Origin of the sequence: Rhodoferax sp., from assembly GCF_028688795.1 — a bacterium.
In the GTDB taxonomy this organism is placed as follows: Bacteria; Pseudomonadota; Gammaproteobacteria; order Burkholderiales; family Burkholderiaceae_C; genus Rhodoferax.
In genome coordinates this window covers 115,344-173,014 of record NZ_JAQTXM010000003.1, presented here as the reverse complement: position 1 = coordinate 173,014, position 57,671 = coordinate 115,344, and the positions used below count along the sequence as shown (strand labels likewise).

The 57,671-nt window shown below is 57.4% G+C and carries 49 protein-coding genes (2 of these 49 cut by a window edge); 10 read left to right on the top strand and 39 right to left on the bottom strand.

Translation table 11 applies throughout. From position 1 onward, the window contains the following. The 24 genes from PHQ58_RS03735 to PHQ58_RS03620 all read right to left on the bottom strand — a co-directional run. Nucleotides 1-328 carry the start of an ABC transporter permease gene (locus PHQ58_RS03735; RefSeq protein ID WP_300107088.1) on the bottom strand. 428 nt of this gene lie to the left of the window's left edge, so only the first 328 of its 756 coding nucleotides appear in the window; its start codon is at nt 326-328; its stop codon lies off the left edge, out of view. Further along, on the bottom strand, nt 325-1,266 hold the full coding sequence (locus PHQ58_RS03730) for an ABC transporter ATP-binding protein (RefSeq protein WP_300107085.1): 942 nt from the start codon (nt 1,264-1,266) through the stop codon (nt 325-327). The genes PHQ58_RS03735 and PHQ58_RS03730 overlap by 4 nt, the downstream gene beginning before the upstream one ends. 8 nt (nt 1,267-1,274) lie before the next feature. After that, nucleotides 1,275-1,565: an STAS domain-containing protein gene (locus tag PHQ58_RS03725; protein ID WP_300107083.1), complete on the bottom strand. Its 291-nt coding sequence runs from the start codon at nt 1,563-1,565 to the stop codon at nt 1,275-1,277. 5 nt (nt 1,566-1,570) lie between these two features. After that, on the bottom strand, nt 1,571-2,239 hold the full coding sequence (locus tag PHQ58_RS03720; RefSeq protein WP_300107080.1) for a phospholipid-binding protein MlaC: 669 nt from the start codon (nt 2,237-2,239) through the stop codon (nt 1,571-1,573). Between the two features lie 19 nt (nt 2,240-2,258). Then, a complete protein-coding gene (locus PHQ58_RS03715; RefSeq protein ID WP_300107077.1) occupies nt 2,259-2,960 on the bottom strand; it encodes a VacJ family lipoprotein in 702 nt (233 codons plus the stop codon). Nucleotides 2,961-3,016: 56 nt separating this feature from the next. Next, on the bottom strand, nt 3,017-3,511 hold the full coding sequence (gene mlaD, locus PHQ58_RS03710) for an outer membrane lipid asymmetry maintenance protein MlaD (protein WP_300107074.1): 495 nt from the start codon (nt 3,509-3,511) through the stop codon (nt 3,017-3,019). 36 nt (nt 3,512-3,547) lie between these two features. After that, nucleotides 3,548-4,330, bottom strand: a complete 783-nt coding sequence (gene mlaE / locus PHQ58_RS03705) for a lipid asymmetry maintenance ABC transporter permease subunit MlaE (protein ID WP_300107071.1) — start codon at nt 4,328-4,330, stop codon at nt 3,548-3,550. Then, nucleotides 4,327-5,145, bottom strand: coding sequence for an ABC transporter ATP-binding protein (locus PHQ58_RS03700; RefSeq protein ID WP_300107068.1), 819 nt, complete (start codon nt 5,143-5,145; stop codon nt 4,327-4,329). Before PHQ58_RS03700 ends, mlaE begins: the two co-directional genes overlap by 4 nt. A 54-nt stretch (nt 5,146-5,199) precedes the next feature. Next, nucleotides 5,200-6,666, bottom strand: a complete 1,467-nt coding sequence (locus PHQ58_RS03695; RefSeq protein ID WP_300107065.1) for a glutamate synthase subunit beta — start codon at nt 6,664-6,666, stop codon at nt 5,200-5,202. A gap of 34 nt (nt 6,667-6,700) precedes the next feature. Then, complete coding sequence (locus tag PHQ58_RS03690; protein WP_300107062.1) at nt 6,701-11,434, bottom strand: glutamate synthase-related protein; 4,734 nt, start codon at nt 11,432-11,434, stop codon at nt 6,701-6,703. Nucleotides 11,435-11,608: 174 nt separating this feature from the next. Beyond that, nucleotides 11,609-12,313, bottom strand: a complete 705-nt coding sequence (locus PHQ58_RS03685) for a transposase (RefSeq protein WP_300107059.1) — start codon at nt 12,311-12,313, stop codon at nt 11,609-11,611. A gap of 31 nt (nt 12,314-12,344) precedes the next feature. Further along, nucleotides 12,345-12,812, bottom strand: coding sequence for a hypothetical protein (locus tag PHQ58_RS03680; RefSeq protein WP_300107057.1), 468 nt, complete (start codon nt 12,810-12,812; stop codon nt 12,345-12,347). A 77-nt stretch (nt 12,813-12,889) separates the two neighbouring features. Next, the gene (locus PHQ58_RS03675; protein WP_300107286.1) at nt 12,890-13,822 is read right to left on the bottom strand and encodes an SAM-dependent methyltransferase; all 933 of its coding nucleotides are present in this window, start codon (nt 13,820-13,822) and stop codon (nt 12,890-12,892) included. A gap of 108 nt (nt 13,823-13,930) precedes the next feature. Continuing rightward, a complete protein-coding gene (locus PHQ58_RS03670) occupies nt 13,931-14,503 on the bottom strand; it encodes a DUF1415 domain-containing protein (protein WP_300107054.1) in 573 nt (190 codons plus the stop codon). A 60-nt stretch (nt 14,504-14,563) separates the two neighbouring features. Beyond that, entirely contained in the window at nt 14,564-15,736 is a 1,173-nt protein-coding gene (locus PHQ58_RS03665; protein ID WP_300107052.1) for a deoxyguanosinetriphosphate triphosphohydrolase, read from the bottom strand. A gap of 49 nt (nt 15,737-15,785) precedes the next feature. Further along, nucleotides 15,786-16,910 (bottom strand): 3-dehydroquinate synthase, encoded by a 1,125-nt coding sequence (gene aroB / locus PHQ58_RS03660; protein WP_300107049.1) that lies wholly within the window; start codon nt 16,908-16,910, stop codon nt 15,786-15,788. A gap of 61 nt (nt 16,911-16,971) precedes the next feature. Then, nucleotides 16,972-17,493, bottom strand: coding sequence for a shikimate kinase (locus PHQ58_RS03655; protein ID WP_300107046.1), 522 nt, complete (start codon nt 17,491-17,493; stop codon nt 16,972-16,974). Between the two features lie 21 nt (nt 17,494-17,514). After that, nucleotides 17,515-19,290, bottom strand: coding sequence for an Ig-like domain-containing protein (locus tag PHQ58_RS03650; RefSeq protein ID WP_300107043.1), 1,776 nt, complete (start codon nt 19,288-19,290; stop codon nt 17,515-17,517). Between the two features lie 17 nt (nt 19,291-19,307). Next, the gene (gene pilQ / locus PHQ58_RS03645; protein WP_300107284.1) at nt 19,308-21,395 is read right to left on the bottom strand and encodes a type IV pilus secretin PilQ; all 2,088 of its coding nucleotides are present in this window, start codon (nt 21,393-21,395) and stop codon (nt 19,308-19,310) included. 41 nt (nt 21,396-21,436) lie between these two features. Next, nucleotides 21,437-21,982, bottom strand: coding sequence for a pilus assembly protein PilP (locus PHQ58_RS03640; RefSeq protein ID WP_300107040.1), 546 nt, complete (start codon nt 21,980-21,982; stop codon nt 21,437-21,439). Continuing rightward, on the bottom strand, nt 21,979-22,659 hold the full coding sequence (locus PHQ58_RS03635) for a type 4a pilus biogenesis protein PilO (RefSeq protein ID WP_300107037.1): 681 nt from the start codon (nt 22,657-22,659) through the stop codon (nt 21,979-21,981). Before PHQ58_RS03635 ends, PHQ58_RS03640 begins: the two co-directional genes overlap by 4 nt. A gap of 11 nt (nt 22,660-22,670) precedes the next feature. After that, a complete protein-coding gene (locus PHQ58_RS03630; protein ID WP_300107034.1) occupies nt 22,671-23,309 on the bottom strand; it encodes a PilN domain-containing protein in 639 nt (212 codons plus the stop codon). After that, nucleotides 23,306-24,385, bottom strand: a complete 1,080-nt coding sequence (locus PHQ58_RS03625; protein WP_300107031.1) for a pilus assembly protein PilM — start codon at nt 24,383-24,385, stop codon at nt 23,306-23,308. Before PHQ58_RS03625 ends, PHQ58_RS03630 begins: the two co-directional genes overlap by 4 nt. Nucleotides 24,386-24,396: 11 nt before the next feature. Beyond that, nucleotides 24,397-24,723 (bottom strand): hypothetical protein, encoded by a 327-nt coding sequence (locus tag PHQ58_RS03620; protein WP_300107029.1) that lies wholly within the window; start codon nt 24,721-24,723, stop codon nt 24,397-24,399. On the opposite strand from PHQ58_RS03620, the gene PHQ58_RS03615 reads away from it, so the two are divergent. Continuing rightward, a complete protein-coding gene (locus tag PHQ58_RS03615) occupies nt 24,722-27,046 on the top strand; it encodes a penicillin-binding protein 1A (RefSeq protein ID WP_300107027.1) in 2,325 nt (774 codons plus the stop codon). The genes PHQ58_RS03620 and PHQ58_RS03615 overlap by 2 nt on opposite strands. On the opposite strand, the gene cyaY is transcribed toward PHQ58_RS03615, so the two are convergent. Beyond that, nucleotides 27,036-27,374: an iron donor protein CyaY gene (gene cyaY, locus PHQ58_RS03610; RefSeq protein ID WP_300107024.1), complete on the bottom strand. Its 339-nt coding sequence runs from the start codon at nt 27,372-27,374 to the stop codon at nt 27,036-27,038. The genes PHQ58_RS03615 and cyaY overlap by 11 nt on opposite strands. 12 nt (nt 27,375-27,386) lie before the next feature. On the opposite strand from cyaY, the gene PHQ58_RS03605 reads away from it, so the two are divergent. Next, complete coding sequence (locus PHQ58_RS03605) at nt 27,387-27,599, top strand: lipoprotein (RefSeq protein WP_300107021.1); 213 nt, start codon at nt 27,387-27,389, stop codon at nt 27,597-27,599. A gap of 75 nt (nt 27,600-27,674) precedes the next feature. Here PHQ58_RS03605 and PHQ58_RS03600 read toward each other — a convergent pair whose 3' ends face one another. The 3 genes from PHQ58_RS03600 to PHQ58_RS03590 form a co-directional block, all read right to left on the bottom strand. Beyond that, complete coding sequence (locus PHQ58_RS03600; protein WP_300107018.1) at nt 27,675-28,328, bottom strand: sulfite oxidase heme-binding subunit YedZ; 654 nt, start codon at nt 28,326-28,328, stop codon at nt 27,675-27,677. Beyond that, nucleotides 28,328-29,326 (bottom strand): protein-methionine-sulfoxide reductase catalytic subunit MsrP, encoded by a 999-nt coding sequence (msrP, locus tag PHQ58_RS03595; RefSeq protein WP_300107015.1) that lies wholly within the window; start codon nt 29,324-29,326, stop codon nt 28,328-28,330. Before msrP ends, PHQ58_RS03600 begins: the two co-directional genes overlap by 1 nt. A 194-nt stretch (nt 29,327-29,520) precedes the next feature. Beyond that, nucleotides 29,521-30,153 carry a c-type cytochrome gene (locus tag PHQ58_RS03590; protein WP_300107012.1) on the bottom strand — a complete coding sequence of 211 codons (633 nt, stop codon included), beginning with the start codon at nt 30,151-30,153 and terminating at the stop codon, nt 29,521-29,523. Between the two features lie 82 nt (nt 30,154-30,235). On the opposite strand from PHQ58_RS03590, the gene yihA reads away from it, so the two are divergent. Beyond that, nucleotides 30,236-31,018 carry a ribosome biogenesis GTP-binding protein YihA/YsxC gene (yihA, locus tag PHQ58_RS03585; protein ID WP_300107281.1) on the top strand — a complete coding sequence of 261 codons (783 nt, stop codon included), beginning with the start codon at nt 30,236-30,238 and terminating at the stop codon, nt 31,016-31,018. Between the two features lie 44 nt (nt 31,019-31,062). On the opposite strand, the gene PHQ58_RS03580 is transcribed toward yihA, so the two are convergent. Together PHQ58_RS03580 and PHQ58_RS03575 are read right to left on the bottom strand one after the other, a co-directional pair. Beyond that, nucleotides 31,063-31,929 (bottom strand): lipid A biosynthesis acyltransferase, encoded by an 867-nt coding sequence (locus PHQ58_RS03580; protein ID WP_300107010.1) that lies wholly within the window; start codon nt 31,927-31,929, stop codon nt 31,063-31,065. Nucleotides 31,930-31,948: 19 nt separating this feature from the next. Further along, entirely contained in the window at nt 31,949-32,779 is an 831-nt protein-coding gene (locus PHQ58_RS03575; RefSeq protein WP_300107007.1) for a lysophospholipid acyltransferase family protein, read from the bottom strand. Between the two features lie 190 nt (nt 32,780-32,969). Between PHQ58_RS03575 and metK the strand changes: the two genes are divergently transcribed. The 3 genes from metK (at nt 32,970) to PHQ58_RS03560 (ending at nt 36,493) form a co-directional block, all read left to right on the top strand. Next, a complete protein-coding gene (gene metK, locus PHQ58_RS03570; protein ID WP_300107004.1) occupies nt 32,970-34,151 on the top strand; it encodes a methionine adenosyltransferase in 1,182 nt (393 codons plus the stop codon). Nucleotides 34,152-34,306: 155 nt separating this feature from the next. Continuing rightward, the gene (locus PHQ58_RS03565; RefSeq protein WP_300107001.1) at nt 34,307-35,884 is read left to right on the top strand and encodes a glycosyltransferase family 39 protein; all 1,578 of its coding nucleotides are present in this window, start codon (nt 34,307-34,309) and stop codon (nt 35,882-35,884) included. 18 nt (nt 35,885-35,902) lie between these two features. Continuing rightward, nucleotides 35,903-36,493 carry a lysophospholipid acyltransferase family protein gene (locus PHQ58_RS03560; protein ID WP_300106999.1) on the top strand — a complete coding sequence of 197 codons (591 nt, stop codon included), beginning with the start codon at nt 35,903-35,905 and terminating at the stop codon, nt 36,491-36,493. A gap of 17 nt (nt 36,494-36,510) precedes the next feature. Here PHQ58_RS03560 and PHQ58_RS03555 read toward each other — a convergent pair whose 3' ends face one another. The 6 genes from PHQ58_RS03555 to PHQ58_RS03530 all read right to left on the bottom strand — a co-directional run bounded on the left by PHQ58_RS03555 (nt 36,511) and on the right by PHQ58_RS03530 (nt 48,262). Next, on the bottom strand, nt 36,511-37,041 hold the full coding sequence (locus tag PHQ58_RS03555) for a YfiR family protein (RefSeq protein ID WP_300106997.1): 531 nt from the start codon (nt 37,039-37,041) through the stop codon (nt 36,511-36,513). Continuing rightward, on the bottom strand, nt 37,041-39,068 hold the full coding sequence (locus PHQ58_RS03550; protein ID WP_300106994.1) for a TonB-dependent receptor: 2,028 nt from the start codon (nt 39,066-39,068) through the stop codon (nt 37,041-37,043). Before PHQ58_RS03550 ends, PHQ58_RS03555 begins: the two co-directional genes overlap by 1 nt. Continuing rightward, the gene (locus PHQ58_RS03545) at nt 39,065-41,137 is read right to left on the bottom strand and encodes an EAL domain-containing protein (RefSeq protein WP_300106991.1); all 2,073 of its coding nucleotides are present in this window, start codon (nt 41,135-41,137) and stop codon (nt 39,065-39,067) included. The genes PHQ58_RS03550 and PHQ58_RS03545 overlap by 4 nt, the downstream gene beginning before the upstream one ends. A 234-nt stretch (nt 41,138-41,371) precedes the next feature. Continuing rightward, nucleotides 41,372-44,422, bottom strand: coding sequence for an EAL domain-containing protein (locus tag PHQ58_RS03540; RefSeq protein ID WP_300106988.1), 3,051 nt, complete (start codon nt 44,420-44,422; stop codon nt 41,372-41,374). After that, a complete protein-coding gene (locus PHQ58_RS03535) occupies nt 44,419-44,886 on the bottom strand; it encodes a hypothetical protein (protein WP_300106985.1) in 468 nt (155 codons plus the stop codon). The genes PHQ58_RS03540 and PHQ58_RS03535 overlap by 4 nt, the downstream gene beginning before the upstream one ends. A 136-nt stretch (nt 44,887-45,022) precedes the next feature. Then, entirely contained in the window at nt 45,023-48,262 is a 3,240-nt protein-coding gene (locus PHQ58_RS03530) for an error-prone DNA polymerase (RefSeq protein ID WP_300106983.1), read from the bottom strand. Between the two features lie 196 nt (nt 48,263-48,458). On the opposite strand from PHQ58_RS03530, the gene PHQ58_RS03525 reads away from it, so the two are divergent. Next, nucleotides 48,459-49,628: an IS4 family transposase gene (locus PHQ58_RS03525; RefSeq protein WP_300106980.1), complete on the top strand. Its 1,170-nt coding sequence runs from the start codon at nt 48,459-48,461 to the stop codon at nt 49,626-49,628. Nucleotides 49,629-49,760: 132 nt separating this feature from the next. Here PHQ58_RS03525 and PHQ58_RS03520 read toward each other — a convergent pair whose 3' ends face one another. Genes PHQ58_RS03520 through PHQ58_RS03510 form a run of 3 tightly spaced genes read right to left on the bottom strand, consistent with a single transcriptional unit; the run spans nt 49,761 to nt 54,049 of the window. Then, a complete protein-coding gene (locus PHQ58_RS03520) occupies nt 49,761-50,807 on the bottom strand; it encodes an ABC transporter ATP-binding protein (RefSeq protein WP_300106977.1) in 1,047 nt (348 codons plus the stop codon). Between the two features lie 17 nt (nt 50,808-50,824). Then, a complete protein-coding gene (locus tag PHQ58_RS03515) occupies nt 50,825-53,035 on the bottom strand; it encodes an iron ABC transporter permease (protein WP_300106975.1) in 2,211 nt (736 codons plus the stop codon). A gap of 3 nt (nt 53,036-53,038) precedes the next feature. Continuing rightward, complete coding sequence (locus tag PHQ58_RS03510) at nt 53,039-54,049, bottom strand: ABC transporter substrate-binding protein (protein WP_300106972.1); 1,011 nt, start codon at nt 54,047-54,049, stop codon at nt 53,039-53,041. A 211-nt stretch (nt 54,050-54,260) separates the two neighbouring features. On the opposite strand from PHQ58_RS03510, the gene zwf reads away from it, so the two are divergent. The 3 genes from zwf to PHQ58_RS03495 all read left to right on the top strand — a co-directional run. Then, nucleotides 54,261-55,715: a glucose-6-phosphate dehydrogenase gene (gene zwf, locus PHQ58_RS03505; RefSeq protein ID WP_300106970.1), complete on the top strand. Its 1,455-nt coding sequence runs from the start codon at nt 54,261-54,263 to the stop codon at nt 55,713-55,715. Continuing rightward, complete coding sequence (locus PHQ58_RS03500) at nt 55,709-56,557, top strand: SIS domain-containing protein (RefSeq protein ID WP_300106967.1); 849 nt, start codon at nt 55,709-55,711, stop codon at nt 56,555-56,557. The genes zwf and PHQ58_RS03500 overlap by 7 nt, the downstream gene beginning before the upstream one ends. Nucleotides 56,558-56,689: 132 nt before the next feature. Next, nucleotides 56,690-57,671, top strand: the 5' portion of a protein-coding gene (locus tag PHQ58_RS03495; RefSeq protein ID WP_300106964.1) for an NDP-sugar synthase. 122 nt of this gene lie beyond the right edge of the window; only the first 982 of its 1,104 coding nucleotides appear in the window; the start codon lies at nt 56,690-56,692; its stop codon lies off the right edge, out of view.

Here is a 57,671-nt window from a genome sequence, read left to right as displayed (position 1 = left end):
ACACCGATGCGCCCACATAAGCCACAAACCAGTGCCGATACGACAGCGGCGTCAACAGCAAAAACACCAGGTTACCCATGACCTTGCTCATGATCAGCGACGACGAGCTGTTGGCGAAAGCGTTTTGCAACAAGCTCATCATGGCCAGGCCCGGCACCAAAAACGCGGTGTAACTGACCTGGTCATACACCTTGACATGGGCTTCAAGCGCGTGGCCAAAGATCAGCAAATACAACATGGCCGTGAGGACAGGCCCGGCAATGGTTTGTGCTGCCACGCGCCAAAAGCGCAGCACCTCTTTGTAAAGCAGCATTTGCCAGCCGGTCATGGGGCGCTGCTCACTTCTGGGTTGGCATGCTGGTTCATCACGTCCAGAAACACATCTTCGAGGTCAGCACGGCGAATCTCGATGTCGTGGGCCACCAGGCCAGCCTCACGCACCGCCGCCAGATAACGCTCAACGGCCAAGGCGTCCTGTGCCGGAAACTGCACCACACGCCCGGTGACGCGGGCACCTGCGGCCAGCGCGGGCGGCAAGTCGCTGTCAATCTTGAAACGCAGCACATTGCTGGACGCCGCCTTGAGCAAGGCACTGGTGCTGTCCAGTGCCACCACTTTGCCAGTCTTGAGCATGGCAATGCGCCCGCACAGGGCCTCGGCTTCTTCCAGGTAATGCGTGGTCAAGAGCACGGTACTGCCCTGCTTGTTGAGTTTGGCGATGAAATGCCACAAGGTTTGGCGCAGCTCGACGTCGACACCTGCGGTGGGCTCATCGAGCACAATCACCGGCGGCTTGTGCACCAGCGCCAGCGCCACCAGCACCCGGCGCTTCATGCCACCCGAGAGCACGCGCATGTTGGCGTTGGCCTTGTCAGTGAGGCCCAGGCTCTCCAGCAGCTCATCAATCCAGGCATCGTTGTGACGCACACCAAAGTAGCCCGACTGAAAGCGCAGGGCTTCACGCACATTGAAAAAGGGGTCAAACACCAGCTCTTGCGGCACCACACCCAAGGCGCGACGGGCCGCAGCAAAGTCGGTTTGCACGTCGTGACCCATCACCATCACGCGCCCCGACGTGGCTTTGGCCAGTCCGGCCAAAATCGTGATCAGGGTGGTTTTGCCCGCGCCGTTGGGGCCCAGCAGCCCAAAAAACTCACCCGCCTGAATGTCCAGGCTGACGTGGTCAAGCGCCAAGAAACTGCCGCCCTGCGGGCCGCGAGGTGAAGGGTAGCTTTTGGAAACCGACTGAAACGAAATGGCGGGCATAGGGTGAGTTAGTTTACCGGGGCGACGGCGCCCTGAACTGGCAGCAACGCGGCAATGCCGTAAAGCCGCGCCAAATCACTCAAACGCGAGGGCAAGGCCTGCAACACCAGGGCTTTGCCCGCCAACAAGACGGCCCGCCGCAGTTCCAGCAAAACCGCCAAGGCGGTGGAGTCAAAACGCACCAGGTCTGACGCATCCACGGTGACGCTTGCCGTTGGCTCAGCGCGCGCAGACTGCAACAGACCTGCAAGGCAAGCCGTTGCCGTGCTGTGCACCAAGGTGTCAGGCAAATGCAGCACGATGCTTAGCCTTTGGCAGGCTTATTGACTTTGACTGAAGGCCCTGCCGCGTTGGCCTTGTTGCGCTCGGTCAGCGTGGCAATCAAGCCATCAATCCCCTTGGCATTGATTTCCTCGGCGAACTGGCTGCGGTAAGTGTCCACCAGCCAGACGCCCATCACGTTCAGATTAAAGACTTTCCAGCCAGCGCCAGCCCCTGGTGTTTTTTCCAGGCGGTAGTCCAGCTGGACCGGGTCGCCCCGGCCTTTGATCAAGGTGCGCACAATCACTTCTTTGTCCTCAGGCGCCGCCCGCAGGGGCTTGACACTGAAGCTCAGGTTTTTCGCCTGGCTCATGGCGCCTGAATAGGTGCGCACCAGCAGGGTTTTGAATTCGGTCTCAAGACGCTTGCGCTGCTCGGGCGTGGCCTGGCGCCAACCAGGCCCTACGGCAGAAGCTGTCATGCGTTGAAAATTGACATAAGGCATGACCTTTTCATCCACCAGTGCCATGATGCGTGACACGTCGCCGGCTTGCACCGCCGGATCAGCCAAAATGACATCCAAGGTTTCCTTGGTCACGCGGTTGATCAGGGCGTCCGGCGCTTCATCGGCCGCGTGCACTGGCATCGCTGCAAAAACAGAAGCACTGGCGGCCAGGGCCAGCAGCCATTGGGCTAATAAACGTCGGTTCATTTTCAATTCTTTCTCTAGATTATTTGGTCAGGTTGTCAGCCGGCATCGGCTCGTCGTCGTCAGGCGGGTAGCCGTCGTAGACCGAATTTTGGCGGCGCTGCAAAAAGGCATCGCGGGTGAATGTGTAAGGGTCAAGCGCCACTTGGTCCAGTATGTCGGAGGCCTCCAGCAAGCGCGAGCGACGGTCCAGCAAATTCAGGGCAGTGGCGGAGTTGCGTGTGGGCACATCGTTGATGCTTGACACCAGATTGCCTTGGGCATCCACCGGCAGCGCGGCGGTGTCACGCACGGTTGACGGCCCCAGCAGTGGCAACACCAGATACGGCCCAGACTTGACACCCCAATGGCCGAGCGTCTGGCCAAAGTCTTCGGTGTGGCGCTCGACGCGCATTTCAGACGCAATGTCGAGCACACCGCCCAGCCCCAGGAAGGTGTTGACACCAAAACGCACCAAATTGTTGCCAGCTGCTTGGCCCTTGAGCTGCAAGGCGCTGTTGACCGCAGACCAGGCATCCTGCAAGTTATTGAAGAAATTGTTCACCCCGGTGCGAATCGGTGACGGCAACACATCCCGGTAGGCCGTAGCCACCGGCTTGATCACGGCGCGGTCAACCACATCATTGAACTTGTAAACGCCCCGGTTGAAGGGCTCCAGTGGGTCTCGCCGATCCGCAGTGGGGCCAGTGGCGCAACCAGTCAGCGTGATGAGTACCGCAGACATAAGCACCGACGAACACCGTTGGACCCAGCCACTTTTCAAACTTGACGAATTTTTCATTATTTTCCCTGATTACTTGCACTCGCCGCAGCGCCGGACGGCTCAGCCGCCTTACTGAACAAAAACTGACTGATTAAATTTTCCAGAACGATGGCCGATTGGGTGCTGGAGATCACGTCGCCAGCGGCCAGATTTTTGTCGTCTGCACCCGCCTCAATGCCCAGATATTGGTCACCCAGCAAACCACTGGTCAAAATCTTCAGCGAGCTGTCTTTGGGAAAGGTGTACTGACTCTCCAGCGCCAGCGTCACTTTGGCCTGAAATGACTTGTCATCAAACGAGATGTTTTCAACTCGCCCGACCACCACGCCGGCACTTTTGACCGCTGCCTTGGGCTTGAGACCGCCAATGTTGTCAAACTTGGCTGCCACAGAATAAGTTTTTTGAAAACTGAGCGTCAGCAAATTGGCCGACTGCAGGGCCAAAAACAAAATGGCCACAGCCCCTATCAGCACGAATAAACCAACCCAGAGGTCATTTTTTGAGCGTTGCATTAAACACCTTTCTTGTCATTTGCCGTCAGATGGCGGTCAGATCGTGAACATCATGGCAGTCAGGATGAAGTCCAGTGCCAACACTGCCAGCGATGCCATCACCACGGTGCGGGTCGTGGCTTTGGCCACCCCTTCGGGTGTCGGCTGCGCGTTGTAGCCTTGCAGCAGGGCAATGAACGTCACCGCCACACCAAACACAAAGCTTTTCACCACCCCGTTGCCAACATCCTGAAACACATCCACGCCACCCTGAATCTGGCTCCAGAAAGCGCCGCCATCGACACCAATCATCAGGACCCCCACCACCCAGCCGCCAACCACGCCCATGGCGCTGAACAAGGCCGCCAGCAGGGGCATGGTGAACATGCCAGCCCAAAAACGTGGTGCCAGAACCCGCTGAATGGGGTCAACCGCCATCATCTCCATCACGCTGATTTGCTCGCCAGCTTTCATCAAACCAATTTCGGCCGTGAGTGCCGTGCCAGCGCGCCCGGCAAACAGCAAAGCCGTGACCACCGGGCCCAATTCGCGCAGCAGACTCAAAGCCACCATCAGGCCCAAGGCTTCGGATGACCCATAACGCTTCAAGATGTAATAACCTTGCAAGCTGAGCACAAACCCCACAAACAGCCCCGACACACCAATGATGGCCAGTGAATAGTTGCCCAAAAAATGAATCTGGTCGCGCACCAGCACATTGCGCCTGAGCGCATAACCCAAGCTGGCACACAGGCGGAAAAACAGGCGCGCGGCATAACCCATGGCATCGAGCTGGCGACGCACTGCAAACCCCAGTACTTTCGGGTGAAGCCAGCTCATGGCGTCACCTCTGCACCAAAATCTTCTTCGACCGTCGGGCCGGGATAATGGAAATGCACCGGGCCGTCCGGCAGGGCATGCACATACTGGTGCACCAGCGGGTCGGTGTTGTGGCGCACCTCATCCGGAGTGCCCTGGCAAGCCACCTTGCCGTTGGCCAGAATGATCACCTGGTCAGCGATGGCGAAGGTTTGTTCCAGATCGTGCGAGACAAAAATGCTGGTCAGGCCCATGGCATCGTTGAGCTCACGGATCAAACGCGCAGAGGTGCCCAGCGAAATCGGGTCGAGACCGGCGAAAGGTTCGTCGTACATCACCAGCTCGGGGTCAAGCGCAATGGCCCGCGCCAGCGCCACGCGGCGTGCCATACCACCGCTCAAGTCACTGGGCATCAGGTCACGTGCACCGCGCAGGCCAACCGCATTGAGCTTCATCAGCACCACATCGCGAATCAGCGCCTCAGGCAAATGGGTGTGCTCGCGCAGCGGGAAAGCCACGTTCTCAAACACGTCCAGGTCAGCAAACAGGGCACCAAACTGGAACAACATGCCCATGCGCCGGCGCGCCGCGTACAGCTCCGACTGATTCATGGGTGTCAAGTCTTGGCCATCAAACAGCATCTGCCCTTGCTGGGCCTGCACCTGGCCGCCAATGAGGCGCAGCACTGTGGTTTTGCCGCCACCCGACGCACCCATGAGTGCAGTGACCTTGCCACGCGGCACCGACAACGAAATGTCGTCCAGGATCATGCGTTCCCCATAGCCAAAGCTAAGGTGACGCATTTCAACCAGGGGATCGAGGGGTTTTGGAGCCATAAATAGAAAGACCGGGGGTAAACCCGGCCTCTCGATCATAAATGATGCTGTAATTTAGCGGGGCAGGTCGCTGAATCCCATTAAAAACTCATCGACCGAGCGGGCTGCCTGGCGGCCTTCGCGAATTGCCCACACCACCAGGCTTTGGCCCCGGCGAATGTCGCCAGCGGCAAACACCTTGGCCACGTTGGTGGCGTAACCACCCGTGAACTCGGTTGTGGCTTTGGCGTTGCCGCGCGCATCCTTGTCGATGCCAAAGGCTTCCAGCACGGTTGCCACCGGATTGACAAAGCCCATGGCAAGCAGCACCAAGTCAGCCTGATAGGTCTTCTCGGTGCCAGCGATTTCTACCATCTTGCCGTCCTTGAGCTCGATGTGCACGGTTTTAAGGCCGGTGAGCTTGCCTTTTTCACCAATGAATTCCTTGGTGGAAATGGCGAACTCGCGGGTGCAGCCTTCGTCATGGCTGGAGCTGGTGCGCAATTTCATGGGCCAATAGGGCCAAGTCATGGGCCGGTCTTCTTCGACTGGCGGCTGCGGCATCACTTCAAACTGCGTGACGCTGGCTGCGCCGTGGCGGTTGCTGGTGCCCACGCAATCGGAGCCGGTGTCGCCGCCACCAATCACGATCACGTGTTTGCAGTCGGCACGCAATTGGCCCTTGAGCTTGTCGCCGGCATTGACCTTGTTTTGCTGTGGCAAAAACTCCATGGCGAAGTAAATGCCATCCAGGTCACGGCCAGGCACCGGCAAATCTCGGCTTTGCTCGGAGCCGCCAGTGAGCAGCACGGCATCAAATTCAGCCTGTAATTGCTCAGCAGAGATCTTTTCCTTGGCCCAGTTGGTGACCTTGCTGCCCTTGGGCATTTCACCCACCAGCACACCGGTGCGAATCGTTACACCCTCGGCCTTAAGCTGATCAACACGGCGGTCGATGTGGGTTTTTTCCATCTTGAAGTCTGGAATGCCATAACGCAGCAAGCCACCCACGCGGTCATTCTTTTCAAACAAGGTCACGTCATGGCCAACCCGCGCCAGCTGCTGGGCAGCCGCCATGCCGGCCGGGCCGGAGCCCACCACCGCCACTTTTTTGCCGGTCTTGACCTTGGCTGGCTGCGCTGTCACCCAGCCCTCGGCCCAAGCGCGATCGATGATGGCGTGTTCAATGCTCTTGATGCCCACGGCGCCGTCATTCACATTCAACGTGCAAGCCGCTTCGCACGGAGCCGGGCAAATGCGGCCGGTGAATTCGGGGAAGTTGTTGGTGCTGTGCAGCACGTCAATGGCTTCTTTCCAGTCACCGTGGTAGACCAGATCGTTGAAATCCGGAATGATGTTGTTGACTGGGCAACCGCTGTTGCAAAACGGCGTGCCACAGTCCATGCAGCGCGCGGCCTGGATGTTGGCGGCCTTGTCGTCGAGCCCGATCACAAACTCTTTGTAATTCTTCAAGCGCTCAGGCACGGGCTTGTAGCCCTCTTCCAGGCGCTCATATTCCATGAAACCAGTGATTTTTCCCATGATGTTTTCCTATGTGTCTGATGGAAGCGGCGTTTTACTTAGCCGCGACAGCTTCTTTTTTAATAGCTGCTTGCGCACGTTCTACCTGGGCTACAGCCCCTTTCTTTGCATGAAGCTCACCCAGAGCACGTTTGTACTCGTTGGGGAAAACCTTGACGAATTTGGCACGTGCGGTGTCCCAGTTGTCGAGCAACTCGCGGGCACGGCGGCTGCCGGTCCAGCGGTTGTGGTCTTCCAGCAATTTTTTCAGCTGCGCCTCATCGCTTTGGCCACGGTGCCACAGGCTTTCGTTGATGGCTTCTTTTTGCTCTGCGGTGGTCAACACTTTTTCAAGCGACACCATGGCGGTGTTGCAACGCTTGGCAAACTTGCCGTCTTCGTCATACACGTAAGCGATGCCGCCGCTCATGCCGGCCGCAAAGTTGCGCCCGGTCACACCCAGCACGGCCACGGTGCCGCCAGTCATGTACTCACACCCATGGTCCCCGGTGCCTTCAATCACCGCCGTGGCCCCTGACAGACGCACCGCAAAACGCTCGCCGGCTACGCCGCACAAAAACGCTTCGCCACTGGTGGCGCCGTACATCACGGTGTTGCCCACAATGGTGTTTTTGGTGGCTTCACCGCGAAAATCAATGCTCGGGCGCACCACCACACGGCCACCGCTCAAGCCTTTGCCGGTGTAGTCATTGGCGTCTCCAATCATGTACAGCGTGATACCGCGGCACAAAAACGCGCCAAACGACTGGCCGCCCGTGCCCTCTAACTGGATGCGAATGGTGTCATCAGGCAGGCCTTCAGGGTGCACCTTGGTCACCGCACCCGACAACATGGCACCCACCGAGCGGTTCACGTTGCGCGCCACTTCAATGAACTGCACGCGCTCACCCTTGTCAATGGCCGCACGGCTCTTGGCAATCAGCACGTTGTCGAGCGACTTTTCCAGGCCATGGTCTTGCGACTCGGTTTGAAAACGTGGCACATCGGCGGGCACATTGGGCTGGGCAAACAGGCGGCTGAAATCCAGGCCGCTGGCTTTCCAGTGCTGCAGGCCAGCACGCATGTCGAGCAGGTCAGAGCGGCCAATCAGGTCGTCAAACTTGACAATGCCCAGCTGCGCCATGATCTGGCGAACTTCTTCGGCAATGAAGAAGAAGTAGTTCACCACGTGCTCAGGCTTGCCCGAGAACTTCTTGCGCAGCTCAGGGTCTTGTGTGGCCACGCCCACCGGACAGGTGTTCAGGTGGCACTTGCGCATCATGATGCAACCTTCCACCACCAGCGGAGCAGTGGCAAAGCCAAACTCGTCAGCACCCAACAGTGCGCCAATGGCAACGTCGCGGCCGGTCTTCATCTGGCCGTCGGCCTGCACACGGATGCGGCTGCGCAGGCGGTTCAGCACCAGGGTTTGCTGGGTTTCGGCCAAGCCGATTTCCCATGGGCTGCCGCAATGCTTGATGGACGACCAGGGCGAGGCGCCCGTGCCGCCGTCGTGCCCGGCAATCACCACGTGGTCGGCCTTGCACTTGGCTACGCCTGCGGCGATGGTGCCCACGCCAATTTCGCTCACCAGCTTGACGCTGATGCTGGCCTGGGTGGAGACATTCTTCAGGTCGTGAATGAGCTGCGCCAAATCTTCAATCGAGTAGATGTCATGGTGCGGTGGCGGCGAGATCAGGCCCACACCAGGCACCGAGTAGCGCAGCTTGCCAATGTAATCCGACACCTTGGCGCCGGGCAGCTGACCACCCTCGCCTGGCTTGGCACCTTGGGCCATCTTGATCTGGATTTGATCGGCACTGCCCAAATACTCGGCCGTGACACCAAAGCGGCCCGAGGCCACCTGCTTGATGCGCGAGCGCAGAGAGTCGCCGGCTTGCAGCGGCAAATCAACCTCAACCACATCATTGCCAATCACGCTCTTCAAAGAGTCACCAAGCTTGATCGGGATGCCTTTGAGCTCGTTGCGGTAACGCGCAGGGTCTTCACCCCCCTCACCGGTGTTACTTTTGCCGCCAATGCGGTTCATGGCCACAGCCAGCGTGGCGTGTGCTTCAGTAGAAATGGAACCCAGCGACATCGCGCCCGTGGCAAAGCGTTTGACGATTTCCTTGGCGCTTTCCACCTGGTCGATCGGGATCGCTTTGGCGGGGTCGATCTTGAATTCAAACAGACCGCGCAAGGTCAGGTGGCGCTTGCTTTGGTCGTTGATCAGCTGGGCGTATTCCTTGTAGGTGTTCCAGTTGTTGGCTCGGGTGCTGTGCTGCAGCTTGGCAATCGCGTCGGGCGTCCACATGTGTTCTTCACCACGGGCACGCCAGGCATATTCACCACCTGCATCCAGGCGGTTTGCCAGCACCGGGTCTGCGCCAAAGGCAGCCTTGTGCATTCGGATGGCTTCCTCGGCAATCTCAAACACACCAATGCCTTCGACACGGCTGGGGGTGCCAGTGAAGTATTTTTCAACTGTGTCGGTTGACAGGCCAATGGCTTCAAACAGCTGCGCACCGCAGTAACTCATGTAAGTGCTGACACCCATCTTGGACATGATCTTGGACAAGCCCTTGCCCACCGCCTTGACATAGTTGTAAATGGCTTTGTCAGCGCTCAAATCGCCCGGCAGGTCTTTGCAGATGCTGGCCAGGGTTTCCATCGCCAAATAGGGGTGAACGGCTTCGGCACCGTAACCGGCGAGCACGCCAAAGTGATGCACTTCACGGGCCGTGCCGGTTTCAACCACCAGACCCGCCGTGGTGCGCAAACCTTCGCGCACCAGGTGCTGGTGAACGGCACTCAGGGCCAGCAGCGCCGGAATGGCCACCTGCGTGGCGCTGATGGCGCGGTCACTGATGATCAAAATGTTGTGGCCGCTCTTGATGGCATCCACTGCCTCGGCGCACAACGACGCCAGCTTGGCCTCAACCCCTTCACGACCCCAGCTCAACGGGTAGGTGATGTCAAGTGTGTAGCTGCGGAATTTGCCGTTGGTGTGCGTGGCAATGTCGCGCAGCTTGGCCATGTCGGCAAAGTTGAGCACCGGCTGGCTCACTTCCAGGCGCATCGGTGGGTTGACCTGGTTTATGTCAAGCAAATTGGGCTTGGGACCAACAAACGACACCAGGCTCATCACGATGGCTTCGCGGATCGGGTCAATGGGCGGGTTCGTCACCTGCGCGAACAGCTGCTTGAAGTAGTTGTACAGCGGCTTGTTTTTGTCGCTCAACACCGCCAGCGGGCTGTCGTTGCCCATGGAACCAATGGCTTCTTCGCCGTTGGCGGCCATGGGGGCAATCAAAAACTTCAGGTCTTCCTGCGTCATGCCAAAGGCTTGCTGGCGGTCCAGCAAGGTGCCCTCGGATTCTGCGGCGCTGGCAGGCTCGCCACCGCCTTGCACATCGTCCAGGCGAATGCGCAGGTTTTCGATCCATTGCTTGTAAGGCTTGCTGTTGGCCAAGCCTGATTTCAGCTCCTCGTCGTCCACCATGCGACCTTGCTCCAGGTCAATCATGAACATCTTGCCGGGCTGCAAGCGCCATTTGCGCACAATTTTGTTCTCTGGGAACGGCAACACGCCAGACTCAGACGCCATCACCACCAAGTCGTCGTCGGTGATGCAGTAGCGTGACGGACGCAGGCCATTGCGGTCCAGCGTGGCGCCAATCTGGCGGCCATCGGTGAACACAATGCTGGCCGGACCGTCCCACGGCTCCAACATGGCGGCGTGGTATTCGTAGAACGCGCGGCGGCGCTCGTCCATGGTGGTGTGGTTTTCCCAAGGCTCGGGAATCATCATCATCACCGCTTGGCTGATCGGGTAGCCGGCCATGGTGAGCAGCTCAAGGCAGTTGTCAAACGTGGCGGTGTCAGACTGGTGCGCGAAGCTGATGGGGTAAAGCTTTTGCAGGTCAGCCCCCAACACCGGTGAGCTCATCACACCTTCACGCGCCTTCATCCAGTTGTAGTTGCCCTTGACGGTGTTGATTTCACCGTTGTGCGCCACATAGCGGTAAGGGTGGGCCAACGGCCACTCGGGGAAAGTGTTGGTTGAAAACCGTTGGTGCACCAGACCCAGGGCAGACACGCAGCGCGGGTCTTGCAGATCAAGGTAATAAGTGCCCACCTGGTCGGCCAGCAACAGGCCTTTGTAAATGACCGTGCGGCTGGACATGCTGGGCACGTAATATTCTTTGCTGTGCTTGAGTTTCAAGGCCTGAATGTGGGCGCTGGCGGTCTTGCGGATCACATAGAGCTTGCGCTCCAGGGCGTCTTGCACAATCACGTCATTGCCACGGCCGATGAAGATTTGCTTCAGCACGGGTTCTTTTTTACGCACATTGGGCGACATCGGCATGTCACGGTCGACTGGCACATCACGCCAGCCCAGCAACACCTGGCCTTCGGCCTTGACGGCACGCTCAAGCTCTTGCTCGCAGGCCTGACGACTCGCAAATTCCTTGGGCAAAAACACCATGCCGACACCGTATTCGCCAGGTGGCGGCAGCGTGACACCCTGGGCGGCCATTTCTTCGCGGTACAACGCATCAGGCAGCTGAATCAAGATACCAGCACCGTCGCCCATGAGCTTGTCGGCACCCACGGCACCCCGGTGGTCGAGGTTTTCAAGAATCTTGAGCGCATTTTTGACAATGTCATGCGACTTATGGCCCTTGATGTGAGCCACAAAACCAACCCCGCAAGCGTCATGCTCTTGAGATGCTGAATACAAACCGTTGTCTTGGAGATGTTTGATCTCGGCTGCCGTCGTCATACGCGCGCTCCTAAAAAGTGTCAGATGGGTCAACTTTACCGCATTGCAGCATCCATGCCAAACAAAATAATTGGGGTCAGATTCCAATTAATTTCTACAAATTATGTTTTTCAAAAAATTGGGGACACATTTAAAATAAGAGCTAGTTATGCTTTATTTATAAGGACTACAGCCTTATTTGACTACTTTTTTGTTAACTGAAAGTGGTCGCCCAGCGCCAGTTTTTGACACCCGGCGCTCCGTCCTTTTTTGTAATTCAGCCACAAAATCCGGCTCACCCAAGGCCCAACCCTGCAGCGCAGCATTGGTCAAAGCGGTCTGCTGCACCGTGTTGATGCCACTTCGCACCATTTCGGCGTAGGCGGCTTCGCGCGCAAACGGGGTGTTGCCCAGCTCCCAATACAGGGCGTGCGGCGTGATCAAACGGTCTGAGCGGATGCCCAGGTAGTGCAAATGGCTCGACCACGGGTAGTCTTGCGGCAGCGCCACCAATCCCGCGCGCACCGGGTTCAGATCGATGTAGGCCATACAGGTCAACAAATAACGGTCTGACTGGATCAGCGTCGACTTGTAGCGCCCCTCCCACAAGGTGCCCGTGCGTTTTTGTATGTCATTGAAATAGCGCACATAGCTGCGCCCCACGGCCTGCATCATTTTGGGTAAGCCATCGGCCGTCTGTGGCGTGGCCAGCAGGTGAAAGTGGTTACTCATCAGTACATAGGCATGCACCGCCACCTCAAATTTTTTGGCGTTTTCCTCCAGCAGGTCAAGCAACGCGCGGTAATCTGCCACCGTGGCAAAAATGGCTTGCCGATTGTTGCCACGCTGGATGACGTGGTGCGGATAACCGGGCAGGGTCAAACGAGGTAAGCGTGCCATGGGGGGCAAATGAATTGGACTCTGACCCCAATTAATGGGGTGCCTTGACCACGCGGACTTTGCCGCTGGTGGTGATCAAAATCACCTTGTCGCCAGGCAGCAGCATCTCACCGCCTTTGGCTTGCACCAAGGCCCGGCGTTCGCCGCCCTTGAGCTGGATCAGCAACTCTGTGGCGTCTTCGCGTGTGCTCATGCGCTCAATGGCGTTACCCGCCACCGCACCGGCAACCCCCACGAGCAAGCCAATCACTTGGCTCTCGGCGTTTGATCCGCCACGTGTGGCACCAGCCACCGCACCCGTGACACCACCTACGGCCGCGCCAATGCCACTTTGACTGCCGTCAACCACCACATTGCGCACGGTCAGCACCACGCCGTCCTCGACTTGCGAAAGACGTTGTGCGTCGCCGCGCTGGATCACATCCGGGCTGCTGGAAGCACATGCGCCCAGCACCAAAGCGACCATCACCGGCATCACCGCAAATAAAACTCGTCGCATGAAAATACTCCTTGAGATAAAAACCGCCGAAACAGAGCCTTAGAGCCCAAACCTTGGCAAAAATTCCATCGGGCTTCTTATTGGGCGTTCGCAGCAGCACTCGCCAAAGGCCCACCCGAACCCGCAGCATCTGGCCCTGGCTCGGGCAACCCTGCAAAGCGGGTGTGAAGCAAATCGGTCAGGCCAAATTGGCCAAGCAACTCGCGCAGGCGCTGGGCGGCGGTTCGTTTTTTCTGCCCGGTGTAACGGGCAATGATCAGCTCGTTTTTCATGCTGTGCTCCCAGCCTACCAGTTCGGTCACCGTCACCTGGTATCCGCAGGCTTCCAGGTACAGGCAGCGCAGCACGTTGGTGATCTGGCTGCCCATCTCGCGGGTGTGCATGGGGTGTCGCCATAGTTCTGATAGCGACGTACGTTGCAGTGACAAGGCTTTGTGCTGATTCAGAATCCGTGCCACTTCGGCCTGGCAGCACGGCACCAGCACCATGAAGCGGGCGCGTTTTTGCAGACCAAAGGCAATCGCGTCGTCGGTGGCGGTGTCGCAAGCATGCAAGGCGGTGACCACATCGATTTGCGCCGGCAACTGGTCGGATTGGGCAGACTGTGCCACCGTCAGGTTCAGAAACGACATGCGATCAAAGCCCAGCCGCGCTGCCAGTTCGGTGGACTTGCTCACCAGTTCAGGGCGGGTTTCAATGCCGTAGATATGGCCGCTTTTCAATGACTTGAAAAACAGGTCGTACAGGATGAATCCCAGGTAAGACTTGCCCGCACCGTGGTCGGCCAAGGTGATGCCGGTGGCCCCTACTACATCGGCGCTGCCCGCAGGTTTGTCTGGCAATTCAAGCAGCAGCTTTTCAATGAACTGAAACAAGTGGTAAACCTGCTTGAGTTTGCGGCGCGAGTCCTGGTTGAGCTTGCCCTCGCGAGTCAGGATATGCAGTTCTTTGAGCAATTCAATCGATTGCCCAGGGCGGATGTCGTTGGCCAGCGCAGCGCTCACATCCATGGTGGCCGTGGTGCCTTGGCGTTCAGGTGTTCGTTTTTTCATGGGGCGATGATGCCATGAGCGCTGCGAAACCCTCAGCCACCCCGGCAGCAGCCGCGCTGCAACGGGTTAAACGTCTTGCGGTGTGCGCCCGACCTTTAACGCTGCCCAACCCTCAGCCCCGAGCCGCTCCATGGTCTGCATGTTGACCTCAAAAATGGACTCGGGGTTAGGGAAAGCCGCCACGGCGCGGTCAATGCTGTCTTCACGTAGCAGGTGCAGCGTGGGGTACGGCGAGCGGTTGGTGAAGTTGGTAATGTCATCTTCCGCCGTGCCAGCAAACTGGTAGTGCGGGTGCAGTGAGGCAATTTGCAACACGACGTCCAGACCCAGCTTAACCAGAGTCCGGTCGGCCTGGGCCAGGAAATCGTTGAAATCAAGAAAGTCTTGCAAGCCATCAGGTACTATTAAAAGCGTAGTGTCTCGCGCTTTAGCATCAAGGGCTACAAGCTGATTTAGCTCAAAAATTAAATCTTCCAGCAAACCTGCCCGATCGGTCGCCCGGCTGACGGCGTAATGCACCTGGCCCTTGACATGCACGCTTTTTGCAAACGGACACAGGTTCAGGCCGATCACGGCGCGCTCCAGCCAGGTTTGTGTGTCGGCAATCACGGTGTCGGTGGGGATAAAGAAAGTGGTCATGCAATGCGTTTCATCTGTGGGATTAGAGGTTTTACCCAAGCGTTTGAACAGTTGCTCGGCTCAAGCCAACAGCCGCAAGCCGGTCAAGCGCTCATGCTCGCGCACGGCAAACCGGTCGGTCATGCCGGCAATGTAATCTGCCACGGCACGCGCCGTGACTGCAGCCGGGTCGGTGCCGCCGGACTGGTCTGCGCGGCGTTGGTAACGCTCAGGCATTTCATGTGCTGCGCTGAAATAGGCGTCAAACAAGTCAGTCACCACTTGCCTGGCGTGCCCGGTGGTTTGCAGCACTTGCGGGTGGCGGTAAAGTTGCGGCAACAAAAAAGCTTTCAGCGTCTTAGATTTGGCGCGCATCTCAGCACCAAACTGGACCAGGGGCGGCAACTGGCGCACGGCGTCCACGCTGGCTGGCTGAACTTCATCCAACGCGGCTTGCGTGGCCGCGATCACGTCATACACCTGCGCGCTGAGCATGCGCCGAATCGCCTCGTAAAGCAGGCGGCGACCTTGGACTGCCTCCTGCAGATGCGGGAATTCAGCCAAGGTCTGCCGCCGGAAGTCGTCAAACAGCGGCACCGCCTGCAACTGTTGCAAGGTGATCAGACCGGAGCGCACCCCATCATCAATGTCATGCGCGTTGTAGGCAATCTCGTCTGCGAGGTTACACAGCTGCGCCTCCAGGCTGGGCTGCTGATGGCTCAAAAACCGTTGTGCCACACCACCAGGCTCGCTGAGTTCAAGCGCTTGAGCGTTGGCGCGTGAGCAATGTTTAAGAATGCCCTCGCGGGTCTCAAACGTCAGGTTCAGGCCATCAAACTCGGGATAGCGCTCTTCCAGAAGGTCGACCACACGCAGGCTCTGCAGGTTGTGCTCAAAGCCGCCAAAGGCTGCCATGCAGTCATTGAGCGCGTCTTGCCCGGCGTGGCCAAAAGGCGTGTGACCCAGGTCATGCGCCAATGCAATGGCTTCAACCAGATCCTCATTGAGCTTGAGCGAACGCGCAATGGAGCGACCCAGTTGCGCCACCTCCAGTGAATGCGTCATGCGGGTGCGAAACAGGTCACCCTCGTGGTTCAAAAACACCTGCGTCTTGTAGACCAGCCGCCGAAACGCGGTGCTGTGCACAATGCGGTCGCGGTCGCGCTGGTACTCGGTGCGCGTTGGGGCCGGGGCTTGCGGGTAGCGCCTGCCACGGGTTTGCGCCGGATTGCAGGCGTAGGGTGCCAAGGTCATGTTTATATGATAAATAGGGCTTTAACCCTTATAGAATAAGCGCAGATAGCTATATTTTTAGCAGTTTATCGCTGCAACACATATCGATCACCTGGCGCACCATAGGCTCCGGCGCACCGCGCACAATGGCACGGCCGGGGCCATCAATCAGGACAAACTTGATGTCGCCCGCCTCGGATTTTTTGTCCACCCGCATCAGCTCCAAATAGCGCCCGGCGTTGTCTGTGGTCGACAAGACCGGCGCTTGAACAGGCAAACCGGCCTTGGCAATCAACGCTGTCAAGCGCGCCACAAACAGCGCGTCCACCAGCCCCAGGCGCAACGACAAGTGCGCCGCCATCACCATGCCGCAGCCCACGCCCTCGCCGTGCAGCCACTCGCCATAACCCAAACCGGCCTCAATGGCGTGGCCAAAGGTGTGGCCAAAATTCAAAATGGCGCGCAAGCCCGCTTCGCGCTCATCTTGACCCACCACCCAGGCCTTGATCTCGCAGCTGCGTTTGACCACATGGGCCAGCGCAGCCGGGTCACGCGCCATGACCTCACCGATGTGCGCCTCTAGCCAGCTGAGAAAATCCATGTCGGCAATTGGCCCGTATTTAATGACCTCTGCCAGACCGGCGCTGAGCTCGCGGTCGGGCAGGGTTTTCAGCGTGTCCAGATCACACACCACTTTGAGCGGCTGGTAAAACGCGCCAATCATGTTCTTGCCCAGCGGGTGGTTGATGGCGGTTTTGCCACCTACCGATGAGTCCACCTGTGCCAACAGCGTGGTGGGCACTTGCACAAACGGCACACCGCGCATGTAGCTGGCAGCAGCAAAGCCCGTCATGTCGCCCACCACACCGCCGCCCAGCGCAAACAACATGGTTTTGCGGTCGCAGCTGTGGCCCAGCAAGGCGTCAAAAATCAGATTCAGGCTTTCCCAGGTCTTGTATTGCTCACCGTCTGGCAGCACCACGGTGTGCACCTGAGGGTATTTGTCAGCCAAGGCTTTTTGCAGGCGCTCTGCGTAGAGCGGCCCCACCGTGGTGTTGGTCACAATCAGCGCACTTTGTGCCTTGGGCAACTCGGCATAACTCAAGGGGTTGTCAAACAACGAGCCACGAATGGCAATGTGGTAGCTACGGTCAGCCAGATCAATGGCGACGGTTTGGAGGTCTGAAGCATTCATGCCTCAAGTTTAGAGGCAATGCCAATGAAATACCGTGTTACCGGATTAATGCGAACTCAGTTTAGGACGGCAGTGAAACACCAGAAAGTTCCAACTGCATCATGATCATGTTCACCAGACTGGCCACTGACGGACGGCCCGTGTCGATGTTGAAGTGCGAGGTTTCACGGTACAGCGGGTCACGCTGGGTATACAGATCACGCAGGCGCTGCAACGGGTCAGCCACTTGTAGCAACGGCCGGTTTTTGTCGTGACGCAGGCGACGAAACAACTCGTCTGGCACCGAGTTCAGGTAAATCACATGGGTGCGTTCGCGCAGGTGTTGCCGGTTATTTGGGCGCAACACCACGCCGCCTCCCGTTGACAGGACACCGCTTGGCGCCAGGGTCAACTCATCAATCACCGACTCTTCGATGTCGCGAAAGCGAGCCTCGCCCTCTCGCTCAAAATACTCACGAATTGAGCAGCCCAGGCGCTGCTCGATCACATGATCAGAGTCAGAAAATGGCAATTGCATCCGCCGGGCGAGTTGGCGCCCGACCGTGGACTTGCCAGAGCCGGGGAGTCCGATAAGGGAGATCAATTCGAAACGCCGCTAAACCTACTAAAAAACTGACGTACAAGAATTCGTGCCGAACGGTGGCGTTAAAAATGAACCATTGGCAACGTCGCCTTCCAAAACATCAGTTACAAAAGACCGCGACGCGTCCCCTTCGGAACCTGCAACGCTGGTTGTCGCACGAACCGTATAGGCTAGCCAACGCCCCATATTTTGAGGGTAACTGATTTGAACCAATAACTGTCCGTTAGCATCAGTTTTATTGCTGCTCACATAAGACACAACAATTTCAGCTTTTCGTGGCTGAATAATGCCATCGCGATTAATATCTTCGCCCATATCAAGGGACCCGTTGCGATTCCAATCTTCATTGATACACCATATTTTCTCACCAACGATTACAGGAGTAACTGTAGCGTCAGCTCTCTTTGGCACATACGTCGACGGGGGCAACGATTGAACAGCGTTCACTGGCGATGAAGGTGGCAAATAGTCTGAATGAAAATCACGAATACTAGGCACAGCAATATTTATATACGGCGAGGCCCAATTAGAACCTTTTCCATAATGTGTGATATCAACACTGGCAGAAACAACCGCATCTTTGACCGCAACACCTGCCGCATCGTTTACTTGAATCAAAAATTTCTTCAAGTATGCAATACCACCAAGACCTTTTTCCATCGTGTTGTCAGTTCCGATACTGATACCCAACGACGATCCTGCCACAGTTAAATTAGCAACAACAAAGGAAGGACAATCAGTAACCGATGTAAAGTTAACTGCACTATAACAAGCCCGCAACGAAACACCATTGGTTGGGCTGCTGCGAGTTCCAGGAATGTAATCCGCCTCAGCGAGTCCACTGGCGCTGGTGTATACGGTACCGCTGCCGGTCGAAATCGATTCGCCATTTCCTAGCAAAGGTGTTACCAACTCAAAGCGCACACGCATATTTTCAATACCCACGTTATTAGCGGTCAAAAACTTTGCGCTCAACCTTGCCCGATTTACTGCACTTCCCGCAGTGTTCGGCGCAATTGAGGTCGGATCTGGCGTCAAGGATGCAGAGCTAACGTCACCGACAGCATTGGGTATTGATCCCACACCGGCAATAACCTGGATGGACTGTGAGGCTTTAACACCTAAACCATCGGCCACAACTGTGTAAGGGCCGGCATTGGAGGGCGCCAAAAATGTAACAATCTTGGTACCAGATACGCCGGTATTCACCGAACCAGTCAAGCCAGCAGTCCCACTCAAATTGACCTCAACATTAGGAATCACGATGTTGGCGCTATCGTAGGCCGATACATTCAGGGTGACTATTTCACCGGGCTGTGGGGTGGCATTCAATGCCGCGACAGAAATTCTACTGCCTGTCACTACAACAGACGCTGTTTTAGTCATTGTGCCTACTGTCATCGTTACGTTAATCGTTCGATTTCTTTTATCTGCACCTATTGAAATATTGCCTGTGACTTGACCTGTAGCGTCTGATTTAGTTGCAACTGGCGTGTAAACACCAGAATCAACCGATACAGATACGGGAACGTCAGCCAATATATTTCTCGCAGCATCCAATACAGTTACTGTCAACAACGCAGCGTCACTTCCACCATTAGAAATAGAAGATTTATCGAAAGAAAAAATAAAGTTCGCAGGCACAACGGTCACAACCGGCGAACTAGCCGAAGTAGATGGAGCCCCCGAAGGCGTCCCCGAGCTCCCTCCTCCTCCTCCGCAAGCCACCAACGCCAAGGCCAGGCCAAACCCCGCCGCAAATTTGATGAAATTCATACGCATGTTCATATCACTCACATTTGGTTTTCTGTTAACTATCGTGCTGACCGCTCCGCCACCACCTTAGGGGTGATGAACACCAGCATTTCCTGCTTGTTGGCAATGCGGGAGCGGCTCTTGAAAAGATTACCCACGCCAGGCAGGTCGCCCAGCACTGGCACTTTGGTTTCACTGTCGGTCTCGGTCATCTCAAAGATACCGCCAATCACCACGGTGCCACCGTTCTCCACCAAAACTTGGGTTTGAATGTGCTTGGTGTTGATGGCAAAGCCTGCGGCAGTAGACTGACCAACCGTGTCCTTGTTAACATCCAGCGCCAAAATGATATTGCCTTCAGGTGTGATCTGCGGGGTCACTTCAAGCTTTAAATTGGCTTTTCTGAACGCAATGGAGGTAGCACCGCTAGAAGTGGCCACTTGGTAGGGCAGTTCTGTACCTTGTTCAATCAATGCCTTGATCTGGTCAGCAGTGACCACACGGGGACTTGACACCACTTTGCCCTTGCCATCAGCTTCCAGTGCAGACAATTCCAAATTCAGAAACCGATTGGCTGCCGAACTGAAGATAGACAACGCAAAGGTAGCAGGCGAATAGCCGCCCTGCCCCACCGCGGGCAGATTGACAAATGCACCCGTTAAATCCACCGTACCACCGGCACCGCTGCTGGCCACGGCGTTGCCATAACTGCTGCCAAACGCGACGCGATTACCACCACCAATGGTGTAGCCACCGTCACCGCCCTGCTGCGCACGCAAGTCACTGCCGCCCAACTTAACACCCAGAGATTTACCAAAGGTGTCTGAAGCCTCAACAATGCGCGCCTCAATCAACACCTGCCGCGCAGGAATGTCAAGCTTGGCAATCAATTGCTGAACCTGTTCCAGCTTGCTTGGAATATCAGTCACAAACAACTGATTGGTCCGCGCCTCGGAAATAACACTGCCACGTGGGCTAAGCAAACGCGCACCACCGGATGCGTTGCTGCTTCCGCTGGCTGCGGTCAGTTGCGCGGCAACCTCGGTCGCCTTGGTGTAATTCAATTGAAATGCTTGGGTACGCAATGGCTCCAGCCCCTGCAAAGCCGCAGCGGACTCCAGATCAAGTTTTTCTTTGTTGTTGATCTCATCTTTCGGCGCAATCCACAGCACGTTCCCAGTTTTACGCATGCCCAACCCTTTGGCTTGCAAAATGATGTCGAGGGCCTGATCCCACGGGACGTCTTGCAAGCGCAAGGTGACCGTACCGTTAACCGAATCCGAGGTAATCACATTGAAGTTGGTGAAGTCGGCAATCACTTGCAGCAGCGACCGCACCTCAATGCTCTGGAAATTCAGCGACAGCTTTTGACCGCTGTAACCCGGCCCCTGAGTCAGCTTCGAGGCATCCACCTTGACGGGCTTGATTTCCACCACAAATTGTTCATCACTCTGGTAGGCGCTATGCGTCCACTGGCCTTGCGGCTCAATGACCATGCGGACACGGTCACCGGTCTGGAATGTGGTGACGGTTTTCACTGGGGTACCAAAGTCGGCCACATCCAGGCGCCTGCGCAAGCCTTCAGGCAAGGTGGTTTTCATGAACTCCACCACCAGCGTCTGGCCCTGCTGGCGAATGTCGACGCCCACTTGGTTGTTTGGCAGCGCCACAATCACGCGGCCTGAGCCCTCATCACCGCGCCGAAAATCCAGGTCGCGAAGCGGCAAGGTGTCGCGGCTTTGGTTCTCGGCAAACACTTGCGCCACCGGCGCCGGCGCAGCACCGGTCAAGGCATCTAAAACCACCAACAAGGACTTGCCTTGTAATTGGGTCTTGTAAGTGGTGAATTGCTTCAGGTTCAACACAACACGGGTGCGGTTACCGGCCTGCACCACGCTGACCGACTTCAAGTTGCCTTGGTTGACCTCAATGTTAGAACGCCCCATGGCGCTCACCACATTCGGAAAATCAAGCGCAATGCGCGCTGGCGACTGAATCGAGAACCCGGCAGGCAGCTCGGTTAACGCCTGACTAAGGTCAACCCTGACCACTTCCACTCCGCTTTGGAGTGAGCCCGTGACAGATTCGATAGCCACTTGGGCATGAACCAGACTCGTCGTCACCAGCAGGACAAAAGCCGAGCACATGCGTCGGCACAACGCCCCAACATTTTGACTGTTATACATTTTCATTTTGACCTCTCTTGCAACTGCAGGCTTGCAGTGCGCTCAATCCACTCACCAGCTGCGTCCTGCACGATTTCGCGCAAACTCACTTCAGTTTCTGAAATTTTGGTGACTCGTCCAAAGTTTTGGCCCAAATGGTCTCCCACCCGCACCTGGTATAGCAATTTACCTACCGTCACCAAGGCGACTGGTTTGCCCGCCTTGACCATGCTACCGACCAAAGCCATGCCATCCATGGGGAACTCTTCAAGGGGTTCTTTGCGTCGGGCCAATTCGGGCGCAATCAGCGCGCCATTGGATGCCGCTTGCGTCGAGTCTTTTTTCAGGGACTGCGTGAGCTTGACGTTGCTAAACGGCTCGACGTCGCTGACCATGGTGTAAAGCTCAGGCTTGAACACCTTGGGCTCGGTGATTGGCTTGATCTTTGGGTGGGTTTCGCTTTTTTGTACAGCCATCCATTGACGCAAGTCATCCTCTGGTGCTGCGCCGCACCCGGTCAAAGTGGCCGCAACAATCAGCCCAAACAAGACATGTAAGTACTTGCTCATTTGGCAGCCCCTTTTGCGCCTTTGGCAGCAGCCGTGCGCTGCGCCGCGATTTCTTCGGAATCGAGATAGCGGAATGTTTTTGCCGTGGCATCCATGGCCAGCATGCCGTCTTTGGCAGGCAGAATAGCCAAATTATTCAAGGTCACAATGCGGGACAAATTGGCGATGTCCGCCGCAAAATTCCCCATGTCGTGGTACTTGCCCGTGACCCGCAGCGCAATGGGTAATTCTGCGTAATAGTCCTTCACCAGCACCTGGCCTGGCCGAAACAGGTCAAACTGCAAGCTGCGCCCCAAGCCTGCCTGATTGATGTCAGACAACAGGGCGTCCATTTCAGCCTTGCTGGGCAATTGCTTTTCAAGTTGCGTCACGTACTGCTGTACTTGCTCGCGCTGCTTTTTCAGGGCCTCAAGGTTGACGGCCTTGACCAGCTTTAGCTTGTACTCATCGCGCAGCTTGAGTTCTTTTTCCTGCTCAGCGGCCAATGCTGTTTGTGTGTCACTGAGCCACACAAACCACAAAACGACGACCAACACGGACACCACCGCGGCATACAGCGCATAGCGCGGCACAGTGGGCCAACTTGATGGGTCTTTGGTGTCGAGATTGCGGAACTGGTCAGTGACTTTTTCAAGCTCAGCCTTGAAGTCAATGGAAATTTTTGGGGAGGGAGCCATGCAGAAAGCCCTTACTTCGCCAAAGGCGCAGATGCAACCGCTACCGGCTTGGCTTGTGGTGCGCCCACGGGCACCACCTTTTCGGCCTCGCTGGCACGCACAAGCGTCACTTTGATGTTGAAATTGGCCACCCGACGCAAGTCACGAGGTGTCAGCGCAACGGTGCCAGCCACAATTTCAACCAGCTCCGGGCGAGAAAACCAGGGGGAGTTGTTTCCCAGGTTGCGTAACAACTCTGACACGCGCTCGTTTGACTGTGCTACCCCTTGCAGGGCAACATTTTGCCCATCCTGGCGCATGCTGCTGACATAAACACCTTCTGGCAACTGGCGCGCCAGTTCGGTCAACAAATGCACTGGCAAATTACGGTCTGACTGCAAATCTTCTACGGCTTGCTGGCGTGCCCGCAGCGCAGCAATTTCAGCCTCCAGGCCAGCGATGTCTTTAATTTGGGCGTCAAATTTTTCGATTTCGGTCTGCAAAATCTGATTGGCGTCTTGTTGCGCCGATATTTGCGCTTGAAACCAGAGGAACACCAGCCCAGCCAACACCCCTCCGATCAACGCAGACAGGCCCAGACCCACGTTGAAGAGGTCTTTGCGCCGCTTGCGGGCGGCTTCGCGGTGCGGTAGTAGGTTGATCAGGATCACGACATGAACCTCCGCAAGGCCAACCCGCATGAGGTGAGGTACGACGGGGCTTCACGCGTCATTTTGGTGAGTTTGATGTTGTCAGAAATCTCCATGCCATCAAACGGATTGACCAGCGTGCAGGCAAAAGTGGTTTGCTGGGTGACCGCGTCCGTCAGACCCGGTAAAGCTGCTGAGCCACCGGCGAGCATCACCATGTCAACCTTGTTGTGTGTGGTGCTGGTAAAGAAAAATTGCAGCGCACGACCAATTTCCTGCACCAAACTGTCTACAAAGGGCTTCAGCACGGTGCTGGTGTAGTCGTCAGGCAATTCGCCACTGCGTTTTTTACTTTCTGCCTCTTCCACCGAAAAACCATACTGACGTACGATCATCTGCGTCAATTGGGCACCGCCAAAGGCTTGGTCACGGTCGTATAACAACTCATCGTTGCGAATCACCTGCATGCTGGTGGTCATGGCGCCAACCTCGAACAAGGCCACGATGCTACCGGCCCCTTTGTTGGGCATGTTGCCAATCAGCCGACTGGTGGCCAGGCGTGAAGCGTACGACTCGACATCGACAATCACAGGCTTCAAGCCAGCCGCCTCGGCGAGGCCTTGAATGTCCTGGACTTTCTCGCGCCGGGAGGCTGCAATGAGCACCTCAACATCACCGGACGCGTTGGAACTTGGCCCAACAATGCAAAAGTCAAGACTGACTTCGTCGAGCGGAAACGGAATGTATTGATTGGCTTCAGACTCAACCTGCTGCTCCAACTCCTGGTCCGACAAACCGCCGGGCAGCACAATTTTTTTGGTAATGACCGCTGAAGGTGGCAGGGCCATGGCCACATGTTTGGTTTTAGTGCCACTTTTTTTGACCAAACGGCGCACGGCATCAGCCACCTCGTCGAATTTTTCGACGTTGCCATCGGTGATCCAACCGCGCTCCAGAGGAACGATTGCGCAGTTTTCAAGCACCAAGTTACCGGCCTTATCCCGACCCAACTCGACCAACTTCACGCTGGATGAACTGATGTCAAGGCCCAGCATGGGTGCAGGTTGACGACTAAACAACGACCCCAAAGAAAACAATACGATCTCCTTTACAAATTCTTTAACAGGTACATTGCTCTTGATAATTCACTTGAATAGTAGCAGCAAGAACGTTGACCAGCAATGATATTTACCCCTTTAGCAACCCACAACCGTTGCCAAATATAGACGCTTGGCAAGGTCGCTTGATACACCAAGACACAACAATCATTGAACCAACGCGCAGTTTCAGGCCAGGAAATGCTAACCTGATATTGGCTGCAAAGCCCGTTTTTATAATCGCCGCCATCACTCTTTTGTTCTTTTATGTCCGTTAAAAATTCGCCGGCCTCACCCGACTCCCAGAAAACTGACGCCCGCAAGGCGCGTGCGCCCATGCACTGGGCCTTGAAATGGGCACTTGGAACACTTGCGCTGCTGCTGGCCGGTTTTGTCTCTGTCCTCACGGTGATAGGCATTGCCATGGCCGTGGCCTTTCCCAATTTGCCAGACATATCCGACCTGTCTGACTATCGCCCCAAATTGCCTCTGCGGGTTTTTTCTGCCGAAGGAACGCTGATTGGTGAGTTTGGCGAAGAGCGCCGTCACCTGACCCGCATTCAGGACATTCCTAAGGTGATGAAAGATGCGGTGCTGGCCATCGAAGACGCACGTTTTTATGAGCACGGTGGCGTGGACTACAAAGGCATGGCGCGTGCCGCGCTGGCCAATCTTGGGCGCATCAAGAGCCAGGGGGCGTCCACCATCACCATGCAGGTGGCGCGCAATGCTTACCTCTCCACAGAGAAGACCTACACCCGAAAAATTTACGAGATTTTGCTGACGTTCAAGCTGGAACACATGCTGACCAAAGACCAGATTCTTGAGGTTTACATGAACCAGATTTTTCTGGGTAACCGCGCTTACGGCTTTGCCGCTGCGTCTGAAGCCTATTTTGGCAAGCCGCTAAAAAGCATCTCGATTGCCGAGGCCGCCATGTTGGCTGGGCTACCCAAGGCACCGTCTGCCTACAACCCCATCAACAACCCAAAGCGCGCCCGGTCACGCCAGCTCTACATCATTGAGCGCATGCAGGAAAACGGCTTCATCACTGCTGATCAGGCGGAGGCGGCCAAGCACGAGGAACTCAAGGTAAAAACCAACTCCGACAACACCGGCGTACATGCCGAGTACGTGGCTGAAACGGTGCGCCAGTTGATGTTTGCGCAGTATGGCGAAGACACCTACACCCGCGGTCTCAATGTCTCCACTACGCTGCGCACCGAAGACCAAGCAGTGGCCTACACCGCACTGCGCCGCGGCATCATGAACTATGAGCGTCGCCAGGTGTACCGCGGCCCAGAGCAATTTGTGAGCCTGCCCAATACCCCGGCAGAGCTGGAAGACATGATCGTGGACACCTTGCAGGATCATCCCGACAACGGCGATGTGATGTCAGCCGTGGTGCTAGACGCCAACCCCAAAAAGATTCAGGCGGTGCGCCAAAACGGCGAAGTGATTGAAATCACCGGTGAAGGGCTGAAGCCCGCGCAATCCGGCCTGTCTGACAAGGCGGCTGCCAACATCAAGATCCGCCGTGGTGCCGTGATTCGTGTCGTACAGACGCCCAATAAAACCTGGGAGATCACGCAGCTGCCAGAAGTTGAAGGCGCCTTTGTTGCCGTTGATCCGCGCGACGGCTCGATCAAGGCCATGGTGGGCGGCTTCGACTTTGCCAAAAACAAGTTCAACCACGTTACCCAAGCCTGGCGGCAGCCGGGCTCAAGCTTCAAGCCCTTCATCTACTCCGCAGCCTTGGAGCGCGGCGTGACGCCGGCCACGGTCATCAACGATGGCCCCTTGTTCTTCAGCGCCGGTGTGACGGGCGGACAAGCCTGGGAACCAAAAAATTACGATGGCAAGTTTGAAGGCCCCATGACCATGCGGCGCGGCCTGGCCAAGTCAAAAAACATGATTTCCATCCGCATTCTGCAAACCGTAGGCGCACAAAATGCGCAAGCTTGGGCGACACGGTTTGGCTTTGATGCCGAAAAACATCCGGCCTACCTGACCATGGCGTTGGGCGCTGGTTCGGTCACGCCGCTGCAAATGGCCACGGCTTACTCGGTGTTTGCCAATGGCGGCTACCGCATCAACCCTTGGCTGATCACCAAGGTGACAGACCAAAAAGGCAAGGTGCTGGCGCAAACACAGCCGCCTGTGGCAGATGAATCCAGGCGCGTGATTGACGCACGCAACGCGTTCATCATGAGCAGTCTGCTACAGGAGGTCACTCGCTCAGGCACGGCAGCTTCGGCTCAGGCCAAACTCAAACGCCCCGACCTGTATGGTAAAACCGGTACGACCAATGATTCAATGGATGCCTGGTTTGCCGGCTATCAGCCCACCCTGGCAGCTATCACCTGGATTGGTTACGACACACCCAGAAAACTCGGTGACCGTGAAACCGGTGGCGGCCTGAGCTTGCCGGTATGGATTGAGTTCATGGCACAGGCGCTAAAAAACGTGCCCGTGATGGAACCTGCCGTGCCCGAAGGCGTGGTCAATTCAGGCGGCGAGTGGTTCTACACCGAATACAGCGGCGGATCAGGCGTGTCGGCGCTGGGCATGAACAGCGGCACAGACACGGAACAACCTGAAGTAATCCAGTTGCCACCGGCCGACGAGAAAAAACGCATTCTGGATTTGTTCAAAAACTAGGGGCTGAAAACGCAAGCGCCACGCCAGACTGCTCACTGGCGTAGCGCGACAATGATTCAAAAAACTCACCCTGACCTTTGGTATCCATCCATTGTTTGCCATCAAATTGATAGTGAAAACCTCCGCATTTTGCGGCCAACCAAATCTCGTGCAACGGTTTTTGCAGGTTGATGACGATCTGGCTGCGGTTGGCAAAGACCAACGTTATCATGCCGCCGGTGCGCTGGTTGTCGATGTCGGCCTGGGTGTCATCATTGATGCGGTCGCAACTGGCTTCCACCCCTGCAAGCACACGTTCGGACAAGTCCATGAATTCTGAGTCGGTCATTACAATTTCACCATGCTGTTGATTCCTCAAATTCTAGTCCGCACCCTTGCCCTTGGTGCCAGTGCGGTCGCACTGGCAGCTTGCGGTCAACAAGGCCCACTGTATTTGCCCGACACGGGCGGCGCGCATCGCGCCACCCTGCCTGAGTCATTGTTGCCCCGACCGGGCACACCAAGCACGACCCCACAACCTGCAAGCACAGCCTCTACACCCAAAAATCTCTGAGATCACACAGCCGAGCTGGCCAACCTCACTTGGCATACCTTGGCGATGAACGCTTTTGCGTTTGTCAAATAAGAGCTACAGCCTATTTTTATGTAAATATCGCCACATCCGCCAGCCCATCAAGACAGCCAGGATGACGGCATAAAGGGCCACTTCGGCGAAGTCGTTTTTACCCGCGCGCATCCAGAAGAAATGCAACACGGCCAAGCCCGCCACAAGGTATACCGCCTTGTGCAAACGTTGCCAATTTTTAGCGCCCAACGCCTTGATGGCCCGATTGAACGAGGTCAGTGCAAGGCTACTCAACAGCACAAAAGCGGCAAAACCCACCAAAATGAAGGGCCGCTTGCCAATATCTTTGGCGATGTCAGTCACATCAAAAGCCATGTCAAAACCGCTGTAGCTCAGCAGATGTAGCACCACATAAAAGTAGACAAATAGCCCCAACATGCGGCGAAACCGCGCCAACGCCGGGTTACCGGTGAGCACGCGCAACGGTGTCACAGCCAGCACCACGCACAACATGCGCAGCGTCCAATCACCCGTGGAGCGAACCAGGGCTTCGGCTGGATTGGCACCCAATTGGTCAAACACCGCCGACCACAACAAATAGACAAAAGGCAGCATGGCCAGGACAAACACCAGCGGCTTGGCCAGCGAATGCAGGCTCAAGGCCTTGAAACGGCGCAACAAGCCTTGGTGTAGGCCAACAGTCTGGCTGGCCTGCATCAGAAGAATTTCTTCAAATCCATGCCGGCATACAACTGACCCACTTGCGCCTCGTAGCCGTTGAACATCAGCGTCTTGCGCTTCTTGGCAAACAAACCGTCTTCGCCAATGCGCCGCTCCGTGGCCTGGCTCCAGCGTGGGTGATCCACGTCGGGGTTGACGTTAGAGAAAAAACCATACTCATTGGCCGCAGCCTTGTTCCAGGCGGTAGCAGGCGGCTTGTCAGTGAAGCGGATTTTCACCAGACTCTTGCCGCTCTTGAAGCCGTATTTCCATGGCACCACCAGTCGCAAGGGCGCGCCATTTTGTTTGGGCAGGACCTCGCCATACATGCCAAATGCCAACAGGGTCAACGGGTGCATGGCCTCATCCATGCGCAGGCCCTCGACATAAGGCCAGTCCAGCACCCTGGAGCCAACACCTGGCATCGTCTTAGGGTCGGCCAGCGTCACAAACTCCACGTACTTGGCGCCACCCAAGGGCTCCACCTTTTTAATCAACTCAGACAGTGAGTAACCCACCCACGGAATCACCATCGACCAGCCTTCCACGCAGCGCAGGCGGTAGATTCGTTCCTCTTGGGCGCTGAGTTTGAGCAAGTCTTCCAGGGCATAGCGACCAGGTTTTTTGACAAGGCCTTCAATCTCGACCGTCCAGGGGCTGGTCTTGAGTGTGTGGACGTTTCTGGCAGGATCAGCCTTGTCGGTGCCAAACTCATAAAAATTGTTATAGGTGCTGGCGTGCTTGTACTCGGTGATTTTTTCCATGGTCAAGGCGCCAGCCACCGATGTTTTAACGTGCGCCAGCGCCGCTTGTTGCCCTGATGGCGTCCAGCTTTGTGCAAACGCCTCACGCGATGCCCACGAGGCCAACGCAGCACCTGCAGCGCCGGTGGCCATCAAGCGAATCAAGTCGCGCCGGGATTGGTAAAGCTTAAGCGGTGTGATGTCGCTCGTGGCCGAATGATGAAAGCCTTGGGCAGTGGTTTTGATGGTCATGAAAGTGTCCTTTGTGCCGTTTTAGTCGGCGAAGGATATGTCTTCTTACAAAAACTTGTCGCAGTGGCAAAACAAACACCCATGCCCACCCCGCATGCTCGAAAAAAAAAGCAGGTTGTTCAAAACAACCTGCCTCATTGGCTTCACTATACAGGCGACGGTGTCACCTGAACAGCGCAAAAACCGCCGTCTGATCAGTGCAGACCGGCAATGTAATCAGCAACCGCCTTGATTTCGCGATCATTGAGCTTGGCAGCGATTTGCGTCATTTGCAGACTGTTGTTGCGAACCCCATCGCGAAACGCCGTCAATTGAGCCACGGCATATTCTGCATGTTGGCCACTCAGACGCGGGTATTGCGCTGGAATGCCGGCGCCGTTGGGACTGTGGCAACCAGCGCAAGCCGGAATCTGGCGGTCTGCAATGCCACCGCGGTAAATCTTCTCGCCCAGCAACACCAGCTCTTTTTCTTTAGCAGCACCGGGTGTGGCCTTCTTGCTGCTGACCCAGTAAGCGATATTTTTCATGTCGTCCGGGCTCAACGCAGCCGCCATGCCAGTCATGATTGCGTTTTCACGCTTGCCTGCCTTGAATTCCTCCAGCTGCTTGATGAGGTATTGGGGGTGTTGCTGTGCCAGCTTGGGATTCACCGGAATCAGGGAGTTGCCATCGGGCGCGTGGCAGGCAGCGCAAACGCCTGCAAAACTGGCTTCACCTTTGGCCAAATCGGCTTTGGCGGGCGCTGCTGCTGCGGTTTCGTTCGCAAAACTTGAGAAAACAGCGGCGGCCAAGGCGGCAGCGATGGTGAATGTGGCAATCAGCTTCATAGGTGGACAGATCAGTTGATGTGGTGTGGGGATACCGCGCAATTCTACAATGGGCCAATTACACAGCGCCCACGTCATGACCATTCAAACCAGCCCTTCCGTCGCAACCCCTGTCATCCCCAGCGAGCAAGCCATTCAAACGGTCAGCCCGGTGGTGGCTTTGGGCTGGCTTCACACGGCCAAATTTCTCACCACCGCACCGCAATTGCATTTTTTGCCGCCACTGGAAGTGCCAGAATTTGCCTTTGTAGGGCGCTCCAACGCGGGTAAATCCACCTGCATCAACACCCTGACGCAACAAAAGCAGCTGGCTTTTGCCTCCAAAAAGCCCGGCCGCACCCAGCACATCAACCTGTTCTCATTGGGCAAACAAGGTGTAACCGACGCGATATTGACCGACCTGCCGGGCTATGGCTACGCCGCCGTGCCCAAGGCCGACAAGATTCGCTGGCAGCAAGTGATGGCCAATTACCTGGTCACGCGCGAAAACCTGAAGGCCATTGTGCTGATGTGCGACCCACGCCACGGCCTGACCGAACTGGATGAAATTCTGCTCGACATCGTGCGGCCACGGGTCGAAGAAGGCCTGAAGTTTTTGGTGATCCTCACCAAGGCCGACAAACTGACACGGGTGGAACAAAACAAAGCGCTGTCTATCATGAAACTGCAAGCCGGTGGCGGTGAAGTCAGGCTGTTTTCAGCCCCGAAACGCATTGGCATTGAAGATGTGGCCACCTTGTTGTGGCAATGGGCACACCCGGCGGCATCCGGGGTATCGGCTCTGCCAACCCCGGCAGCGCCCGTGACCACGGTCAACGATGAACCGCCGGAAGTCGCTGATGACGCCGAAGGCACTACTAATTAAGTAGCTGCTTACGCTTATTAATAAAGGGCTAGAGCCTGATTTTATCAATAAAAATCTGGTTGGCCCAGTGGCCGGTCCTTGAAGCGTTTGTGCACCCAATAGTACTGATCAGGCATGGCATCAATGTAAGTTTGCAGACGCTCATTCATTAACACGGTGTCGGCCAGCGGGTCATCAGTCGGAAAGCCAGCCCAAGCGGGCAACACCTGCACCTCGTAGCCTTTTGGTGTCATGCGCGTTACCACCGGCACCACCTTGGCACGCCCCAACCGGGCAAAGCGTGACAGCGACGGCACCGTGGCAGCGCTCACCCCATAAAACGGCACAAACAGCGATTCTTGCGGGCCAAAGTTCATGTCGGGCAGCAAGTAAAGCGGATCGCCCTGACGCAAGCTGGCCACGATGGTTTTCACACCATCAGCCCGACCAAACAAGCGGCTTGAACCAAAACGCTGGCGGCCCTGCAAAATCCACGCATCGGCCACGGCATTGGATTGGTCGGTGTAAATGGTGGTGAAGTGCCTTGGCAGATGCTGTGTGAGCGCCGTCCAGCCCGCATCCAGACCCACAAAATGCGGTGCAAAAATCACCACCGGGTCGCTGCCGCTCAGCTCTTCCACAGCACCTGTGAGTTTCAAACGCAAGCGCACCAAGTCAGGCGCGCCATGCCAGAGCCAGCCTCGGTCCAGCCAGGCTTGAGCAAAACGCACAAACACCCGGCGTGACAGGACACGCAGTTGGATCGGGTCAAGATCCGGGAAACACAGGTGCAAATTGGTCTGCACCACACGTCTGCGCGCGCTCACCACGGCGTACAACACCCAGCCCAGCAAACAGCCCATGGCACGTACCAAGACCAACGGCAGGTGAGCCATAAGGCGCATCAAAAAAAGAACAAAACGGGTACCCATAGCGATGTGTGGTGATGCCTTAAAGCGAATGACGCGGCTGCTTGTAGCGTGCATAGCCCCACAAATACTGTTGCGGGCACTGCAGCACCAACATTTCCATGGCGTGATTGACCGCAGTGACCGCCTCCAGCAACGTAGCAGGCAGTGTTTCCGTCAGGGGTTGCACATGCACCCGGTAACCACGCCCCCAACTGAGGCGCTCGCCCCAAGCCAACAAGACAATGGCACCGGTTTGCTGCACCAGTCGCACCGACAAGCTCATGGTGTAGGCATCGCGGCCAAAAAAAGGCGCGTTCAAGCCCATGCCCTCGGGCGGCACTTGGTCGGGTAGCAAGCCCACCGACTCGCCAGCTTTCAGCGCCTTGATCATTTGTTTGACCCCAGAGAGCGTGGTCGGCGCCGTCGACAGCCCCGGACGCTGGCGTGCAACCCCCACCACCTCACGCAACCAGGCCTGCCGCGGCGGGCGAAACAGCACGGTCATGGGCTTGCCCAAGTGCCCATAACGCTGCACATAAGCTTGCGGAGCGATTTCAAAGCAACCCAGGTGCGGCGTCAAAAACACCAAGCCCCGCCCCTTCTTGAGCACCGCCTCGACATGCTCAGCGCCATCCCACAAGATGCGCACCGGCCCACCCAACCAGAGTCGCGGCAACTCAACCACCAGCTTGCCGCTTTCGCCCACGGCACCAAACCATTGCCGCCACGTCAAACCGGCCTGACGCGCGTTGGACACAAAGCGCCTGCGGTAAGTGGGAGAGGCCAAAAACACCAGCCAACCCATCGCCGCGCCCAGGCCATGCAGCAGCCACAAGGGGCAGTGAGACAGCAATTTGAAGAGGGTGATCATGGGGTGGGATAAACTACGCGCGTCGCCGAGTTACAGAACTACTTGCAGGGCGACACACACGATGGCAGCTGCAACAGGCCGCCATTGTGCCTTGTCAAATCTTTGACATATCTGCTAAAGCGTTCGCTGAAAGCCCCAAAAAAGCCCAGGCAACGCAACCCGGTTGTTAACTTTTCATGGAGCTCTTAATATGGCGAACGACTTTCTCTTTACCTCTGAATCCGTCTCTGAAGGCCACCCCGACAAGGTGGCTGACCAGATTTCCGACGCGATTCTGGACGCAGTTTTCAAACAAGACCCCAAATCCCGCGTGGCCGCAGAAACCCTGTGCAACACCGGTTTGGTGGTGCTGGCCGGTGAAATCACGACCAACGCCAACGTCGACTACATCCAGGTGGCACGCGACACCTTGAAGCGCATCGGCTACGACAACACCGAATACGGCATTGACTACAAAGGCTGCGCCGTGCTGGTGGCTTATGACAAGCAAAGCAACGACATTGCCCAGGGCGTGGACCATGCCTCTGATGACCACCTCAACACCGGCGCTGGTGACCAGGGGCTGATGTTTGGTTATGCCTGCGATGAGACCCCTGAGCTGATGCCCGCCCCCATCTACTACGCGCACCGCCTGATGGAGCGTCAGTCGCAATTGCGCAAAGATGGCCGCCTGCCTTTTTTACGCCCCGATGCCAAAAGCCAGGTGACGCTGCGTTATGTCGATGGCAAGCCGCACTCCATTGACACCGTGGTGCTCTCAAGCCAACACAGCCCAGAGATGAGCGACGGCGCCAAGATGAAACCAGCCTTCATTGAAGCGGTGATTGAAGACATCATCAAGCCGGTGCTGCCCAAGGCCTGGCTGACGGCGGACACCAAATACCTGATCAACCCGACCGGACGTTTCGTCATCGGCGGCCCGCAGGGTGACTGCGGCCTGACCGGGCGCAAGATCATTGTCGACACCTATGGCGGTGCTTGCCCGCACGGCGGCGGCGCCTTCAGCGGCAAAGACCCAACAAAGGTGGATCGCTCTGCTGCGTACGCCGCACGTTATGTGGCCAAAAACATCGTCGCCGCCGGCTTGGCACGTCAATGCCAGATTCAGGTGGCCTACGCCATTGGCGTGGCCAAACCGATGAACGTGACGGTCTACACCGAAGGCACCGGCGTGATCCCTGACGACCAGATCGCCCTGCTGGTGAACGCACACTTTGACCTGCGCCCACGCGGCATCATTCAGATGCTGGATCTGCTGCGCCCGATTTATGAAAAGACCGCAGCCTACGGCCACTTTGGCCGCGAAGAGCCAGAGTTTTCCTGGGAGCGCACCGACCGGGCTGCCACGCTGCGGGCTGCTGCCGGTTTGTAAATCACACTTGACCCGGCCAGTTCGGGCCTTCACACGGCACTTAGGAAATCAGTCCATGAGAAAGTACCAGCATCCTCATTGCGCGCGATGACAAAAAGCGGTGCTTTGGCAACTTTCACCGCCTTTGGCAAAAAATGAACGCTCAAACATCTTCTTTGACAGAACGACAAAAGTCCTGGTTGACACTGGCAGCCCTTTGGCTGCTACTGTTGCTCTTGGCCTCCCTCCGACCGCTGGCCGTGCCAGACGAAGGGCGTTACGGCGAAGTTGGCCGCTGGATGCTCATGAGCGGCGACTGGCTCACCCCGCGTTTGAACGGCATTCCGTTCTTTCACAAGCCACCGCTGCTGTATTGGCTTGATGCCATCAGTCTGGCCATTTTTGGTGTGAACGAGGTCGGACTGCGGCTGGTGCCAGCCCTGCATGCCGGGCTAATGCTGATCGCAATGTACCTGGCGACGCGCCACATCAGCACCGAACAAATCGCCCGCCGCGCCGTCATCATGCTGGGCACCGGGCTGGGCATTTTGGTGGGTGGCCAATATGTCAACCACGACATGCTGGTCGCCACCTGGATCAGTCTGGGCATTGGGTTTTTTGCTTTTTCGATCATGGCGGGTGACAAGCCCAACGCCTGGCTGGCCCGGCTGGGTTTTTTGGCCTGCGCTTTAGGCATGCTGAGCAAGGGGCTGATTGGCGTTGCGTTGCCGGGCCTGGTGCTCTTGGTGTGGCTGATCTGGACACGTCAGTTCAAAAAAATACGTTATTTGCCGTGGGTCAGCGGGCTGGCGCTGTTTGGCGCGGTGGCCCTGCCGTGGTTTGTGCTGGCGCAGCAAAAGTACCCGGACTTCTTCAACTACATGTTCATCGGACAGCAGTTCAACCGCTACACCGCGACCACCTACAACAACCCGCAGCCGTGGTGGTTTTACCTGCTTGCGCTCACGCTGCTGCTGTTTCCCTGGTTGTTTTTTGCACTCGGGCAAGTGCGCCGGGTGACTTCTATGACGCTGACCTCGGCCCTTGGCATCGATCAGGTGTGGTGGCGCTTGTGCTGGGCTTGGGTGCTGTCGATTCTGCTGTTTTTCTCGATCCCGAATTCCAAGCTGGTGGGCTACATCCTGCCGGTGCTGCCACCGTTGGCCTTGCTGGCCGCGCTGGGCTGGCAGCGTGTGATGTCGCATAGAACCCATGCGCAGCGGTGGTTTGCAGGCATCTGCCTGCTGAACCTGGCGATTGCATTGGTGTTGATGCTCAAGGTCGGTGATGTCACAAAATCCGGCCGCTCGAAAGATGTGGCCGAGGTGCTGGCCTGCGCAGCAACACCGGGTGACAGGTTTTATGTGTCAGGGGCCTACCCCTACGATTTGCCGTTTTATGTGCAAACCACCCAAGCGATGATCGCGCTGGAAGATTGGCCCACGCTGCGCCAGAAGTCGGGTGATGGCTGGCAGCGTGAACTGTTCGAAGGCGCTGACTTTGACGCCAAGGCTGGACAGGTGCTGCAATCCAAAGAAGTGCTGGCCAGCATCGCCCAGACCCCGGGCCACTGGTTTGTCACGCGCTCAGGCAACCCGATGGTGGACAACTTACCGGGCTGGTCACTGCACTACAAAGGCAACGGCTGGAATTTGTACCGCTCAGGCGGTAGTCTGGCGGCTGCAGCGGCTGCGATTGAACCCGCATCGCCTGCGCGAGCGACTTTCCCTGGCTGCAAAATAAGTGCCAGATAACCCCAGGCGCTCGCTCCCATGCACCGCACCATTTTTTCGACCCCCATCGTTAACACCCTGCTGCGCGCCTTCTCGGTGGCCTACCTCAAACTTGCCGGCTGGAAAGTGCTGGGGGCATTGCCTGCCGAGGCGCAAAAAAGCGTCTTCATTGCCGCACCCCACACCAGCAACTGGGACTTGCCGTACACGCTGATGGTGGCGTTTGCGCTGCGGCTGAACATCTACTGGATGGGCAAGGCCAGCATCTTCAGCTTTCCATTTGGTCCGCTGATGCGTTGGCTGGGCGGCATTGCGGTGGACCGATCCAAATCCGGCAACCTGGTGGCAGCCTCGGCCCAAGCAATTCAGGCAGCCGTTGGCCCTCTGCAACTGATCGTGCCACCCGAGGGCACGCGAAGCAAAACGCGCTACTGGAAAACCGGCTTTTATCACATCGCTGTGGCCGCACAGGTGCCGATCGTGATGGCTTATATGGACTACGAGCGCAAGGTCAGCGGCCTTGGGCCCATGTTTGTGCCAAGTGGCGACCTGGAAGCCGACATGACGCGCATCAAGGCGTTTTACGCGCCATTCAAAGGCAAGAACTCGGCGCAGTTTGAGGCTGATTAAGCGGAACCAGATCGCACCTACCGCACCGTGCGCGCCAGCTTGAGAAGTTGCGAACTGAACCTTAAATCAGCTTGCCTGGCCGCACCCAGATTGATGTCAAAACGATACCGGCCACCGACAGCCGCCAAACCCACCATGCCGCCGCTGTCTGCAAAGTCAGGCAGGTCGCTCACAGTCAGGACACCAGACCTTTGAGCGGCACCCAACCAGGCGGGCAACGCACCGGGTGCATCGGTTGGCAAATAGAGCGCGTCACAGGCACTGACATCTGCTGGACGATAGACCACACTGACCTGAATCGGCCGCCCCTGAACCGGTTGCCTGGCAAGCTCCCCCAACTGGGCCAGCATAGCTTCGTCGCCAAGGGCCAAGCACAGGCGCAAGGGCCGCCCGGGAGACAAAGCGACCTGGGGCCACTCGGTGTAGCGACAAAAATTAAGCAAAAATCCCAGCCGCACCGAGGCCACATCCTGCGCCCAGACACCTGTTGCGCAAAGCAACAAGCCACTAACGATCAACAGTTGCCGGGCCGAATTCACAAACAGCATCAGAAGTCAATGCGCAGCTGACCCAGCAGGCCTCTGGGCTGGCAAGTGGGAATGAGATCGGTGTTGGATGCTGCAATGACCAAGCCTTGATAAGCGTCGCAGCTGCCCTGGTTCAGATTTTGCCCGGTGAGTGAAAGCTCGACCGTTTTGCTGGGCCGCCAAGCCACGCGCAAGTCAAGCTCAGAAAAGGCCTGACGTTGCAACTGTGCGCGCGTGGGATTAGACGGACGCGCGCCGGTGTGGCGCAGCCAGGCATCTACATTGACGTGGGCGCTGGGTGCCCATGACACGCGCAGTGACGTGATGCTTGATGGCACTGTGCCAGCGGGATCAATGACAACCGTGCCAGCGTCTGTCACCTGATTCCAGGTCTGTGCCAACTGAATGCGCCAAACCGGGTTAACACGCCAGTCCGTGGTGAGCTCAACACCGTCAAGCGTCATGGCACCGCCATTGCGCACATCCACATTGACTACCGTCAACGGAAACCCAGGGATCACGGTGGTGCCCACTGGCACGCGCAACAAGTTGTCGTAGCGGTGGCGAAACAGCACCACATCACTGGACAGGCTGGCCAACCATTGCGAGCGCACACCGAGCTCGGTCGCCAGCAGTTTTTCACTTTGCTGAACCTCGTTGCCACGCAAGATGACCAGCGTGTCGGGCACAAACCCTGGCAAATTGCCCGTAATGAAAGCGGTATTGCGGTTAAAACCCACATCCGCGCGTGAGGGCGCACGTGCGGCCCTCGACACCGCGCCCCACAAGGTGTGACTGGGCTGCAGGTTCCAGGACATGCGCACAGTGGGTTGGGTGTCCCAGCCGGAAAGCGGCTGATGGTCAGCGCGCAGCCCAAGAGTCAGGCGCAGGGTTTCAGACAAGCTGATTTCGTCTTGTGCAAACACACCAAAATATTGCATGTTGCGCGCTGGCAGATTCAGGCTCATCACCTCGCTGGGTGTAATGGTGTCACTGGTGAATCGGTAGTTTGCGCCCCAGACCAATTCATGGTTTTGGCCGGCGCGAAAGCGATGCTGCATGTCCAAATCAAGTGTCTTTCGCTCATCGCTGATCGCGTAGGGCAAACGCATGTCAGAGCCGGCATAAGCCGCCTGAAACTGCAGGTTGCCAGCATCCGCCAGCGGCAACTCATAGCGCCCACGTAGCGTCACGCCCCGATGCTGCTCTTTGAGTGGGTCAATGCTGACACCGCTGGCGCGGTAGAAATATGCCTGGCCATCGCTGTCATTCTGGAAAATATCGGCCGAGAAGTCCCAGTGCGCACCACTGCCCAGGTAACCATCCAGGCGCAAGCCCGCAGCGTCGTGGCCATAGGCATCATGCGCACTGCCGCCCCCCAAACTGTCCAGGGCATCCTGCGCGTTGGCACGCTGTTTTGAAGCGTAGACGCGGTAAAACGTGCTGCCATCAGCGTTTTGTCCGCCCCAGCGCACACGCCCATAATTGCCCTCTGTGGTACCACTCCCCAGCACCACCATGCCGCCTTGCGACGATGCAGCCGAACGGGTGATGATGTTGATGACGCCATTCATGCCATTGGTACCCCAAATGGCAGCGGCCGGGCCGCGGATGATTTCAATGCGTTCGATATCTTCCAGCGGAAACTGAAAATCCTGCCAACTCACCCCTGAAAAGGCTGGGTTAAAGGCGTTGCGCCCATCCACCAGCACCAACAATTTCTCGGCAAACACGTCAGCAAAGCCGCGCACCGACACCGCCCAGCGGTTGCCGGAAAAGCGGGTGGCATCCACACCGGGTGCCAGACGCAACACCTCGGCCAGTGAGTTGACGCCCAGCAGCCGGATCTCCTCGGCGCTGATGACATGCACCGCAGCGGCCACGTTCGCCAGTCGCTGCGGCTTTTTCGACACCGATGTCACCTCCACCTGCATCAGGTCTTCCAGCGACACCTGGTCAAGCCCGCTCTGCGTCTGGGCGGCGACAGCGCCCAACGGGTAGCCATGCAACACAAGGGCCAATAACAAGGGAACGCAGTACTTTTTCACGTTGTGATTCCTTTTGAAATCTCGGTATGGTTTTTGGAAAAAATGTCTATGAAATCAGCCACCTGCTGAGCAGGCATGGGTTTCGCAAAGTAATACCCCTGAAAACAATGGCAACCCGCTTGGCGCAGCAGCACCACTTGCTCAAGGCTCTCCACGCCCTCGGTCATAACCTGCAGGTCAAGAATATTGCCCAAGCTGATCATGGCTGTGGTGATGGCCAGGTCACTGCGGTTGCTGGTGATTTCGTCAACAAAACTTTTGTCAATCTTGAGCTTGCTGACCGGCATGTTTTTCAATTGCGCCATTGAGGAATAGCCAGTCCCAAAATCATCCATGGACATGCGAATGCCACATTGCTGCAAGACGTCCAGCAGCTCTAGCGCTCTGCCACCGTTTCGCATCAAGACACTTTCGGTGATTTCCAGCTCAAGAAAATTCGCCGAACACGCGGTCTCAGCCAGTATCTCCATGACATGAGCGGCAAAGTCCGCGTGCGCGAGTTGGCGAACCGACACATTCACCGCCACTTTGAGTTGCGTGTAACCCGCCAGATGCCACTGCACAATTTGCTGGCAGGCACTGCGCAGCACCCATTCCCCGAGCTGCCGAATGAAGCCGCAGTCTTCAGCCACAGGAATGAACTGCACCGGGCTGATCTCGCCCAGCTCAGGGTGATGCCATCGTGCCAACGCCTCCACGCCAATGACCTGACCACTGGCCAAATCAATCTGGGGCTGGTAATGGACTTCAAATTGACCCGCCGCCAAACCCAGGCGCATTTGGCTTTCCAGCGTTAGACGAAGCGTGGACTGGCTCACCATGTCAACATTGAAACGCCGCCAGGTGTTCTTGCCATCTGCTTTTGCGGCATACATGGCCGCGTCGGCATAACGCAGCAGCGTCTCCGGGTTGTCTGCATCTTCGGGGCAAAGGGCCGCGCCAATGCTGCCACTGATCACCACGTCGTGGTTGTCTAGGCGCAGCGGCTGTGCCAACTGCTGAATCAGTTTTTCGATCAGGGGCTGCATCTGCGTGAGGTCAACCAGATTCTCCAGAATGATGGCGAACTCGTCACCCCCCAGGCGGCACACCAGATCACCGGCACGCAGGGCACTGGTCAGTCGCGCGCCCACCGTCTGTAAAAGCACGTCCCCCACGTGGTGCCCGTAGGAGTCGTTGATCAGCTTGAAGTTATCCAGGTCAACAAACAAAACAGCCATGGTCTGACCCGTAGCCAGTCCATGAGCTACCGAGATCTTCAACCGGTCATGAAAATAATAACGATTTGGCAAGCGTGTGACCGCGTCGAAGTGCGCCAGGTGGTCGAGCTGCTCCTGCATGCGCTTGCGCTCATCAAGCTCGCTGATCAGGCTGGTGTTTTGCGTCTCCAGCGCCCCCAACATGGCGTTAAAACCCTCGGCCAGTTCGCCAATTTCATCATTGCTGACCACCTGGGCGCGCTGCTGGTAGTCACGCCGTCGCTCTACATGTCGCATGACGCTGGTGAGCTGCTCCAGTGGGCGTGTCACGTGACGACTCATGCGGCTAAACAGCTTATAGGCCCCCAACAAAATCACGCAGGCAATGGCCAGACCCGCCAGCGCTGTGAGCTCCATCTCGCGGTTGAGCTTCTCCAAACTGGCCACCATCACCAAACGGGTCGCAGCCACGCCGCTGCCCGCAATGGCCTGGACCACGCCATGACTTTGGGTGGCCATGAAATTACCCTGTGCCAGGTTGATTTCCAAGTGAGCATTGCCCGCAGGGCTATCGTCTGCCAGGTAGCTGGCCAAGTATTTGCCACTGGGCAAGACCACCGCTGCCATGCGGACGTCCGGGTAATGCTGCAGGGCATTGAGCGTCTGCTGGGCGAAGGCACTGTCGGAAAAAGTCACCGCTGACTCCAGATTGCCTGCCAATGCAACCGCCTGGGTGCTAAGGTTTTCATGTGCGACGGTGCGCGAGTGGTGGTAGGCGTACAGCTGCGACACCAGGCCGGCAAAAAACAGAACCAAAACCGCAACAATCAAATAGATGCGGGTGAGCTTTGATGCAATGGTGCGTGCCATGAAAACACTGCGTCAATCACGTCCAAAAGACCGATGGATGCATGAATTCCCTTTTTGTTGATTTTTTACTTGTTGTTTTCTGCCCATTTTTGATGGCAGCTACCAAAGCAATTCTGTCTTCCAAAATATCGCACTGGCATGCGAATTCGCATTAAAGGGCGCAATTTTTAATGTCAACTTTTCCAAGAAACGTGATGAGGTCGCACGGGCATGTGATGCAGAAGCGCTTGGCGCTCAAGTGTGGCTGATGTGTGTGCGCACAAACTCTGGTATCTCGGCCGCTGGCAAGGCCTTGCTGAATAGGTAACCTTGCGCCTCGTCGCAGCCATGCAGTCGCAGCAAATCAAGCTGGGCCTGGGTTTCCACACCCTCGGCCAGGGTGACTAACCCCAGGCTGCGCGCCATGCTGATGACGGCGTTGACGATGGCCAAGTCATCAGCATCATGTGTGATGTCTTGCACAAACGACTGGTCAATCTTGAGCTTGTATGTCTTGAACCGCTTGAGGTAGCTCAGCGACGAATAACCGGTGCCAAAGTCATCAATCGCAACACGCACACCTTGTCGATGCAGTTTCTCCATCACATCAATAGCCGCCAGGGGGTCGTGCAGCGCTGTGCTTTCGGTCAGCTCCAACTCCAGACAGGCTGGTGGCAACAGAGTTTGCGCCAGAACCTGAGCCACCATCTCAGGCAAATCGGGGTGACGAAATTGCACCGCCGAAAGATTGACGGCCATCATCATTGGCCCCAAGCCCTGATCAAGCCATTGTTTGGCTTGCGTAGCGGCTTTGCGCAACACCCATTCGCCAATTTTCTGGATCTGGCCACTGGTTTCCGCAATCGGAATAAATTCAGCCGGTGACACCTGGCCCAGCTCCGGGTGCAGCCAGCGCAACAGCGCTTCCACACCAATCATTTGACCCGTTGCAAGCGACAACTGGGGCTGGTAATGCACCTGAAACTGGTCACGCTCCAAGGCGCGGCGCAGGGCATTCTCGATTTGCAGTGATCGGGCCGAATGCGCTTGCATCTCGGTGGTGAAAAACTGGTAACCGTTGCGCCCGCCTTGCTTGGCGCGGTACATCGCCACATCGGCGTGTTTGGACAAGGTCTCCATGTCATCGCCATCGCTTGGGTATTGGGCAATGCCGATCGATGGCGTGACTGTTAATTCATGGTGCGCGATTTGCACCGGCTCGCTGATGGCAAACAGCAACTTCTCGGCCACGTGGGCTGCGCCATTGCCATCGGTGTCAGGCAACAACAAGATGAACTCGTCGCCGCCCAGGCGCGCCACGGTGTCTTGCTCGCGAATGGCAAATTGCATGCGTCGCGCCAGCGCCACCAGCAGTTCGTCGCCCACCCGGTGGCCCAGCGTGTCGTTGATGTTCTTGAAATGGTCAAGGTCGAGAAACATCACAATCAAGGTTTCATGCCGGCGCTCGGCCTCGGTCAAGGCATGGCTAATGCGGTCATTGAGCAGGGAGCGGTTGGGCAAACCTGTGAGCGCATCGAAGTAGGCCAACTTCTGGACTCGCTCCTCAGCCTGTTTCAGTCGACTCTGGTCAAACAGGTAACCGCGCGTCGGCAACAATTCACCCGCTGGCCCGTACGCGAAACAGGTGAAGTCGTAAAACCAGTGGTAGCTGCCATCTTTCAGGCGCAAGCGGTAGGACTGCTCGATCTGTGCCAGCCGCGTTTTGACAGCTTCATCAAAATGTGCATTCACCTGCGAAAGATCGTCGGGGTGAATCAACCCATCAAAGGAAACTCCCGGCTGCTGCATTTCTTCGGCGCTGTAGCCCAGAATGCCACGAACGTTCTCAGAGGCATATAACACCTGACTGCCACCGTTGTGAAGCCACGAGAACACGCAGACTGGCCCACCAGTGAACAAAGCCCTTTCTTCACGCAGCGACCGTTCGGCTTGCTGACGCAAAGTTTCGCGCTCAAAGTTATCAAGCGCAAAGCTCAGGCTGTCAACAATTTTCAGCAGTAAGCCCTGTGCCGCATCGTCAAATGCATGGGCCTGCCCTGCACTGACGGCAAATATGCCGACGGCTTGGCCACCGCGGTACACCGGCAACACGGCGGTGGCGCCCCAACCAGAGCGCACCCCTTGCGTGTGCCACGGCGTGGTTCTGGGGTCGTTCAGGTAATCCTGGCACCAGACCGGTTGCTGGCCGCGAATGGCGGTCCCCACCAAACCCTGCCCCGCTGCAATGGACGGGTCAATGGAGGGAACCGTTTCATAAAAACCCTCCATGGATGGACCAAAGGATGCAATCGGTGGCACCGTTTGCGTGACCTCTTCAACCATGCCAATCCAGGCCACCCGCATGCCACCCTGTTGCACAGCGTGGCGACAAATTTCCGAGAACAGCTCGGTCTGGTTGGTGCAGCGCACCACGGCCAGACTGCATTCACCCAGAGCGGCGTAAAGCTGCGACAGCCGCAACAAAGCTTCCTCGGCTTGTTTGCGCACCGTGATGTCATGCGAGATCACGATCAAACGGGGCGCCTCACCGGTCAAAACGGGCTTGCGGGCGATGGACAGCTCGAACCATCGGATCTGATCGGCCAGGGGCAATTCAATCTGCTGACCGCGGGTCAATCCGGTGCGATGCGCCAATTGCAAGGCGTCAAGAATGATGGCTGCCGCCGCGCTGGGCAACACCTGAGACACCGTCTTGCCAAGCAAATCTGGAGCCGGTGCCGCTAACAAATCTACAAGCGGCGTGTGGCAGGCGAGGTAACGCCCCTCCAGATCCATCTCAAACAACAAATCGGGAATGGCATCCAGCGTGGCGGCAAGTTGCGCCTTCGAAGCCCTGATTTCGGCGGTGCGCTGCGCCACCAAAGTCTCAAGGTTGGTTCGATTCTCTCGCTGACGCAGCAACAGCCAGGCCAGGTAAGCCAGCAGCAGCGAGACCAACAAACCCGCCACCACTTTGGCACCTAGCCCCAACGGGTCGCCCCACCCCTTTTGCGGCGCCACGCTCAGGGTCCACAGGCCGTTGGGCACTTCAAAGCTCTGCCTCACCGGGTCGCTCAACGCTGCGGTCCCCGAGCTTTCGATGACCTGAACTTTCCCAGTGTCGGGATGAATGCGCCAGAGCTGGAAATTGAGCCCACGCGTGGACAACGCGGGCAACTGCGCTGTGGCCAGTGTCTGGGGAAAGCGCAGCACCACATTGGCAAAACCCCAGAATTTCGCCTGGCCTTGCGCATCGTCAAGAAAGATCGGCAGACGCGCGGCTGCCCCCAAACCACCTTGAATCAACTCAAATGGCCCGGCCAGGGTGAGCTTGCCACTGTCACGGGCAACCGTGCCTCGCGCCCCATCATCGGGTCTTTGAGCAAATCCAGGCCAATGGCTTTTTCATTGCCTTTGAGGGGAAAAGCGTTTTGGATCACCCCGTCCGGGGCCAACAGCAGCACCGACACGCCGGGGTAAAACGGTGCCATCTTGGCTGCCACTTCATCAAAATGGTCGACCTTGCCGCGCCCTTGCTGCACCAGCGCGGCCATGGCATAGGTGGCCGAGAGCGCCCGGTCAACTTGTTCCTTGACAGCGCGCGCATGGTCCTGCGCCAGCCCTTGTGCCGCCAGCCGCGCACTCGCCAGGCGGCTGCGCTCGGTTTGCCAGATCCAGACGGCGCTGGTCAGGGCGGCAAGCACAAACACCAACAACACCAATAGGCTTGACCGGTTGAAAATTTGGCGAGGACTTGAATCGGCCGACATGGTGGAGGTGATGCGTTGCGGTAAAAACCCGCAAGATAAGCGTAACTTAAAACTCGAATTATCCACGTCGCACGCATGGCACCAGATGGCGCGGAGCGTGTGCTGGCGCAACAGACATCAGGTGCCCAGATCGACCTCAATGAAACGCCCGACTTGGCGCGCTCAGGCCGCCCAGCAGCGGCGTCAGGTCTCGCAAAAATCCGGCAATCAGGTGGCAAACCTGGCCGCCACTGCCCTCGTCGCGCTGCCAGGTGCCATGCACGGCCAGCAACTTGGCGTGCAGCAATTCAGTACGCTGGCGGTCAGCAACTGCTTTCCAGACGATCACATTCACCGTGCCGGTTTCATCTTCCAGGGTGACAAAAGTCACGCCTTTGGCGGTACCCGGACGTTGGCGCAGGGTAACAATGCCGCAAGCACGCACCAAGCGCCCACTGGGCAGCGCCAGCAATTTCGCCGCTGTCATCAGCTTTAATTTTGATAGCTGCTCACGCAATAAAGACATGGGGTGAGCGCGTAAAGTTAGGCCAATAGCGGCGTAGTCGTTGATGACTTCTTCGCCCTCTTCGGCTGAGGGCATGGCCAGAAACGCCTCATTCACCGGGGCCTCTCGCAGCAGCAGGGGCGCGTGATGCAGGGCACTGGCGTCCCACACCTGCTGGCGGCGGTGGCCGCTTAAGGACTTCAAGGCATCAGCGCTGGCCAAGGCATTGAGGTCACCGGCATCAAGCCCGGCACGCAGGGCCAGGTTTTCGGTGCTGGTGAAGGGCTCTTGCGTTCTTGCTGCGACGATCTGCTGCGCGGCAGACCCGGACAGGCCGCTGACCATGCGCAAGCCCAGACGTACGGCTGCTGTTTTGTTGGCGCCGCTATCACACCCCTCCAGCGTGCAGTCCCAATGGCTGTGCAACACGTCCACCGGCAACACTTGCACACCGTGGGCTTTAGCGTCTTGCACCAGTTGCGACGGGGCATAGAAACCCAGCGGCTGGCTATTAAGCATGGCTGCCAGAAAACAGGCAGGCTCGTGGCGCTTGAGCCAACAACTGGCCCACACCAGCAGAGCAAAGCTGGCGGCATGGCTTTCAGGAAAACCATATTTGCCAAAACCCTCGATTTGCTTGAAAAGTTGTTCGGCAAATTCGGCCGTGTACCCATTCTTCAACATGCCACCCACCAGCCGGTCATAAAACTTGTGCACGCCGCCCTTGCGTTTCCAGGCGGCCATGGAGCGGCGCAATTGGTCGGCCTCGCCGGGGCTGAAGTCAGCGGCAGCCATGGCCACCTGCATCACCTGCTCCTGAAAAATCGGCACGCCCAAGGTGCGCTTCAAAGCCTCTTTGAGCGCCGGACTGGCGTAGTTCACCTGTTCCGGGTGCTCACGCGCCTTCAGATAGGGGTGCACCATGCCGCCCTGAATCGGACCGGGACGCACGATGGCGACTTCGACCACCAGGTCATAAAAACAGCGGGGCTTCAGGCGCGGCAGCATGCTCATTTGCGCCCGGCTCTCGATCTGGAACACGCCCACGGTGTCGGCGGCACAGATCATGTCAAAAGTTTCGGGGTCATCCGCCGGAATGTCCTGCATCTGAAACAACTGGCCGCGCTGCTGGCTGACCAGCGCCAGGCAGCGGCGAATGGCGCTGAGCATGCCAAGGGCCAGCACATCCACTTTCAGCAGGCCCATGGCATCCAGGTCGTCCTTGTCCCACTGGATGATGCTGCGCTCTGGCATGGCAGCGTTTTCTACCGGCACCAGCCGCGTCAACGGCCCGCGCGTAAGCACAAAGCCGCCAGAATGCTGGCTCAGGTGGCGCGGAAAACCTTGCAACTGCTGGCTCAAGTCCAACCACTGCTGCAGGGTTGCCTCAGATGGCAATACAGCCCTGGTATTTTGAAGGGCCGTCTTCTGTCTGCCAGACTCATGTGGCATCGCTGCCGCCTCATCTACCCGCGCCAGCGCCGCTTGCAGCCGCTCGGCCAGCACGGCCCGGCTGTACATGCCAGGGTGCTTGCGTGACATGGCGGTGATCAACACCTCCGGCACGCCCAGCGCACGGCCTACATCCCGCAAGGCACTGCGTGGGCGGTAGCTGATGGCCACGGCCGTAAGTGCAGCCCGGTCACGGCCGTATTTGGCGTAGATGTACTGAATGACTTCTTCGCGTCGCTGGTGCTCAAAGTCAACATCAATGTCGGGCGGCTCGTCGCGTTCTCTGGAGATAAAGCGCTCAAACAGCACGCTGGAACGCGTCGGGTCCACCTCGGTGATGCCCAGGCAGTAACACACTGCCGAGTTCGCCGCCGAGCCGCGCCCCTGGCACAAGATGCCATGGCCTCTGGCAAAAGCCACGATGTCGTGCACGGTCAAAAAATACATCTCATATTGCAGCTCGGCAATCAGCGTCAACTCATGTTCAAGTTGCTGCTGCACGCTTGTCGGCACGCCATGCGGGTAGCGTTTGGTGGCCCCCTCAAAGGTGTACTGACGCAGGGTTTGACTCGGGCTCAGGCCGGGCAGCACAGCCTCACGTGGGTATTGGTAACGCAATTCGTCCAGGCTGAAGTTGCATCTTGACGCCACATTCAGCGTGTTGGCCAGCAGTTCGGGCGGGTAGATGGCACTCAGGCGCGCACGGCTGCGCAGGTGCGCTTCGGCGTTGGCTTGCAGGGTCAAGCCGCACTGCGCCACCGGTTGCCCCAGACGCACGGCCGCTAGCACATCTTGCAAGGGTTTTCGTGAGCGCACGTGCATCAGCACGCCACCAGCCGCCACCAGGGGCACACCAGTTCGCTTTGAGATATGTTGCAGGTGCTGCAGTTGCAAGGCGTCAGCCGGCCCCAGCAGCAATTCAACACCCAACCAAACATTTATGCCAAATTGGCCTCTAGCCCTTACAGATATTGCGCAAGCAGCTATTACATCAATAGTATCTGGCAACACCAAAAGCACCTCGCAGCCGCGTAGTTTTTGCCAACTGTCATCACCCCAGCGCACCTGATACTGCCCTTTGGGGGCACTGCGCCGGGCCAAGGTGATGAACTCACACAAGTCACCCCAGCCATTGAGGTCATGCACCAAGGCAATGACGGTGAAACTCAAGCCCTGCGACAGCGACACCACAAATTCAGCCCCAGGCAACAGCTTCAGGCCATGTTTTTTGGCTTCGGTATGAGCCCGCACCATGCCTGACACCGAACACTCATCGGTGATGGCCAACGCGCTGTACCCCAGTGCATGGGCACGCGCCACCAGTTCTTCCGGGCCAGACGCACCCGCGCCAAAACTGAAGTTGCTGCGGCAATGCAACTCGGCGTAAGTGGGGCCACCCCCTGCGGCCACGATGGGTGATGAATCTGCAACACAAGGCACGGCATCGCCTCAACGTACTGTTTATAAAAACAGTATTGTGCAGCTATTTGTCACCAGTAGTGTCCCAACGTTGTCTGATCGGAACGTCGTAAGTTAATGATTTACTTGTCAAATTTGGTATTTGAGTCTGGTCTCGATTTGAACGTCGTGGCGCGTCAGACTGGCGGCTTTTTGCGGATTCCCGCCCCAAACCGTCATGCACCAAGGCACGCTCGTATTTGCGCAACTCATGCTCTACCTTCCACTGAGCACGTTTCGTCGCTGTGTGGCCGATCACAACGGCGAATACAAGGTCAAGGACTTCTCTTGTCTGGATCAATTCTTCGCCATGGCGTTTGCACAGTTGACCTACCGCGAGTCCTTGCGCGACATCGAAGTCAACCTTCGCGCTCAGGGACGTCGGCTGTATCACATGGGCTTTCGTTGTCAGACGATTTCGCGCAACACACTGGCCAATGCGAACGCGACACGCCCGTGGCAAATCTACGCCGACTTCGCACAACACCTGATTGGTTTGGCACGTCCGTTGTATGCCACGGAGCCATTCGGGCTGGAACTCGACGCGGCGGTTTACGCGTTCGACGCCAGCACCATCGACCTGTGCCTGTCGGTGTTTGCCTGGGCGCCATTTCGTTCGACCAAGGCGGCCATCAAGCTGCACACGCTGCTGGATTTGAGGGGCAATATCCCCAGTTTCATTCACATCACCGACGGCAAGACGCACGAGGTCAATGTGATGGACGATCTGGTGCTGGAGCCGGGCGCGTTTTACCTGATGGATCGGGGCTACCTGGACTTCGCAAGGTTGTTCGTGATTCACGAGGCGCAAGCCTTCTTTGTGACTCGTGCCAAGAGCAACACCAAGTTCAAGCGACGTTACTCGCATCCGGTGGACCGCTTGGGTACTGCAGTGCTGTGCGATCAGACTGGCGTGCTGACAACCTATCAGTCGAGCAAGGATTACCCCGCGACCATGCGCCGGGTGGTGGTCAAGGACGACAGTGGAAAACGGCTGGTGTTTTTGACCAACAATTTCAGCTTGAAGCCCGAGCTGATTGCCGATCTTTACCGCCAACGCTGGCAGGTGGAGTTGTTCTTCAAGTGGATCAAGCAGCACTTGCGCATCAAGGTGTTCTTTGGCACCAGCGAGAACGCCGTCAAGACGCAGATATGGATTGCCATATCGACATATTTGCTCATTGCCATCGCAAAGAAACGCCTGCATCTTGATGATCACAGTCTGTACGAAATTCTACAAATCCTGAGTCTGTCCATGTTTGAAAATATCCCAATAAATCAACTGCTTACGCCCCCATCGAAAAATTCCGATTCGGATTTCGAGTCAAATCAGCTCCCTCTCCTCTGAAGAACGTTGGGACACTACTGATTTGTCACAATTGGCTAATAGCTTGACACTTTCCCGAAGAATTCAAGCAATATTGGCCTGTAGCCTTTATTCTTATTGCGCTAGTAGCTATTAAATATGAAGCATCTGACGTTACACAGCCGCCACCACAGACACCCCGTGGTCCGCCAGCGTCAGCCCGACCTGGCTACCCAAACCAAGCACATCAGTGAGGTCTGGCGACACCACAAAGATCGGGCCCAGAGCGGTCTCAAAGGTGTATTCAAAAAAACTGCCCAGGTACGCCAGCTTGAGCAGTTTGGCAGCCAGGCCACTGCCATCGCGGTGGATATGCCAGGCCTCTGGCCGCACCGCCACCTTGACCTGACCTGCTGCCACCGCCGTGCGCGAGGTGACCGACAGCGGCCCCAAATGCACCACGCCCGCGCCATCTGCCACACCGGGGAACAGCATGGCCTCGCCCATGAAACCGGCCACGAACTCGCTGCCCGGGCGCTCGTACATGTCTTGCGGCGTGCCACGCTGGGCAATCAGGCCGTCGTCCATCACGATGATCTGGTCGCTCACGGCGAGCGCCTCGCTTTGGTCATGCGTCACATATGCCACGGTCAGGTGCAAGCGCTGCTGCAGGCTGCGGATTTCTTCGCGCATGTCACGGCGCAGGCGTGCGTCGAGGTTGCTCAAAGGCTCGTCAAACAAGAGCACACCGGGCTCCAGCACCAAGGCTCGGGCCAGTGCCACGCGTTGTTGCTGGCCGCCTGAGAGTTCGCTGGGCAGGCGGTCGTCATACCCCACCAAGCCAACATTGCCTAAGGTTTCCACCGCGCGCCGGGTGGCCTCGCCCTTCTCGATGCCCGACATCTTCAGGCCGTACATCACGTTTTCCAGCACGTTCATGTGCGGGAAAAGTGCGTAGCTCTGAAACATCATGCTGACGTTTCGGTCTGCGGGCCCAAGTGTTGTGACATCTTTGCCGTCCATGATGATCTGACCACTGGTGGGGGTTTCCAGCCCGGCAATCATGCGCAGAACGGTGGTTTTGCCACAGCCGGATGGGCCCAGAATGGTGGTGAGTGAGCCCTTTTCAATCTCAAAATTCACGCCTTTGATCACCAGCGGGGCACAGGTGTCAGTGCCGTAGCGCTTGGTGATGTTCTTGAATTCAACGCCGTGGTTCATGGGGTTCTCTTCTATTTTCAATGCGCCGCAATGGGCTGGATGAGCACACCGGTTTTGCGCCGCCCGAGTTTGCGTTCGCCCACCAGAAACTGGATCAACGCAATGGAGGCCGACATCAAAATGATCAGCACCGTGCAATAGGCCAGCGCCACGCCGTAGTCGCCATTACCGACGCGACCAATGATGTAGGTGGTGGCCAACTCGTTCTCGGCGGTGACCAGAAAAATCACCGCGCTCACCGTGGTCATGGCGCGCACAAAGCTGTAGACCAGCGCTGCCACCAGCGCGGGTTTGAGCAGCGGCAACACCACATGGCGCAGCGTCTGGAAGGTAGAGGCACGCAGCATCAGCGAGGCTTCGTCCAGCGACTTGTCCAATTGCTTGAACGCCGCCGTACCCGCCCGCACACCCACCGGCAGGTTGCGAAACATGAAGCACAGCACAATGATCAGCCCGGTGCCGGTCAGCTCCACCGGTGGCACATTGAAGGCGAGGATGTAGCTCACCCCCAGCACGGTGCCGGGTATGGCGAAGGCCAGCAAGGCAATGAACTCAAACCAGCCCTGGCCACGAAACTCGGTGCGCGCCAGCAGGTAGGCAATCAGCAAGCCAATGGCGGCAGTGATGGGCGCGGAAATTCCGGCCAGCTTGATGGTGGTGAAAAACGAGTTCCATGCGGTACCGGCCCAAACCAGACCAAAGTCGCCCCATTCCAGACCAAAAGCGGTTTTGAAGTGCGCCAGTGTCAGGGTGTAGTCGCGCCCCCAGGTTTGCACAAAACCACCGGCAAAGGCAAACAGGTAGACCACCACGGTGAACATCAACCACGGATACACCACGGCATTGAGCACGCGCCGCACACCATCGGGCAGCGCCATCGAAATGCCCGCGTCGCCCTTGCCGCTGACGGTGGTGTAGTTTTGTTTGCCCAACAACCCACGCTGTAGCGCGAACACCAGCAGAGCGAATATGGTCAAGATCCAGGCCAGTGAGGCCGCGCGACCCTGGTCATACTGCGCCCCCACAATGGCAAAAAAGATGTCGGTGGACAGCACCGAATACTGCCCTCCCACCACCACCGGGTTGCCAAAATCGGCAATGCTTTCAATGAAGCCCACCAGGAAGGCATTGGCCAAACCGGGTTTCAGCAGCGGCAAGGTCACAGTCATAAAAGTTTGCAGGCGATTCGCCCGCAGCGTTTGCGCGGCTTCTTCCATGCTGGGGGCCACGCCCTGCACCACGCCGCGCATGATCATGAAGGCAATCGGTGTGAAGGCAAACAGCTGGGCGATCCAGATACCAAACAGGCCGTAAAACCAGCGGGTCGGCTGGATGTCGAACGCGTATTCCAGAAACTGGTTCACCACACCGGCACGGCCAAACAGCAAAATCAACCCAAGTCCAACAACAAACGGCGGCGTGATGATGGGCAGCAGCGCCACGACACGCAAGGGTGTTTGCACCCGTGGCCCGGCGCTGCGCTCGGCCAACAGCGCCATCATCGTGCCCATGATCACAGTGCCGGTGGCGGTCAAAAGTGCCAAAAACAAGGTGTTCCAGGCGACACCGCAGCGTACCCCACCCACCAGGCAATTCAGCCCCCAGACGCGCTCATGGCCAATGCGCTCAAAAATGGCAGAGAAGGCCCACTGCCCTTCTTCGTTCAAAAAAGCCCCATACAAGGCTTTGGTGACGGGGAAGGCAATGAACAACAAGAGCAGCACCGAGCAGCCCAGCACCGCGCTGGCTATGAACAAGTCGCCCTTGAAATAACCCCGACGTGCCACACCAAAGGCGGTGAGCATCACCAAAGCCAGCAAGGCGATGAAGGCCCCGATGCCAATACCAAATTGGTTGACTGCCAGCTCGCCATACTGTTCGTTCAAGAAGGCAAATGACCAACCCTTTGAACCAATCATGAAGCCACTCAACAGCAGTCCAAGAAACCCCACCAGTCCACCTGCCAACAACCAGTTGCTCTGCGGCCTGCCCGGCGGCACAAACATGGCCACGCCGGCCACAGCCAAGCCGACCAGGCCCAGCGCAAGCCAGATGCGTCCATAAAGCAGCGCCTGCAACAGGCCATTGGCGGTCTCGGTGCCACCCAATATTTGGGGCAGCACGCTGTACCAAGCCGTGTCCTGAATGGCGTACCAGGGCAGCACCAGGTAGGCCAGCAGGCCGGTGATGAGCCACAGGCGGATGGGAAGATTGGGGTTCTTGTTCACCGATTAACGCGGCAACGAATTCACTTCTTTTTCCCACTTCGCAATCAGGCGTTTGCGCTCGGCAGACGCGCCGTACTTGGCGTAGTCATAGTTGATAAACTTGATCTTCTTGAAGTCAGGCACGCTCTTGTCAACCTTTGCGCCCTTGTTCGACGGCACCTGAAACTGCTTGGCCGCAGCCGCCATTTCCTGCGCCGCCGGGGTCAGCGCCCATTCGTAAAACTTCTTGGCGGCCTCCAGATTGCGTGCCCCCTTGATGATGCTCATGGAGCCAATCTCGGCACCCGTGCCATCGGTGGGCGTGATGGCATCCACCGGGAAACCGTTCATTTTTTCGCCGGGTGCGTCATGCACAAAACTGATCGACACGGTGGTTTCACCACGCGCTGCCGCCTTGATGGGGCCGGTACCACTGCGGGTGTACTGGCTGATGTTCTTGTGCAGCTTTTTCATGTACTCAAAGGCCTGGTCTTCGCCCATCATCTGCACCAGGGTGGCGACCATGGTGTACGCGGTACCGCTAGAAGCTGGGTTGGCGACCTGAATTTCGCCCTTGAGGGCTGGGTTAAGCAGGTCGTTCCAGGTCTTGGGAATGGGCAGTTTTTTCTTCGCCAGCAGTTCGGTGTTGTAGCCAAAACCCAGCGGGCCGGAATAGATACCAACGGTTTTGTAACCCGACTGTTGAGCCTGTTGCTGCGCCCAGGCCTGCAATTGTGGCAAGGCCGTTGACTTGTACTCCAACGACAGGCCAGATTCAGCCGCTTGCAGATGTGGGTCGCCCGTGCCACCAAACCAGATATCGGTTTTGGGGTTGTCTTTTTCAGCGATCAACTGGGCCAGCGCCTCGCCCGAACCCTTCATGGAGATATTGATTTTGGTGCCGGTGGTTTTTGCATACACCGTGCCAATCATGTTGCACCACTCAGCCTGTACTGAGCAAATCACATTCACGGTTTGCGCTTGCACAAACCCACTGGCGGCAGCCAGAACCGACACAACGAACAACTTCTTCATGACTTCTCCTGTAGTACCCGGCCAATAAACGCCCGGGCGATTGCTAGAACACGCCAGAGCTTACCCCGCGGCAGGCCCGGCAGGTAGCGGGAAAACGCCATGCTTGCGCTGGATCAAACCACTTGCCTTGGTTACCAAATTTTTCAAAACACATGAAACTAAGTTACATTACCGATTCAAATTTTTCAGACCACTTTATTCATTCAGACACATGAGTTTTGACCTTGTTCTCTTTGGCGGCACCGGCGACTTGTCCTGGCGCAAACTGATGCCAGCCCTGTTTCAGGCTTTCAAACATGGCACGCTGCCCGAAGGGGCTCGCATCATCGGTGTGGGTCGTGATGACCTCAGTGACGAACGCTACCGCGCCCTGATCCTTAGCCGTTTCGAGGAGGTGGATCTCGCCAAACGCCCCAGCGCGGATGAGTTTGAGCGTTTTTCCAGCCTGCTGGAATTTGTCAGCATGGACTTGTCCAAGCCTGAGCATTACGCTTACCTGAAAGACAAGCTGGCGCAACGCCCTGCCGACACCGTGGTGATGTATCTGGCCACTGCCCCGACGCTGTTCACCACCATCGTCGAACAGCTCGCCGCCGCTGGCCTGAACACGCCGCAGACCCGCGTGGTGCTTGAAAAGCCGCTAGGCCATGACCTGGCCAGCAACCGAGCCATCAACCACAGCGTGGCCCAGGTGTTCAGCGAAAAACAGGTCTTTCGCATTGACCATTACCTGGGCAAACCGGCCGTGCAAAACCTGTTTGCGCTGCGCTTTGGCAATGCCCTGTTTGAGCCATTGTGGCGGCGTGAGCACATTGCCAACATCCAGATCACCATTGCCGAAGAGCTGGGTGTAGAAAAGCGTGGTGGGTTTTACGAGACCACCGGCGCCCTGCGCGACATGGTGCAAAACCACGCCCTGCAACTGCTGTGCGCGATTGGCATGGAGCCGCCCATCAACTCACACGCCGATGCGATTCGTGACGAAAAGCTCAAGGTGCTGCGCTCACTCAAGCCCTGGACAGCCGAGACCCTGGCGCAAGACGTGATTCGTGGTCAATACGCTGCCGGTGCCATTGGCGGCGCGGCGGTGCCGGGCTACCGTGAAGAGCTCGGGGTGAACCCGGCCAGCAACACCGAAACCTTTGTCGCGCTGCGCACCGAAATCTCTAACTGGCGCTGGGCCGGCGTGCCGTTTTACATCCGCACCGGCAAGCGTCTGGCCGGACGTGACGCGCGCATTGTGGTGAACTTCAGACCCACACCGCACGCCATCTTTAACTCCCAGATGGGCGATGCCAACCGGCTGGTGATCAACCTGCAACCCAAAGACGGGCTGGAGCTGCACCTGCTGGCACAAGCCCAGGACAAACGTCAGAACTCCAACATTTTGGCGCCGGTGCAACTCGATCTGGACTTTGACAAACGCTTTGGCGGCGAGCGCGTCGGCGCCTATGAGCGACTGCTGCTGGACGTGATTGACGGACGTCTGAACCTGTTTGTGCGCAGCGACGAGCAGGAAGAAGCCTGGCGCTGGGTCGAGCCCATGCTGACCTACTGGAAAGCAGACGCACAAGGCCCACGGCCCTACGCGGCCGGAACCTGGGGCCCAAGCGCCACCAGCGCCATGATCGCCCGCGATGGTTTTTGCTGGGCTGAAGAATGCTAGACCGCATCAAAGCCTCCCTGCCGTCCCTCGCCCCCGCCGAGCAACGCGTGGCCAAGCTGGTGCTGGCTGATCCGCGCAGCTTTGCCCTTCAACCCGTCAGCGAGCTGGCCGACCGGGCCCATGTGAGCAAGCCCACCGTGGTGCGTTTTTGCCGCAGCGTCGGCTACGACGGCTTGAGTGATTTCAAACTCAAACTGGCCGGCAGCGTGAGTGAAGGTGTGCCGTTCATCCACCGCAGCGTGGACGTGGACGACAAAACCAGCGACATCATGGTCAAGGTCATCGACAACACGGTGGCGGCCTTTTTGAAGTACCGCAATGACGCTTCAGCCAGCGCCATAGAGAAAGCTGTGGATGCGCTGGTGGCTGCTTACAAAGCGGGTCGACGCATCGAATTTTTTGGCGTTGGCAACTCCGGCGTGGTGGCACAAGATGCGCAACACAAGTTCTTTCGATTAGGCATCAACGGCGTGGCCTACAGCGACGGCCACATGCAGGTGATGAGCGCCTCCCTGTTGCAACCGGGCGACTGTGTGGTGGTGATCAGTAACTCAGGTCGCACCCGTGACTTGATGGATTCAACCGACATTGCGCGCAAAAACGGCGCCACCACCATCGTCATCACGGCCAGCGGCTCACCCTTGGCCTCCGCCGGCAACATCCATGTGGCAGCCGACCACCCTGAAGGTTATGACCGCTACAGCCCCATGGTGTCGCGCCTGTTGCACCTGATGATCATCGACATTCTGGCCACTTGCGTGGCCCTGCGCATTGGCGGCGACAAACTGCAACCCCTGTTGCGCGAGATGAAAAACAACCTGCGCAGCAAGCGTTACGCCTGATTTCAGACGCGCCAAGCCCCGTCTGACTCAGCCATTGCCTGGCAGCAGCCCAGCGTGATGAGCATGGCAAAATGCCGGTTTCTGACAGGTATTGCGCGGGAGCTGAACCAATGACAACGAGTAAACATCACCATGGCTAAAGGCATGATTCTGGCCGCCGGCCAAGGCACACGGGTTCGCCCACTGACCAAAGATTTGCCCAAGCCGATGGTGCCCATTCTGGGCAAGCCGGTGATGGAATACCTGATTGAGCACTTGGCGCGCCATGGCATCACCGAAATCATGGTCAACGTGGCGTTTCTGCACCACAAGATCGAGCAGTATTTTGGCGACGGCAGCCGCTGGGGCGTGCAACTGGGCTACTCCTACGAAGGGGTGCGTGACCATGGCGACATCTTGCCGCGCCCCATGGGATCCGCCGGTGGCATGCGCCGCATCCAGGACTTTGGCGGTTTTTTTGATGAAACCACGCTGGTGCTGTGTGCCGATGCGCTGATTGACCTGGACATCACAGCGGCCCTGCAGGAGCATAAAAACAAGGGTGCGCTGGCCAGCGTGATCGCACTCAATGTGCCGCCCGAAGACGTGCAAGCCTACGGCATTGTGGTGGCGGATGAAGACAAGCACATTGAGTCGTTCCAGGAAAAGCCAAAACCTGCCGAGGCCAAATCCACCCTGGCCAGCACCGGCATTTACATCTTTGAGCCGGAAGTGCTTGACCTGGTGCCCTCACGTCAGGTCTATGACATTGGCTCGCAGTTGTTCCCGCAACTTGTCGAGCAAAAGCTGCCGTTTTATGTGCAAGACCGCTTTTTCAACTGGATCGACATTGGCCGCGTCAGCGACTACTGGACGGTACTGCAGCGTGTGCTGCGTGGCGAAGTGCCGCAGATGCTCATGCCTGGCAAACAGATCAAACCCGGCGTCTGGGTTGGCCTGAACACCTCGGTGGCGTGGGACCAGGTGAAGATTGAAGGGCCGGTGTACATCGGCTCTAACGTGCGCATTGAGCCCGGCGTGACCATCACCGGACCGGCCTGGATTGGCCACGGCAGCCACTTGCGCACCGGGGCCAAAGTGGTGCGCAGCATCTTGTTTGAGTACACGCGCATCC

Coding starts and splice junctions, on each gene's coding strand:
- PHQ58_RS03720 (WP_300107080.1), bottom strand. CDS start 2,239: ATGAACCGACGTTTATTAGCCCAATGGCTGCTGGCCCTGGCCGCCAGT.
- PHQ58_RS03510 (WP_300106972.1), bottom strand. CDS start 54,049: ATGAAGAAGTTGTTCGTTGTGTCGGTTCTGGCTGCCGCCAGTGGGTTT.
- pilQ (WP_300107284.1), bottom strand. CDS start 21,395: ATGTGCTCGGCTTTTGTCCTGCTGGTGACGACGAGTCTGGTTCATGCC.
- PHQ58_RS03615 (WP_300107027.1), top strand. CDS start 24,722: ATGCACTGGGCCTTGAAATGGGCACTTGGAACACTTGCGCTGCTGCTG.
- PHQ58_RS03730 (WP_300107085.1), bottom strand. CDS start 1,266: ATGCCCGCCATTTCGTTTCAGTCGGTTTCCAAAAGCTACCCTTCACCT.
- PHQ58_RS03535 (WP_300106985.1), bottom strand. CDS start 44,886: ATGTCGGCCGATTCAAGTCCTCGCCAAATTTTCAACCGGTCAAGCCTA.
- mlaD (WP_300107074.1), bottom strand. CDS start 3,511: ATGCAACGCTCAAAAAATGACCTCTGGGTTGGTTTATTCGTGCTGATA.
- PHQ58_RS03640 (WP_300107040.1), bottom strand. CDS start 21,982: ATGAGCAAGTACTTACATGTCTTGTTTGGGCTGATTGTTGCGGCCACT.
- PHQ58_RS03590 (WP_300107012.1), bottom strand. CDS start 30,153: ATGAAGCTGATTGCCACATTCACCATCGCTGCCGCCTTGGCCGCCGCT.
- PHQ58_RS03545 (WP_300106991.1), bottom strand. CDS start 41,137: ATGGCACGCACCATTGCATCAAAGCTCACCCGCATCTATTTGATTGTT.
- PHQ58_RS03690 (WP_300107062.1), bottom strand. CDS start 11,434: ATGACGACGGCAGCCGAGATCAAACATCTCCAAGACAACGGTTTGTAT.
- PHQ58_RS03635 (WP_300107037.1), bottom strand. CDS start 22,659: ATGGCTCCCTCCCCAAAAATTTCCATTGACTTCAAGGCTGAGCTTGAA.
- PHQ58_RS03680 (WP_300107057.1), bottom strand. CDS start 12,812: ATGCGACGAGTTTTATTTGCGGTGATGCCGGTGATGGTCGCTTTGGTG.
- PHQ58_RS03715 (WP_300107077.1), bottom strand. CDS start 2,960: ATGTCTGCGGTACTCATCACGCTGACTGGTTGCGCCACTGGCCCCACT.
- PHQ58_RS03575 (WP_300107007.1), bottom strand. CDS start 32,779: ATGATCACCCTCTTCAAATTGCTGTCTCACTGCCCCTTGTGGCTGCTG.
- PHQ58_RS03620 (WP_300107029.1), bottom strand. CDS start 24,723: ATGGGCGCACGCGCCTTGCGGGCGTCAGTTTTCTGGGAGTCGGGTGAG.
- PHQ58_RS03525 (WP_300106980.1), top strand. CDS start 48,459: ATGCACCAAGGCACGCTCGTATTTGCGCAACTCATGCTCTACCTTCCA.
- PHQ58_RS03670 (WP_300107054.1), bottom strand. CDS start 14,503: ATGACCACTTTCTTTATCCCCACCGACACCGTGATTGCCGACACACAA.
- cyaY (WP_300107024.1), bottom strand. CDS start 27,374: ATGACCGACTCAGAATTCATGGACTTGTCCGAACGTGTGCTTGCAGGG.
- msrP (WP_300107015.1), bottom strand. CDS start 29,326: ATGACCATCAAAACCACTGCCCAAGGCTTTCATCATTCGGCCACGAGC.
- PHQ58_RS03555 (WP_300106997.1), bottom strand. CDS start 37,041: ATGCTGTTTGTGAATTCGGCCCGGCAACTGTTGATCGTTAGTGGCTTG.
- PHQ58_RS03685 (WP_300107059.1), bottom strand. CDS start 12,313: ATGGCACGCTTACCTCGTTTGACCCTGCCCGGTTATCCGCACCACGTC.
- mlaE (WP_300107071.1), bottom strand. CDS start 4,330: ATGAGCTGGCTTCACCCGAAAGTACTGGGGTTTGCAGTGCGTCGCCAG.
- PHQ58_RS03605 (WP_300107021.1), top strand. CDS start 27,387: ATGCTGTTGATTCCTCAAATTCTAGTCCGCACCCTTGCCCTTGGTGCC.
- PHQ58_RS03695 (WP_300107065.1), bottom strand. CDS start 6,666: ATGGGAAAAATCACTGGTTTCATGGAATATGAGCGCCTGGAAGAGGGC.
- PHQ58_RS03665 (WP_300107052.1), bottom strand. CDS start 15,736: ATGACCTTGGCACCCTACGCCTGCAATCCGGCGCAAACCCGTGGCAGG.
- PHQ58_RS03580 (WP_300107010.1), bottom strand. CDS start 31,929: ATGGGTACCCGTTTTGTTCTTTTTTTGATGCGCCTTATGGCTCACCTG.
- PHQ58_RS03600 (WP_300107018.1), bottom strand. CDS start 28,328: ATGCAGGCCAGCCAGACTGTTGGCCTACACCAAGGCTTGTTGCGCCGT.
- aroB (WP_300107049.1), bottom strand. CDS start 16,910: ATGAATGCTTCAGACCTCCAAACCGTCGCCATTGATCTGGCTGACCGT.
- metK (WP_300107004.1), top strand. CDS start 32,970: ATGGCGAACGACTTTCTCTTTACCTCTGAATCCGTCTCTGAAGGCCAC.
- PHQ58_RS03520 (WP_300106977.1), bottom strand. CDS start 50,807: ATGAACCACGGCGTTGAATTCAAGAACATCACCAAGCGCTACGGCACT.
- PHQ58_RS03675 (WP_300107286.1), bottom strand. CDS start 13,822: ATGGATGTGAGCGCTGCGCTGGCCAACGACATCCGCCCTGGGCAATCG.
- PHQ58_RS03560 (WP_300106999.1), top strand. CDS start 35,903: ATGCACCGCACCATTTTTTCGACCCCCATCGTTAACACCCTGCTGCGC.
- PHQ58_RS03700 (WP_300107068.1), bottom strand. CDS start 5,145: ATGGCTCCAAAACCCCTCGATCCCCTGGTTGAAATGCGTCACCTTAGC.
- zwf (WP_300106970.1), top strand. CDS start 54,261: ATGAGTTTTGACCTTGTTCTCTTTGGCGGCACCGGCGACTTGTCCTGG.
- PHQ58_RS03500 (WP_300106967.1), top strand. CDS start 55,709: ATGCTAGACCGCATCAAAGCCTCCCTGCCGTCCCTCGCCCCCGCCGAG.